This window comes from Streptomyces sp. NPDC002935, from assembly GCF_040611295.1.
Classification (GTDB): Bacteria; Actinomycetota; Actinomycetes; order Streptomycetales; family Streptomycetaceae; genus Streptomyces.
Window position 1 is genome coordinate 459,558 of the sequence record NZ_JBEXNW010000001.1, and the last position, 57,671, is coordinate 517,228.

Consider the following 57,671-nt stretch of genomic DNA (forward strand, 5'->3'; position numbering starts at 1 on the left):
GCCGAACCGGGGACTCGGCGCCCGCCCCACCCTGCACACCGGGGACCCGCTCCAGGACGCCCGGCTCTGGATCAAGACGCCGGGCGAGTCGGACGGGCTGTGTCTGCGCGGAACGGCGGGGCCCGAGGACCCGGAGCGCGGGACGGTCGACCCGAACGCGGGGGACTGGTTCCCGGAACAGGCCCTGGAACTGGTCCGGTTCGCCAATCCACCCATTATTCCGGGGGATTGACCGCGTATCCGTCCCTCACTCGTGAATCACCGCAACCAGGTCGGGTACGCCCTCCACCACCACAGCGGGGGTGGTGGAGGGCCGCGGCCCGGCGCTCTCACCCCCGCCGAGTGCCCTCACCCCGCCCGAGCAGGCCGTCCATCGCCCGCCCGAACATCCACCGGGCCGACCATCCCAGCGGTCGGTCGGCGATTCCGGGCAGCCCGCGCACGCTCAGATCCTCCCGCCAGATCACCCGTGAACCGCCGCCGCCCGCCGGGTGCACCTCGAACTCGGCCCAGCCCGTGACGAACGTGCCGCGCTTGACCAGCCTGCACGTTCCCGGGCCCCCGTCGTGCGGTGGCCGCCACGCGGCGACCTCCATCGGATCGTCGAACGCGAGGAGTCCGAGCCCCGACCGCGCCACGAAGACCGTGCCCTCCCGCGTCGGCGGCGGCGTGCGCACGCTGACCCGGGTCAGCGGGACGACGTCCGCGTGCCGGGGCCAGTCGGTCAGTCGCCGCCAGCTCTCGGCGACGGAGTGCCGGGACACGCGTTCCAGGACGAAGAGGACCACGGCAGGATCGTAGGCGCTCGAAGGCCGCCGAACGGAAGGTGAACTCTCCCGCAACCGGATGAAATCGGGCGCCCCCGCCCTACCCTTCTTCTCAGGGGGCGAGCAACGTCGCCGCCCCCACGGGGAGTTGGTCACCATGCCGCTGAAGGCGTACGGGGTACTGATCACGCGAGCTGTCGACACCCACCGGGAGGGCTCCGTCGACACACCGCACTACCAGATCCATCTGACGGACGACCGGGGCACGCACTACCGCGTGGCGGTCAACGTGAAGTCGCAGGAGCGGCCGTCCGAGCTGCTCTATCTGGTCGACGACGACTTCCGGCATCCGGTCACCGCGCACCTGGAAGGTCTGGCCCCGGGCTGGAACACCCTGCCGTCGGGACCCGGCGGACCGAACCTCGACCTCGTCCGGGGGAACCTCTTCGATCCGGCGCGGCTGCGCACGCTTCCACCGGACGTGGACGGGCCCGACAACGACCTGGCCGACCTGCTCGACCACTACGTACGCCGTGCCGTCGCCGACCAGGAGGCGGTGCTGTACGTGTTCGGCGAACGCTGGGGCCCCGAACCCGCCGTCCGGGACAAGGTCTTCGGCTTCCTGCCCGGCAACGGCGTGCACGACATCCACATGAACCAGGGCAACAGCGGACGCTTCCAGGGCGACGACGGGGTCTGGCAGGACGGCGGGCTGCTGATCCACTTCCCGGCGCAGTCGCGCTGGGTCGGCGTCTTCCTCGCCTTCCAGAGCCAGTCCTGGCACACCGACGACATCACGGGGCACACCATCGTCCCGGGCGACGGCGGTGGCGACGGCGGAGGTGGCGGTACCCGCCCCGAACCGGGAGGTGAGCCGGTCCGCATCGTCGCGGCCCTGGTCAACCCCAGGGGCCCGTCGCCCGAGTCCGAGAACGTCACCCTCATCAACGCCTCGCCCGACCCGGTCGACCTCACCGGCTGGCACATCGCCGACCGGCTCGACCACCGGTGCCCGGTACCGGAGGGACAACTCGCCGCAGGCTCAAGCCTGTCGGTCCCGCTGACCGGCGGCGTCCAGCTGGGCAACGGCGGCGGCCGGATCACCCTGCTGCGTGCCGACGGACTGAAGGTGCACGGCGTCTCCTACACCGCCCAGCAGGCCGGGCGCGAAGGCTGGACGGTCGTGTTCTGAGCCACGTCGGCCGTGATCCCGGCCGGGTCGCCGACGAGCAGGTCGCAGCTGTCGAACTGTCGAGCTGTCGCAGCCGTCTCGTCCGACGCTGCCCGGGACACGGCCGCTCCGCCCGTCCCACGTGGTCGAGGCGTCCGGCCACGACCCCCCACTCAGGGGCAACACCAGCTCAGGGCAAGGGTGTTGAGCGCCCGCTCCCTGCTCGCCCCGTTCCGGAGGCCACCAGGTTACGATGCGGCCGATCGTGATCCACCGCTTGCCCGAAACGCCGCACCTCGACTGGTGACCCACCCGTGACAGGAGCCCACGTGCCGGACCAGCCCTTCGTCATCGACCCCACAGGCGCCGACATCCACGGGGAGGCCGAGCGGTTACGCGGCCTCCACCGCACCCCGCGGGACACGGGAGACGCCCCCGCCGCCGCCCTCGTCGAACTCCCGGGCGGGATACCGGCCTGGTTCCCGACCCGGTACGAGACGCTCAAGCAGCTCCTCGCCGACGACCGGGTCTCCAAGGACCCCAACCAGCACTGGCCCGCCTGGATCGACGGCTCGTACCGCGAGAGCTGGGTCGGCCTCTGGGTCGGCGTCACCAACATGTTCACCGCGTACGGCGCCAACCACCGCAGGCTGCGCAAGCTCGTCTCCCCCGCGTTCACGAAGCGGCGCACGGACGCGCTGGGGCCGCGCATCGAGGAGATCGCCGCCGACCTCCTCGACCGCATGGCCGAGGCACCCGGCGACCGGGCCGACCTCCGGTCCGCCTACGCGCACCCGCTCCCGATGCGGGTGATCTGCGAACTGTTCGGCCTGCCGGAGGACGGGCGGGCCGACATCGCGCGTCTCATCGAGGCGAACATGGACACCACCCTCACCCCCGAGCAGGCCATGGCCACCTATCGGGAGGTACACGAACTGCTCGCACAACTCGTCGAGTCGAAGCGGGAGCGGCCGGGTGACGACATGACGACCGCGCTCATCGCGGCCCGCTACGAGGAAGGATCCCAGCTCACCGAGGCCGAGTTGATCGACACGCTCCTCCTCGTGATCGGCGCGGGCCACGAGACGACCGTGAACCTCATCGGCAACGCCGTGCACGCCCTGCTCGCCCACCCCGACCAGCTGGCCCGCGTGCTGGCCCAGGAGATCCCCTGGAGCGAGGTCATCGAGGAGACCCTGCGCTGGGCCCCCTCGATCGCCAACCTCCCGCTGCGCTATGCCGTCGAGGACATCAAGCTTCCCGACGGCACCCTGATCCCGAAGGGTGACGCGATTCTGGCGACCTATGCGGCGGCCGGCCGTGACCCGTTGCGGCACGGCGACAGCGCGGGCCGGTTCGACATCACCCGCGTCGACAAGGAGCACCTCGCCTTCGGCCATGGCGTCCACTACTGCATCGGCGCCCCGCTGGCCCGGCTGGAGGCCTCGATCGCCCTCCCGGCACTCTTCGAGCGCTTTCCCACCCTGAGCGCGGACACGTCGCAGGGCCCGGCGCTCCTGGCCGAGTCGTTCATCGGCCACGGCTATCGGACCCTGCCCGTGCGCTGGGGCTGATCACCCGTCAGGGCGGCGGGCAGGGGTGGTGACCGGGATCCGACCTCGCGGGCCGACCGGCCGAGTCCCAGGTGATGAACCGTCAGGGGCGGTACACCGTACCGGGCTCGGCCTTCCCCGGCGCCAGCAGTTGCGGCACCGTCACGAACACATACCCGCGTTCCTTCAGCGCGTCGATGATCCCGGGTACCGCGGGCACGGTGCCCGGGTAGAGGTCGTGCAGCAGGATGATCCCGTCCCGGGACGACTGCTGCAGGACGCGCTCGCGTATCAGCCCGGAATCGCTCGTCTGGTAGTCCTTGGCGGTCACGCTCCACAGGATCTCCGCCAGCCCCTGCTCGCGCGCGATCTTGTGCACGGTGTCGTTCGTCCGCCCCTGCGGCGGCCGCATCAGCGTCGGCTTGCGCCCGGTGAGCCGCTCTATCTCCTCGTCCGGACGGCGCAGTTCCTCGCGTATCTCCGTCGGCGGGATCCGCGTGAGGATCTTGTGGTCCCAGGTGTGGCTGGCCACCTCGTGGCCCTCGTCGGCCATGCGCCGCACCAGCTCCGGGTACTTCTCGATGTGCCGTTTGCCGAGCAGGAAGAAGGTCGCGGGGACCTTCTTCTCCTTGAGGATGTCCAGCAGCCGGGCCGAGTGCTCGCTCGGCCCGGCGTCGAAGGTCAGCGCGATGCACTTGGCTCTTCGGCAGTCCACTGTCCCGAACCCGGCCTGTCCGGCGGCTCCCGCATGCGCCCTCGCGGCGCTCGGTGCGGTGGTGTTGAGGGTCGTGCACCCCGTCAGCGGCAGGGCCAGCGCGACGGCGGCGGAGATCGCGGCCGCCGCACGGAACCCGGTGGCCGGTCTTTTCATCTTCCTGGTCAGAGAAGGCATGCCGCGACTATACATAGCGTGTATACGCTCGATGTATAGCGCTCTGTGCTGGGCGAATGTCCTGATCCGAGCTCCGTAGGTGCCGTGCGGACCTGATGCCGGCCGGCCGACGGAGCGGGTTCCGCACCGCTCCGTCGGCCGCCCGGCAGCTGCCTTCCCCCGGCGCTCCTATTCCGTGTAGAACGTGGCGTCCGCCTTGGCTGCCGTCGTGTCGGCGGGTTGTGCATAGAGCAGGTAGTCGTAGTGACGGACGTACCGGCCCGGGTAGTTGTACGACTCGAAGGAGACGGCCGAGGTGGTGTCGGCGAGGCCGGCCCGTCGGTAGAAGCTGGCGTCGCTCCGGAAGGCGGCGGTGCCGTCGTCCTTCTCGCCCCAGACCTCGAAGTTCTTGTGACGGAGGTAGTAGCCGGGGTAGTTCGCTGACTCGAGCGAGACGGTGCCGGTGCCCGCGAGGCCGGTCACGACACGGAACTGCGAGTCCGCGAGGTTGGCGACGTTCGCCTCGATCATGGCGCGGAACTCCCAGTGACGGATGTAGCGGTCGGGGAAGTTGTACGAGGAGAGGCGGACCGGGGAGACGCCGTCGGCGACCGGGATGCCGAAAGCGGGGGTGCCGTCGGCGTTCCAGTAGATCTTCTGCAGACGGGTGCGGCGGTTGGGGTCGTTGAGCGGGTCGCCGCTGATGTCCTTGTAGGCGCGGTCGTGGTAGACGAGGATGTCCGACTTGCCGTCCTCGGAGACGGTGAACGAGTTGTGGCCGGGCCCGTACTGCGAGGTCGCGGCACTGCTCCGGAACACCGGCTGCGAACCCTTCGACCAGGAACCGGCGTTGAGCAGGTCGGCGGAGGCGGACGCGGTCAGCATGCCCAGGCAGTAGTTGGCGTCGGTGGCGCTGGCCGAATAGGTCAGGAACACCTTGCCGCCGTGCTGGATGACCGCGGGACCCTCGTTGACCTTGTATCCGACGGTCTCCCAGGACAACGTGGGCTGTGAGATCTCCACCGGAGTGCCGCTGACGGTCCAGGGGTTGGCCAACTTGGCGATGAACAGGCTGGTGTTGTTGTCCTCGGCCAGGTTGCGCTGCGCCCACGCGAGATAGCGGACTCCGCCCACGACAAAGGTGGTCGCGTCCAGGGAGAAGGAGGAGACCGGGGTGGCGATCTGCCCCTTCTCCGTCCAGCTGCCGGTCAGCGGGTTCGCGGCGGAGCTCTCCAGGACGTACATCCGGATCGCCCACACGTCGCTGGTCGACCCGGCCGCGAAGTAGACGTACCACTTGCCGTCGATGAAGTGGATCTCCGGCGCCCAGATGTGCGCGCCCATCACGCCGCTCGCGTGCTTGGTCCAGATGGTCGTCTCCGGAGCGGTGGCGAGCCCTTGAAGCGTGGTGGCCCGGCGCAGCACGATCTTGTCGTACGTCGGGACCGTCGCGGTGAAGTAGTAGTAGCCGTCGGTGTGTTTGAAGATGTGCGGGTCGGCGCGTTGTTCGGCGACCGGGTTGGTGAAGGTCACCGCGGGGGAGGCCGGGGCGGCCGCGTGGGCGGGCGTGCCGGTGAACAGCAGGGCCAGTGTGGCGAGGACCGCGGTCAGCAGGCGGCCGATGAGACGTCGCATGGTCGTGGGTCTCCCGGTGTCAGACGGTGGGCTTGAGCTGCCACTGCTGGCAGGTGTTGTTCAGCCAGGTCCACTGGCGTACGTCGATACCGTCGCCGGTACCGCAGTCGGCCACGTCGGCGACCTTGCCGCTGCTCGCGTTCACGATCCGCACGAAGCCGCTTCCGGTGTAAATGAGCCTGAAACGCTGGCAGTTGTTGTTGAGCCAGCTCCACTGGCGCAGGTCCGCGCCGTCGGCGGTGGAGCAGCCGGCGGTGTCCAGGACCTTGCCGGTGGCGGCGTTCACCAGGCGGCTGGTGTCGTCGCCCTGGTCCTCGATGCGCCACTTCTGGTTGGCGCCGCCGGTGCAGGTCCACTGGAAGACGTTGGTGCCGTCCGCGGTGCCCGAGCCCTCCACGTCGAGGCACTTGCCGCTGTTGCGGTTCACCACGGTGTACGCCGTCGGGGTCGTCGCCGTCTCCCCGGAGGGGCCCGCGAGCGTGGTGCCGGTCGCGACCGGGGTGCCGAACGCGGGCGTCCCGTCCGCGTTCCAGGTGAACTTCTGCGCCCGGGTCGTACGCCCGTTGCCGCAGCCCCCGCTCGCGGAGCTGTTGGCGTGGTAGACGATCCAGTTCTCGGTGCCGTCGGGCGAGGTGAAGAACCCGTTGTGGCCGGGACCGTAGACCCCGGCGGCGTCGTTGCGCTCGAAGACCGGGGTCTGCTTCTTGGTCCAGGAGGCGGCGTTGAGCGGGTCGGTGCCGGTCAGTTCGAGCCGGCCCAGCTTGTAGTCGGCGGTCTGGCAGTAGCTGGCGGAGTAGGTGAGGAAGGTCCGGCCGCCGTGGTAGAGCGGCTCGGGGCCCTCGTTGACGGGGGCGCCGGAGGTCTCCCAGCTCAGCGTGGGGCTGGAGATGACGGTGAAGACCGAACTGCTCAGTGTGTACGGGTTGCTCATCGGCGCGATGACCAGGCTCTGTTTGCTGCCGCCGACCGAGCCGCTGCCCACCAGGTACAGCTTGCCGCCGTACTGGAGGACGCCGGCGTCGATCAGCCAGCCGCCGGGGTCGAGGTTGGAGCCGGTGAGGGTGTTCTTGTACGTGTACGGGCCCATCGGGTCGGAGCCCGCGCTCTCCAGGACGTGCGTGCGCTGGGTGTCGCAGCAGGCGGCCCCGCTCTGCGCTCCCGAGTAGTACAGGTACCACTTGCCGTCGATGAAGTGGATCTCCGGCGCCCAGAAGTTGGCGTTGCGGCCGGAGGTGGTGTCCGACCAGATCTGCACGCTGGGGGCGGTGGCGAGCCCGGCCAGGGTCGGCGACTTGCGCATCGTCAGCTCGTTGGTGAACGACGTCGTCACCAGGTAGTAGCTGCCGTTGTAGTACTCCAGCCAGGGATCCGCGCCCTTCTGGGACTTGACCGGATTGGTGTACGGCCGACCGTCGGCCGCGGCGGCGGGCTGGGTGAGGAACGAGGCGAGCAGCGCCAACAGCGCTGCTCCCAGGGCGAACCAGTGGCGGGTGCGGAACACGGTGAGTCCCCTTTGACGGCCGAAGATGTTCGAAATCCCGTACGCTGTGCGGAGGTTCGACCAGAAGATAAGTTTCCGGCAGGGGCACGTCAACGCTTCCGGCGCGTTTCGGTGCGGCTGTGGCGCCGCCCGCCGTGTGAAGCACTATGGGCGGGTGGAAAAAGTGCGCCTCCTGGTCGTGGACGACGACCCTCCGATAGCCGATCTCGTCGCGACCGTCGCCCGCTACGAGGGCTGGGAGGCCGTCACGGCCAACTCCGGCGAGGAGGCGCTGCGCCGGGCCGCCGCGTTCCGCCCCGACATCGTGGTGCTCGACCTGATGCTGCCCGGCCTGGACGGATTCGCCGTCCTCGACCGGCTGCGGCGGTCCGGCACGATGGTGCCCGTCGTCTTCCTCACCGCCCGCGACGGAGTGGCCGACCGGGTCGCGGGCCTCACCCGGGGCGGTGACGACTATCTGGTCAAACCGTTCGCCGTGGAGGAGCTCATGGCGCGGCTGCGCACCGTGCTGCGCCGCAGCGCGGGACCCGGCCTCCAGCGCTCCGTGCTCAAGGTCGCCGACCTGACGATGGACGAGGACACCCACGAGGTGCGGCGCGCCGACCGGCTGCTCACACTCACCCCCACCGAGTACGAGGTGCTGCGCTACCTGATGCGCAAGTCACCCACGGTCCTCACCAAGGCCCAGATCCTCGACCACGTCTGGGAGTACGGCTTCGGCGGCCGCTCGAACGTCGTCGAACTGGTCGTCAGCCGGCTGCGCCGCAAGCTCGACGCCACCGACGAGAGCGACGACAGCACGACACCGCTCATCCACACCGTGCGCGGCGTCGGATACGTGGTGCGGCAGGTCGCCGCGTGACGAGCGCGGAGACACCGGCTCCGCCCGGCCGTCGGCGGGCCGTCCGGGAGGCGTATCGCCGGACGCGACTGGGCACCCGGCTCGCCCTCGGGATGGGCGCGCTGTCCCTCGTCGTGTTCGCCGTCGTGGGCACGGCGCTGACTACGTACATGAGGGACTATCTCGACCGCCGGCTCGGTGAGCAGATGAAGCTCGTCCAGATCGCCCAGTCCAAGGACGCGGGCTCGCACGGCACCGTCCAGCAGCGGCCGTACTACGGCTGGTTCACCGCCGTGTACGACGTCAGGGGCGGCCGGGCCGTGCTCCGCGAACCCGCCGACGTGCCCGCGGACACCGTCGAACTCACCGCCGCCGCCCAGGCGCTGCCGCCCGACGGCTCCGCGCACAGCCTGCGCGACGCCCGGATCGACGGAGAAGGCGCCTACAAGCTGCGCGCCTGCGAGGTCGAACCCGGAGTGGTGCTGGTCACCGCCGCGCCCCTGGCCGACCTCCAGGGCACTGTACGGCAGCTCGTCACCGTCCAGGTCGTGGCGTTCGCCCTCGCCCTGCTGGCACTCGTCGTGGCCGGCCGCGCGGTGCTGCGGCGCGGCCTCGGACCCATCAGCGACATGGCGCACACCGCCCGGGGCATCACCTCGCACAACCTGACCGGCTCCGCCCGGCTCCCGGTGCGCGCCGGCGGCGGGAAGGGCGGCCCCGAGGTCGAGGAACTGCGCACCGCGTTCAACACCATGCTGGAACACATCGACTACTCCCTCGCCGTGCGCACCGAGGCCGAACAGCGGCTGCGCCGTTTCGTCGCCGACGCCTCGCACGAACTGCGCACCCCGCTGATGTCGGTACGGGGCTACGCGGACCTCTTCCAGTACGCCGCCGCCAACGAGCCCGCCGAACGTGAGAAGCACCTGGCCCGGCTGCGCGCCGAGGCGGCCCGGATGGGCGTTCTCCTCGACGACCTGCTGCTGCTCGCCCGCCTCGACGCCGCCGAGGTCGAGACCCCGCTCCGCCTGGAGGACGCCGACCTCGCCACGCTGACCCGCGACGCCGCGGACGCCTTCCGCGCGGGCCATCCCGGCCACGCCCTGTCGGCGACGGTCGACCCCGGACCCGTACGGCTGCGCATGGACCCGCTGCGCATCCGTCAGGTCCTGGACAACCTGCTCACCAACGCGGCGGTGCACACCCCGCCCGGCACCGCCGTGAGCGTGGAACTGTCCGTCTCCACCGACGCGGCGGTCGTCCGCGTCCGCGACTCCGGCGCCGGTATCCCGGCCGCCGAGCGGGAACGCGTCTTCGACCGCTTCTACCGTGTCGACAAGGCACGCGGCCGCGACCGCGGCGGCAGCGGTCTGGGGCTCGCGGTCGCCCGCTCCCTGGTCCTCGCCCACGGCGGCACCGTCGACCTGTCCAGCAGCCCCGGCCGCACGGTCTTCACCATCAGCCTCCCGCGCGCCGGGCACGGCGCCGTCCCTCCCCCGGGGGACGGCGTGGTCGCTCCGCGAGGGGAAGATCCCGAACGGCTCCAGCGGCCCTAGTCAGCCGTGCGCACTGTTCGGCGGCGCCATACGGCACCCCTGGTTCACGGCCTGTCGGTTCGTGGTGCCGGTTTCGCCCTGTGGCCGCGTCGTACGCCGGCCGTGCGGCCCACCAGCATCGCCAGCGCGAGCAGCCGGCGCCAGTCCAGGGTGGGATGGACCGTGGGGGTACCCGGCCGCTCCTTCGGGACGATGACGCGGAGGACGCCCGGTTCGATACGGCAGCGCACCGGGGTGGGCAGGACCATGGCCTCGCCGTCGATGCCGACCTCCAGCTCGTCGCTGTCCGCGCCGACGACCACGTCGCGCGCGGTGAGGACCGAGAGCCCCTGCGGGTCCGGGGAGAGCAGCAGGGCGGCGGCCTCGACCGCGCTGTCCACCTTGACGCCGAGGATGCCGAGCAGTCCGGCGTCGAGCCGCTCGCGGCGGCCCAGACCGGCCGGATCGTTCGTGCGGTAGGGGTTGTTGCTCACCAGCAGCGCCTGCGGGGCGTCGAGCGTCGTGCCGGCGGCCCGGGCGGTCAGCCGCGGTCCGCGCTGGCGGGTCAGCAGGTCCGGAAGGAGCTCCATGATGGTGCCGATCTTGTCGTCCCGGTAGGCGGGATCCTGGACGACGGCCGCGTACGCGCCGAACGAGGCGTTGTTGACGAAGGGGTGCTCCCCGGCGAAGCCGAGGTCCACCCGGAGTTCGACCCCGTTCGTCAGGGCGTCGAGACAGGTGGCGGGGTCGTCGCGGTCGAGGCCGAGGTCCATGGCGAAGTGGTTGCGGGTGCCGGCCGAGACGACGAGGAACGGCAGCCCGTGCTCGGCGGCGACGGCCGCGACGAGCGCCTGCGTCCCGTCGCCGCCCGCGACGCCCAGCAGATCCGCCCCGCCCGCGACCGCTTCCCGGGCCAGCTCGGTCACGTCCTGATGGTGCTCCGGGTCGAGGAGCACGACCCGCGCGCCGAGCCGCTCGGCCTTCTCCACGAGCCCGAACCGCGCCACCTTGCCCCCGCCGGACCGGGGATTCATGAGGACGAAGGGACGTCGCGGCGGTGCGGTGCGGTGCTCCTTCATCGGCCGGACACGGTCGCGGGCGCTCCGCAGCGCGTAACGGCCGCTCCACACCGCGAGGATCCACAGCACGGGGGAGAGCAGCAGGGTCCACAGCAGGGTGACCGCGAGGACCACGATGACGGCGATGGGTACGACGACCGCCAGCAGCCCGGCGATCCAGCGCAGCAGACCTCGCCGGGTCAGCATCCACCACAGCGCGGCCGCCGAGACGGCCATGCCCGCGAGCGCGGCGAGGAGCAGCAGGAATCCGCGTACGCCTCCGAAGACGAGCGGCAGCGCCACGGCGAGCACCGCCGCGGCCAGCGAGGCTCTCGCCGCCCACCGTTCGCGGGCCGGGGGCACCGTGTCCGTGCTCATCGTTCCTCCACTGGTCGGTCCCTCGCGTGCCGCGGTCGCCGTACGAGAGGCACCGCTGTGCCGGTCACGCGAACCAGGTGCCCGTGGGGTGGACGCCCATGCCCGACGCGCTGGGACGGCCCGTACGGGGCCACGCTGCCACGAGCCGGGCTCCGGCACCACGAGGCGGCCCGTCACCGGTCCCGTTTCCTGGCCCGTTTCCCGCCCCGTCCGGGCCGGACGTCAGCCGACGGCGGGGTCCGCGCGCTTCGCCGACGGGCCGGGGCGGGTGCGGGCCTGCGGCGGAATCAGCTCGCCGTGCCCGGCGCCGCAGACGACCACCGTGCGCACCTGCTCGCCGCAGTCGGCGTGCACGACCTCCAGGGGAGGACCTTCGGGATCCGCCGTGTAGCGGTCGCCCCACTGCTTGAGGGCGATCATGACGGGCCACAGCTCCCAGCCCTTGCGGGTGAGCCGGTACGCGTACCGGGTGCGGCTGCCGGGCTCGCTGTAGGGAACGGTCTCCAGGATCCCGGCCGCGACCAGCTTCCGCAGCCGGTCGGCCAGCACGCTCTCGGACAGCCCCACGTGCCGCCGGAAGTCGTCGAAGCGCCGTACGCCGTTCATGGCGTCCCGCAGGACCAGCATCGACCATTTCTCGCCGATCAGGTCGAGCGTCCGCTGGACCGTGCAGTTCTCGGTACTGGTGTCGAGCCACGTCATGCTCCCCATCGTAGGCTGACTGTGACATTGACAGCCAGGTGCCTAACTAGCTAGCTTCGAAAAATAAAGTCAGCTGTCGAGGGAACGGTGAACGTCATGGGCAGGTCTCGCACGTACGACTGGGAGGACCCGACCGTCTCCGCCGCCGCCGTCGGTCGGTACAGCGGCCTCGACTTCCTCCGCGAGGTGCAGGCCGGACGGCTCCCCGCGCCGCCGATCTCGGCGACCCTCGGCATCACCCTCGAAGAGGTCGAGCACGGACGCGTGGTCTTCGCCCTGGTCCCGGGGGAGGAGCACTACAACCCCATCGGAAGCGTCCACGGAGGCATCTTCGCCACCCTGCTCGACTCCGCGGCGGGCTGCGCGGTGCAGTCCGTGCTGCCCCAGGGCACCGGATACACATCGCTCGACCTGACAGTGAAGTTCCTGCGGCCGGTCACCGTGGACACCGGCAAGGTCCGCGCGGTCGGCACCGTCCTCAACAGCGGCCGCCGTACGGCCCTCGCCCAGGCCGAGCTCTTCGACGGCGCCGACCGGCTGCTCGCCCACACCACCAGCAGTTGCCTGCTGTTCCCCGTCTGAGAAGGCGCGGGGCGGCGGATTCCGCCGGGCCGACCGGCGACCACGGGGATACCGTGGCCGTGTATGAGAGCGAGCCTGCCCCTGAATGCCGTACCGCGCCTGACGTGCGCGGTGGTCCTCGGCGCCCTGGTCGGCGTGGCCGTCGGACTGTCGACCGATGTCGACCTGGGCCTGCTGGCCGGGATCGCCGCCACGGAACTGTCCTTCGTCCTGGCGGGCTGGGTGGTGCTGTGGCCGATGACCGCCACGGCCACCCGCCACAACGCACGGCGCGAGGACTTCCGGCCGATGACCGACGAACTCGTGGTGGTCGTGGTCGCCCTGTGCGGGATGTTCGCCATCGTGCTGCTGCTCGTGCGCGGCCAGGCCGACAACGGCCAGGCCGCGGCCGTGACCGCCCTGTGCGGGGTGTTCACGGCCTGGGCCGCACTGCATCTCATGTACGCCACCCGCTACGCCTACTTGTACTACGAGGCCGGCGGCGGCATCGACTTCAACTCGGACAACCCACCGGCGTACCGCGACTTCTTCTACTTCAGTTACAACCTCGGAATGACCTATCAGGTGTCCGACACCGACGTCTCGAGCTCGAAGATCCGCTCGATCGTGCTGCGCCACAGCCTCCTGTCGTACGTCTTCGGCACCAGCATTCTCGCCACGGCCATCAACGTCGTCGTGGGAATCGTGAGCCGCTGACGGCACCTGCGGCACGGTCGGTTCCCGTGCGGTTTCCCCCGGGAGGAAGCAGGATGGGAGGAGGAACCGACCGGTCCGCACCCGACGGACACCTACGCGTCTCTTGAAGGGGCCGACTCTTGGCCGAGCCACAGGCTGTGATCTCCCGACCGGCCAGGGCCACCGTGTTCCTCGTGGTCACCGTCACGCCGGGGCACGAGGACACGGTCCGCGGCCTGCTGGAGGATGTCTCCGGACTGCGCCGTTCCGTCGCCTTCCGGGCACCCGGCGACGAGCTCGGCTGCGTCGTCGGCATCGGATCGGCGGTCTGGGACCGCCTGTTCAGCGGACCTCGCCCCCAAGAACTGCACCCGTTCGTGGAGTTGGCGGGAGAGCGCCACCAGGCACCGTCCACGCCGGGAGATCTTTTGTTCCACCTCCGGGCCCGCCGGGCGGACCTCTGCTTCGAGCTGGCCCGGCTGATCGTGGAACGACTGGACGGCGCGGTCACCGTGGTCGACGAAGTCCATGGGTTCAAGTACTTCGACGAGCGCGACCTGCTCGGTTTCGTGGACGGCAGCGAGAACCCCGAAGGGCGGCCGGCCGCCGACGCCGTGATCGTCGGCGACGAGGACCCCGCCTTCGAGGGCGGCAGCTACGTGATCGTCCAGAAGTACCTGCACGACCTGCGGGCGTGGAACGCGCTGCCGTCCAGCGAGCAGGAGAAGGTCATCGGGCGCACGAAGCTCGCCAACGTCGAACTCCCCGACGACGTCAAGCCGGCCGACTCTCATGTCGCGCTCAACACCATCACCGACGAGGACGGCAACGAACGCAAGATCGTGCGGGAGAACATGCCGTTCGGCACCCTGGGAGAGGGCGAGTTCGGCACCTACTTCATCGGCTACGCCCGCACCCCCGCGGTGACCGAGCAGATGCTGCGGAACATGTTCCTCGGAGACGGCGGGGCTCCGCACGACCGCATCCTCGACTTCTCGACCGCGATCACCGGATGCCTCTTCCACGTGCCGACCGTCGACTTCCTCGACGACCTTCCCGCCCCTGCGGACGAGCGGGCGGCGGACGAGCGGGCGCCGGGCGGGCAGCCGACGGACCGCCCCTCCGCTTCCGGCGGGCAGGCGGCGACGGACGGCTCACTGGGGATCGGCAGCCTCAAAGGAGTCTGACCATGACCACGCTCGACGCCACCGTCACCGGCACCGGCAACCTGCACCGCGAACTGGCCCCCATCACGCCCGCGGCCTGGACCGAGATCGAGGACGAGGCGCGCCGCACCTTCCGGCGCAACCTCGCCGGCCGGCGGGTCGTGGACGTCTCGGGCCCCGACGGCGCCGGACTCGCGGCCGTCGGGACGGGCCACCTGTCCGGCATCGACGGGCCGTCACCCGGTGTCGCGGCCCGGCTGCGCCAGGTACAGCCCCTGGTCGAGCTGACGGTGCCGTTCAGGGTGAGCCGCGCCGCCGTCGACGACGTCGACCGGGGCGCCAAGGACTCCGACTGGCAGCCGGTCAAGGACGCCGCGCGCACCATGGCGTTCGCCGAGGACCAGACCGTCTTCAACGGGTACGCGGCGGCCCACATCGACGGCCTTCGCGCGCGCACCTCCAACCCGCTGCTCCGGCTGCCCGCGGAGCCGCGCGATTTCCCGGACGCCGTCAGTCATGCCCTGAGCACCCTCCGCCTGGCGGGCGTGCAGGGCCCGTACGCGCTGCTGCTGGGCGCGGAGGCGTACACGGCGGTCAGCGAGACCTCCGACCACGGCTATCCGATCGCCGCCCATCTCGGCCGGATGCTCGACGGCCGGCTGATCTGGGCGCCCGCCATGGAGGGAGCCTTCCTGCTCACCACCCGTGGCGGTGACTACGAACTGCGGCTCGGTGAGGATCTCGCCATCGGCTACACGGCCCACGACACGCTCGGCATCGACCTGTACTTCCGCCAGACCCTGACGTTCCTCGTTCACACGGACGAGGCCGTGGTGGCACTCGACCCGTGGACCGACGCGAGCACGGACACGGCATGACCGCGCCAGGCGCGGGGCCACCCCTCTCACCGTGCCGGGGCCGGTTTCCGGTGTCCGCCAACGCGCCTTTCCCCTCGGCGAGTTCCGCCTTCTCCCGGGAAACACCGCAGGTCATGGCCCTCACACCGCAGAGGTCCGCTCCGGTTGCGGAGCAATAGGCGCCGCGAAATGGTGGAAAGGACTCATCGCCGCACCGGGAGCTGCCCATGTCGATGTCGTCCTACGGTTTCGGCTCGTCCGATCCCTTCGGTGAATTGCTGAACCGCTTCTTCGGAATGTCGCCCGCGTCATCGCCCCCGGCGGTACAGCGGGTGCCCATCGGACGACTGCTGACAGAGTCCTCGCAGGAACTTCTCAACCTGGCCGTGCAGCGGACCCTGCAGGACGGGTCGTCCGATCTCGACACGGAGCACCTGCTGTGGGCCGCCACCAAAGTGGAACCCGCGCGCTCGCTGCTGGTCCGCGCGGAGGTCGATCCCGACGCCCTCGCGGCCCAGCTCGCCGAGGTGCTCCCCCGGGAGACCAGCGAACCGTCCTCGGAACCGGGCCTCACCCCGGCGGCCAAGCGCACCCTCGCCAGCGCGTACGCCCGCTCACAGGCGGCCGGAGTGTCCTACATCGGCCCCGAACACATTCTCGGCGCCCTGCTGGGCGACGCCGACGCCGGCGCCGCCCAGCTGCTGCGCGCCGACGGGCAGGACGCGCAGAAACTGGCGGGCCTCACGGAACGGACGGCCCGCCCGGACAGCCGCCCCGCCGAGCCCGACAAGCCCGCCACGACCCTGGACGAGTTCGGACGGGACCTGACGGAAGAGGCGAAGGCCGGACGGCTCGACCCGGTGGTCGGACGGGCCGAGCAGATCGAGCAGACCATCGAGATCCTCTCGCGACGGTCCAAGAACAACCCCGTGCTCATCGGTGAGCCCGGCGTCGGCAAGACCGCGATCGTCGAGGGCCTCGCGCAGCGCATCGTGTCCGGCGATGTTCCCGACACCCTGAAGGGCAAGCGCGTCGTCTCGCTCGATCTGTCGGGCATGGTGGCGGGTGCCCAGTACCGCGGGCAGTTCGAGGAACGGCTGAAGAAGGTCATCGAGGACGTCCAGGCGTCGGAGGGGCAGATCATTCTCTTCATCGACGAACTGCACACGGTCGTCGGCGCCGGTGCGACGGGCGAGGGCTCGATGGACGCGGGCAACATGCTCAAACCCGCTCTCGCCCGCGGAGAACTGCACGTGGTGGGCGCGACGACCATCGACGAGTACCGCAAGTACGTGGAGAAGGACGCCGCACTCGAACGGCGCTTCCAGCCGGTGATGGTTCCCGAGCCGACGGTCGAGGAGACCGTACAGATCCTGGAGGGTCTGCGCGACGCGTACGAGGCGCACCACCAGGTCCGTTTCGCCGACGGCGCCCTGACCGCCGCCGCGGAACTGTCCGACCGGTACATCAGCGACCGTTTCCTGCCCGACAAGGCGATCGACGTGATGGACCAGGCGGGCGCGCGGGTGCGGCTGCGCAGCGCCTCGCGCTCGACGGAGGTCGCCGAGCGCGAGGACCGCATCGCGAAACTGCGTCGGGAACGCGATCAGGCCGTCGCCGCCGAGGACTTCGAGAGAGCAGGACAGCTGAAGGGGCGGATCGCCGAGGGGGAGGGCGAGCTCGCGGGGATCGAGGAGCGGCGCGCGGGTGTCGTGTCCGTCACCGCCCGCGACATCGCGGACATCGTCTCCCGGCGCACCGGGATCCCGGTGTCCCAACTCACCGCCAGCGAGAAGGAGAAGCTCCTCAAGCTGGAGGAGGAGATGCACGACCGTATCGTCGGCCAGGACGAGGCGGTCACCGCCGTCTCGCAGGCGGTACGCCGCAACAGGGCCGGCATGGGCGATCCGAACCGCCCCGTGGGTTCCTTCCTCTTCCTCGGCCCCACCGGCGTGGGCAAGACGGAGCTGGCCAAGACCCTCGCGGAGCTGCTGTTCGGCGACGAGAACCGCATGATCCGCTTCGACATGAGCGAGTTCCAGGAGAAGCACACGGTCGCCCGTCTCGTGGGCGCGCCTCCCGGATACGTCGGTTACGAGGAGGCGGGCCAGCTCACCGAGAAGGTCCGCCGGCAGCCGTACAGCGTGGTCCTGTTCGACGAGGTCGAGAAGGCGCACCCCGACGTCTTCAACACGCTGCTCCAGATCCTCGACGACGGACGGCTCACGGACGGCCAGGGCCGTACCGTCGACTTCCGGCACTGCGTCGTGATCATGACGTCCAACATCGGCGCGCATCGCATCCTCGACCACAAGGGGGACGTGTCCGAGCTCAAGGACGCGCTGATGGACGAGTTGCGGACCCGGTTCCTGCCCGAGTTCCTCAACCGCATCGACGACATCATCATCTTCCACAGCCTGACTGAGGACGACCTGGCGCAGATCGTCGATCATCTGCTCGGGCAGAGCGAACGCCGTGTGCACGCCCAGGGCATGAAGCTGGAGGTGACGGAGGCGGCCAAGAAGCTGCTGATCGCCCACGGTCACCAACCCGAGTTCGGCGCGCGCCCGTTGCGGCGCACGATCCAGACGGAACTCGACAACAGCATCGCGGAGCTCCTGCTCGGTGGCGAGGCCGAACCCGGCGACACGATCGTCGCCGAGGGACGGGACGGCTCCGTCCGCTGCACCGTGCGCAAGGGCGCCTCGGGCGACGGCGCGGACGCGGAACGGGGGAGCGGGCAGCCCGCCGACGACACGGAGAACGCGTAGGAAAAGCACGACGAAGGACGGGACGGAGGACTCCTGACACCGAAACGGACCCGGGCGCGCCAACGCCGGGTCATCGTTCGAGGAGGCGCCGCATGACGCACCACAAGTCCAACCGGGATGTCGAAGGGGATCCGGAGCACGCCCACAACAGGGGAATGCCCCTCCGGTCCGACGACGACGAGCTCCACGAGCGGACGGAACGCGAGCGACGGGAAGCAGGTCTGGTGGCCGGTACGACGGAGGACCCCGAAGCCGCGTACAGGAGAGAGCGCGAGGAGATCGATCTCGAGGTGGGCGCCGGTCGGATCCCGACGGGCAAGTTCACCCGGCGGTCCCGGGACCCCTTCCCGCCCTCCCGCTACGAGGGCTGAACTCGTACGAGGGCTGAACTCACGGTGCCGAGGGGCGAGTCCACGGTCGCGGGCGGGCCCTCGGACCCTCGGGGTCGCGGGCGGGCCCCCGGTCCGCCGGGGTTGCGGGCGGGCCCTCGGTCCGCCGAGGATGCGGGCGGGCCCCCGGTCCGCCGAGGTTGCGGGCGCGGCCTCGGTCCTCCGGGTTCGCGGTCCGGTGGGCGCTGTGGCCGGGTCACTCGCCCAGGGAGACGACCACCGCGCTCTCCGGCCCGTCGGGTGCCTCGAAGCTCACGGTGTCTCCCGCCCGGTGGCCGAGGAGAGCGCCTCCGAGCGGGCTGTCGGCCGTGACGAGGGTCCGGTCCAACACCGCGGCGGTCTCGCCGATCTGGACGGTGTCCGTCGTTCCGTCCGAGAACCGGACGGTGACCGTGCTGCCCACGCCGACCTGGTCGGTGCGCGGCGGGCCCGCCACCTTCGCCTGGCTGAGCCGCGTGGTGATCGCGGAGATGCGGTCGTCCAGTCGCCGGAGATCGTCGGCGCGCTGCAACTCGTCCGCCTCGTCGGCGTGGTCGCCCACCTCGGCGTCGGAATCCCGCAGGGTGGCCGCGACCTTTCCACGCTCGGTGCGGAGGTCGGCGAGTTCCTGTTCGAGAGCGTGCCGGGCTGCCTCGCTGATCGGTGCCGGTTCGGTGGGCATGCCTGCTCCTCGGGGGTGCGGAACGGTGCGTCGAATGAAGGTGTTTCCAGCATATCCATGCATTTCGATGCAGAATCGGGCGAATTGATCCGAATCGCGACGCTATGTGATGTGTGGAATCGTGGATCGCCAGAGTCCAGGACGCTTCCCTATGTCCTGCGAGTGAGGAGGTCGCCATGTCCTCGAAGCGACGCCGGAAGAAGAAGAGCCGCCGCAAGCACGCCGCGAACCACGGGAAACGACCCCAGTCCTAGGCTCGGTGAGACTCTTGAGCGCATCCCAGGACGGCCACGACGGGCTGGAGCCCCGAGTGGGGCCCGATCCCCAGGGTGAACCCGAATTCCACCCGTACCACCACCCCGCCGCCGGCTGGGGTGCGGCCAAGAGCGTGAGCCGCTTCCTGGTGCGCGAACGCGCCCTCGTGGACGGCCCGCGGGCGATCATGCGCATGAACCACGAGAACACGGGCTTCGACTGCCCGGGATGCGCGTGGCCCGACGACACCAAGGGCCTGCACCTGGACATCTGCGAGAACGGCATCAAGCACGTCACCTGGGAGATGACGGGCAAGCGGGTCGGCAGAGAGTTCTTCGCCGCCCACTCGGTGACCGAACTCTTCGGCTGGAGCGACTACGACCTGGAGGACCAGGGCCGGCTGACCGAGCCGATGGTCTACGACCCGGAGTCGGACCACTACGTACCGATCAGCTGGCGCGACGCGTTCGAACTGGCCGGCCGTGCCCTGCGGGAACTGGACGATCCGAACCGGGCGTCGTTCTACACCTCCGGCCGCCTCGGCAACGAGGCCACCTTCCTCTATCAGCTGATGGCCCGGGAACTGGGCACGAACAACCTGCCCGACTGCTCGAACATGTGCCACGAGGCCAGTGGCCGCGCTCTGCAGGCGTCGCTCGGCACCGGCAAGGGGACGGCAGACCTCAAGGACTGGGAGGCCACCGACGCCCTGTTCATCATGGGCGTCAACGCCGCCTCCAACGCGCCCAGGATGCTCACCGCCCTGGCCGAGGCCTACCACCGCGGCGCCCAGATCGTGCACGTCAACCCGCTGGTCGAGGCGGCCGCCACCCGCACCATCGTTCCGCACGACTTCACGGACATGGCCCTCCTCAAGACCACCCGGACCAGCACGCTGAACCTCCAGCCCCGCATCGGCGGCGACATGGCGCTCCTGCGCGGCATGGCCAAGGCGATCCTGGAGCAGTCCGGGACCGACCCCAAGGCCGTGGACCAGGAGTTCATCGACCGCCACACGGCCTACTTCGACGAGTACCGCGCGGTGTGCGAGGCCACGTCCTGGGACGAGATCGAGCTCCAGTCCGGGATCGACCGGGACGGCATCCTCAAGGCGGCACGCGTGTACCGCGACGCCGACCGCTCCATCATCAGCTGGTGTCTCGGTGTCAGCCAGCACGAACACGGCGTCGACACCGTGCGGGAGATCGTCAACCTCCTTCTCCTGCGCGGCAATCTGGGCCGCGAAGGCGCCGGACCTTCACCGGTGCGCGGCCACAGCAACGTCCAGGGCAACCGGACGTGCGGCATCGACCACCGGCCCGCCGAGGAGTTCCTGGACCGGCTCGCCGAAGTCTGCAGGATCGACCCGCCCCGTGAGCACGGCAAGGACACCGTGGCCACCATTCACGCCATGCACCGCGGCGACGTGAAGGTGTTCGTCGGCATGGGCGGCAACTTCGCGCTCGCCGCGCCCGACACCCCGTACACCTACGCGGCACTGCGCAACTGCGACCTCACGGTCCAGGTGAGCACCAAGCTCAACCGCAGTCACCTCGTGCACGGCCGCCGGGCGCTCATCCTGCCGTGCCTGGGCCGGACCGAGAAGGACCACCAGCGAGGCGGCCTCCAGAGCACCTCGGTCGAGGACTCGATGAGCATGGTCCACCTGTCCGTCGGCATGAAGCGCCCCGCCTCGAAGCACCTGCTGTCCGAGCCCGCCATCATCGCCGGCCTGGCCCGCGCCGCTCTCCCGGACAGTGACACTCCGTGGGCGTGGTACATCGAGGACTACGACCGCATCCGCGACACGATGGCGCGGACCCTCGACGGGTTCGAGGACTGCAATCGCCGGGTGCGCCTGCCGCTCGGCTTCCGCATCAAACAGCCCGCCCGCGAACTGGTCTTCCTCACTCCCACGGGACGCGCCGAGTTCTCCACGGCCCCGCTGCCCGACGTGGTCCCCGCGCCCGGCACCCTGGCGCTCGGCACCATGCGCTCCCACGACCAGTGGAACACCACGATCTACTCCGACAACGACCGCTACCGGGGCGTCAAGAACCTGCGCACGCTCGTCTTCATGAACGAGGACGACATGCGGGAACGCGGCGTCTCCGAATTCGCTCCGGTCGACATCGTCAGCACCGCCAAGGACGGCAGCCACCGCCGTCTCGACGGCTATCTGGCCCTTCCCTACGACATCCCGCGCGGCTGCGCGGCCGGCTACATGCCGGAGATGAACGTGCTGTGCGCGATCGGCGACTACAGCGCCCAGAGCGACCAGCCCCTGATGAAACACGTCAAGGTCACCATCACGCCGGCCGGCACGAATCACGTGGACAGGGCGCGATAGCCAACTCCCCCCGGTCCCACTGGAATAGGATGCCGAAAGTGGTACATCGGCAATATTCCGCGCGGCCCCTCGGGCGCCTTCGCCCACTGCCCCCGTCCGTCCTCCTCGTGCGGCGGGGTGACGGCTCATGACCGCCCAGGACGCGGCCGCCGAACTGGTCGGACTGTGGCCGCGATTGCCAGGGCTGGTCGGCCGGCACTGGCCGGATGTGCGGGCCCGACTGCTGGAAACGACAGGACGGCTCGGCCGGGCCGGTACGGACGAGGAGCGGGTCGAACACGCCGAGTCCTTACTGGAGTTGGTGCTTCCCTACCCGCAGGCCCGTGAGGCCCTCTCGAAGGCCTACTTCCGCGGCCGCCGATCGGGAGAGCCGGACGGCGCCGCGGACATCGACTGGGCGGCTGTGTCGCGCCTGCTGGACGCGATGCCTCATGAGCAGTGGATCAACGCACGGTTCGAAGGGCGTTCGCCGGACGAACCGCTGCCCGCGCACCGCAAGCACCGACTGGTCGTCGACGTCGACCGTTTCGCCCACCCGCACGCCTTCGCCTCCGCCCAACTCGCCCTGACCGTACCCGGGGACGCCGACTCCGCGGTGCTGGAGGTCGACGTGCACGGCGACCCGGAGTCCGTCGAGGTGGTCCCGGTGTGCCGTTCCCTGGTGGTGTGGCGAGGAGTTCCCGAACCGGCCGGGACCGACGGCCCGGCCGAGGCGGCGTTCGACATCACGCTGCTCAGGGACGACCGCCCGGTGAACCTGGTGGCGGTACTCCGTACCGCGGACGGGCACATGCGCCAGACGATCGTCATGACGCTGCATCCCTCGGGACGGCTCGAACGGGAGGCACCCCTCCTGCCCCCGTGGCGGACCGGAACCCACAGCACGAGCGTCGCGCTCTCGCTGGTGATCGTCCGTATGCACGGCGTCCCGCACATCCTGGCGTGGGACCGCGGCGGCGCCGTGTCGGCGGAACTGCCGCACAGCCCGGACCGGCTGGACCGGATGGTCCGGGACGTACGCGCGGGGATCGGCGGCCTCCTCACGGGACCGCACGGCCGCGGGTACGAGGAGTCGCTGGACATCCCGCGGGACGTGTACGAGGCGGACCTGCGCGGTGTGGCGCGTACGGGCCTCGGATTCTTCAACGCGCTGTTCCGCGGTGGGCGGTCCGGCAGCCCCCAACTGGCGAGGATCGGCGAGATGATCGTCACCGCCCTCGCCGACGCCGGACGGGACGCGGAACCACCCCACATCGAGATCGTGCCCAACGGGCTGAACCTGCCCTGGCATCTGCTGTACGTCGCCGACCGGTGGCGGGAGGAGACCCTGTCCCCCTATCGACTGCTGGGCCTCGGAGCAAAGCTCACACTCGTCCCCGAATCCTGCGAGCACCGGCACCGCACGGACGAGGCGGAGCGGCCCGCGTCCGACACGACGGCCCTCATCGCGGTCAACACCGACATCGACCGCCCGGGCACCGGCGCGCCACGCTCCCTGGTGTCGGGCCAGGTCGGCTACTGGAGAGGCCGCATCGCGGACCGCGCGGAGATCATCGACGACGGGGACCGGGTGGCCGAGGCGCTGAGGGCACCGGCCCGGCCCGACTCCCTCTGGTACTTCTACTGCCACCTCGTGCCCGGCGGACCCGGGCCGGGCGCCGACCCCACCCTCCTGTTCGCGGGGCACAAGCAGGTGAGCCTGACGGACATGCGCCTCGACGCCCCCGACGACGTTCCGCTGCCCGGTGCTCCCCTCGTCGTCCTGAACACCTGCGCGTCCACCGCCCGCGGCTCCGCACTCCACGAGGGCTTTCCCTCCTACTTCCTGGACAAGGGCGCACGCGCGGTGATCGGCACGGACATCGAGGTGCCCACCGAGTTGGGCGCGGCCTGGGCGCAGCGCTTCTTCGACCGCCTCCTGGAGGGTGTGCCGCTGGGGGAGGCCCTGCACCGGACGGCCCGCGACCTCGTCGAGGGGCACCGCAACCTGCTGTGCCTGCTCTACACGGCGTTGGGCTCCGCGGACGTACGGCTGGTGCTGCCGTGATCCGGGTCGAAGCCCTGCCCGCCCGGCACGGAGACTGCCTCTGGGTCGAGTGGGACGACGGTCCGCACCTGCGCCGGATGCTCATCGACGGCGGGCCCGGCGGACCGCGCGAGCTGCCTGCCGGGCTGGCCGCGCGCTTCGACCTTCAGCCCGAGGACCAGCGCGAGTTCGAACTCGTCGTGTGCACCCACATCGACGACGACCACCTGGCGGGGCTGGTCCCTCTGCTGACCGCGCCGCCGAGGAACTTCTCGGCGCGCGACATCTGGTTCAACGCCCTCGAACACACCGGTTCCGCGGACACCCTCGGCGTAGTGGGCGCCCAACGCCTGACGGACTGTCTGCGGGACGGCCGGTTTCCCTGGAACGCGGCCACCCGCGGACGACCGGTCGTCGTACCGGCCGAGGAGGCCCCGCCGCGGTTTCCCCTGCGCGGACTGCGCCTGACCCTGCTCTCGCCGTGGCCGGACCAGCTCACCGCCCTGCGCGCGCACTGGCAGCGGGCCGCTGCCGCACGAACCGCGCACGACCGCGCGGACCGGGACGTCCTCGGAGCCGGGGACCCCTTCGCGGGGGCGGACGCGCGGACCCTGGCGCAGCTCGCGGCCCACCCGTACCACGCGGACGACAAGGCACCCAACGGCTCCAGCATCGCCTTCCTCGCCGAGCACCCCGACGGCAGCCGGGTGCTGTTCGGCGCCGACGCCCACGCGGACGTCCTGGTCCGCTCGGTCCACCGGATCTGGCACGGCAACGGGTTCCCCGTCTCCCTGGTCAAGGCACCGCACCACGGCAGCGCGCACAACACCAGCAGCGAGCTGACGGCGGCCCTCGGCTGCGGGAACTGGCTGATCTCCACCAACGGAGGACACGGACACGAGGCGCGGTCCCGGGCCGGCCTCTCGACGCACCCGGCGCCCGAGACCGTCGCGCGGATCATGGTCAGGAACGCGGCGGCCGGCCCGCCCGGCGAACCGAGCGAGCCGCACACCACCCTCTGGTTCAACCACCGCTCACCCAGTACGGAGCGGTACGCCGCCCCCGCCCTGCGCGATCTGGGGCTGCGCACCGAGTATCCGGACGACGACACGAAAGGGATCACCGTGGTCGTGTCCCGGGGGAGAGTCTTCCGCGGGGGAACGACTCCGCGGCCGTGACGACCGGACCGGCGCAGCTGCGACCGCCCGGAGGCCGGGTCCCGTCCGACGCCGGTGTGACCCGACCCGGAGGCGGGGCCCCGGACGCCGGGGTCAGCCCGTCGGGGAGGCGGGCGGGGTGTTCTGGTCCGGCAGCGCGGACGTCTCCAGCAGGCGCTCCGCGTACAGCCATGCCGCCGACTCCACCCATCGCGGTCGTACGAGCAGTGACCAGAACGCGACCAGGCCCACCTGCATGACGCACAGAGCCGCCACCACGGCCGTGGCCGGCCGCCCTGGAAAACCGTCCGATACGAACAGCCATGCCACCGTGCCCAGCAGTCCGACGACGGCGGTGGCCAGCGCGTACGGCCGCAGTCCGAGGGCGTTCCGCCGGAAGCCGTACTCGCAGTTCTGCTCCATGACCAGCCCGCAGCCGGGCAGATCGCGGGCCCGGGACCTGAGCACGAGTCCCGCCGCGTCGTAGACACGGTCGGCCGCCTGCGGATCCCGCAGCTCCTCCGCCTCCGTCGGCAGCCGCAGCGAGGGTCCGATGATCCGCTGGACCGCCTCGTGGAAGTAGACGAGCCGGGTGCGGTCCCCGGGCCCCCGCCAGCGGAGCAACTGGACCGTGGGCTTTCCTCCCCACGATCGGAAGAGCGCCTCCTCGATCCGCTTGCCCCGGCTGCGCCCCAACTGATCGGCGCAGAGGGGAAGACCGCTGCAAACGATCAGCGTCCACATCCAGGAGGAGCGCGGCATCGCTGGAAGTCCCGCCGCGAGGGGCAGGGCCACGGGGAGCAGCCCGATCAGCAAGGGGCGCAGCCGGGCCCGCCGGTTGTAGCCGTCGAGGAACATGGACAGGCCGTAGTGGTTCATCGCTCTCCCCGATCGTGGTCCGTGCGGTGCGGCGCGCCACGCGTCAGACGCCCACATAGGTGAAACCCGCCCACTGATCCGGGTGGGCGTGGGAGCGGCCCGTCGGGGCGCCACGGAGGGAGAGTGCGAGACTGAAGCGCCGCGCGGCCTGTCGCGGCAGCCAGCCGGCCGCTTCGGCCACGGCCCGCGCGTAGTGGTCCAGTTTCTCTTCGTCGGTGGTGTCCCGCATCCACATCTGTGCGTGGGCGAGTGCCACGGGGGGCGGCACCGGATGCTCCTGATGGCGCCAGAGCCGGTAGAACTCCGTCATCAGCATGGCGGTCGCCACGTCCGACACCTCCCAGAGCGAGGCGAGCACTCCGGCCGCGCCCGCCTGGAGCAGCCCCGTGGGCAGCGAGACGACCTCGTCGGGCAGATCCGTGCCCGGTACGAAGGTCTCGCAGGCCGACAGCACGGCGAGCCGCAGCCGCAGCCGGAGCGCCAGCAGGTCCGCGAGCCGGAGCCGGTCGGTCCCCGCCAGCAGCAGATGACTCTCCAGCGGGGCACCGAGGTCCACCTTCCCGTGACAGGCGAAATGGGCGACATCGGCCCCGCGCAGGGCGGCGGAGACCGAAGCGGTGCCGGCGTCCGGGCCGGACAGCGTGGGCTCGTGGTCGTCGGGGAAGGCCGCCCGGGCGACGAGCGTCTCGGTACCGGCGTACTCCAGCACCCGCCCCAGGGGCGTGCGCGGCGGGTCGGCCACGGTGACCAGCCGCCTGGCCGGGATCCGGGACAGGGCGCGGGCCGCGCTCAGGGCACGGGCGTTGGGGATGTGACTGAGGGTCAGCTGGTCGAGCGCGTAACGGCGCCCGGTCGGTCGCGAGGGGTCGGCGGTCCACGCCGCGTGGAGCGGCAGCAGCCCGAGGAGGCCGCTCGCCACCAGCGTCGCGGCGCCGTCCTGGGAGAGCCGTGGCAGCACCGGCGCCATGACGGCGGACCACAACCAGTGCGTGAGGTCGTCGAGTTCGCTCCGCCAGCCGTGCCCCGCCTCTTCGGAGGTGTCCTTGGCCTCGCCGTGTGCGGTGAGGTAGGGCGTCACCCGCTCACGCAGGGCCCGCGTGGTCAGCTCCGGCAACGGCACGTGCTCCACGTCCGTGCCCCGCGCGATCAGGGCCAGTCCGCCGGGTTCCGCCGACGCGAGGTAGACGAGCGGCGCGTCGCAGGCGGCGGCCACGATGTCGTTCAAGGTGGGCGGGGCGAGGAACGAGGCGAACTCCCGGACCCCGCCGGTCTCGACACTCCGGATCTCCTCGACCACCTCGTCCAGCTCGCGGCGCGCGGCCCGGATCTCCTCCGCGCGGTCGTCGTAGGCCATGGCTCCCTCCTCTTCCGGTGTTCCGGTGTTCTGGTCTTCCGGTACCGCGGACTACGTGCCCGCCCCGCCGTACGCCTCCGTCGCCCGCTCCAGCCGCAGCATGGCCCGCTCGTAGCGGGCGGCCAGGTCGGGGCGGGTCGCGCGCAGGGTGCCGAGGGCGAATCGCTGACGGTCCAGGGACTCGGCGAGGATGACGGCCCGCACGGTCTCCAGAACGACGGCCGCACGTTCCCGTTCGCCCGCGGCCGCGTGGAGCCGGGCCGCCCGCCGTCCGGCGTCGGCGGCCTCGACCAGCACGGTCTCCTTGTCGGTGCGGGTGGTCTGGGTGACCGCCACCCGGTGCAGCAGGGTGAGCATCCAGTCGTACGCCTCGGCGGCCTCGCGCGGTCGGTGCGCCCGCCACGCCCGGTCGGCCCAGTTGCGGGCGGTGTCCAGCGCGGTGGCGGGCATGACCGGGGCCAGGGTCCGCACGACCTGCCGGGACCGGTTCGACGCCTCGGCCCAGTCGTCGCTCAGGCCGGTCGCGGCGGCACGGATGTGCAGCATCTGAGCGAGCCCGGCGTCGGCGTGCGCCCGCTGCGGGGTGCCCTTCGGCAGCCGTTCGGCGTCCGTGCCGCGCAGCTCCAGTGCCCGCGCGAAGTCCTCGGCGCGGCCGTCCCTGACCCCGCGCAGCAGCAGGGCCTCCGCGTGACGGCGGCGCGCCGCGGGCGTGATGTCGCGCTGCTGCCCTGGGGAGCGCAGCACACCCTCCAGCAGGACGATGGCCTCGTCGAGGTCGCGGGGCTTGCGGTCGCCGGACTCGGCGTACCGGTTGACCAGGCTCTGCGCCAGCATCACCGCGGCGCCGCGGACGTGCACCCCGACGGCCACCTGGTGCGCCTCGCGCGCCAGCACCACGGCGTCCTCCACGTCCTGGTCGGCGCGTTCCGGGTGCGCGCGCCGGTAGTGGTGGGCGCGCGTGAGCCGGTGGTGGGCGGCGTCGCACAGCATCGGAGCCCGTGACGGGTCGTCCGGTGCGATGCCGTGAAGGGTCCGGTCGGCCAGCATCACGGCCCGGTCCGCCTCGGACAGCCGTCCGGTGAGTGCCGTCGAGAGGGCGGACCGGGTGGCCGCCAGCTGGGTGGGCAGACCGGACGAGGCCAGACCGGGCAGCAGCCGGCCGTCGAGGACTCCGCCGGAGGGTTCCGGCACGCTGTCCAGCGCGGTCGGGTCCGTTCCGACCCTGACCAGCTCCTGGCGCGCCGCCTCCAGGTTGGCCCGCAGCGCCTCCGCGAACCCGACGATCGTGGACGAGCCGTCCGTCCGTGCCAGCTCCTCCAGCAGCTCCACCGCCCGCCCGGCGTCCGCGGGGTCCCCGCTGACCCGGCGGCACCGCTCCAGCAGGGCGCCCGCGAGCCCCATCGTCAAGGGGCCGCGTTCGTGGTCCGGGAGCCGTGCCGCGCCGAGCGCCCGGCCGAGGTGGTCCAGGGCGCGGTCGAGGTCGTCCGGACGGTGGCGGAGTTCGTGCAGGATCACATAGCTCTGCCCGATCCGGCCGAGGACCTCCGCCTGCCGCGCGGAACCGTCACGGAGCCCGTCCAGCGCCCCCCGCCACACCGTGATCGCCTCCTCCTGGGCCCGCTCGGTGCGGCCGTACGACAGGCAGCCCGCGAGATTGCTGCTCAGCGTCCGCCGCTCGGGGCGCCCCTCGGGGACGAGACGCAACGCCTCGCGGGCCGCGCTCACCGCCTCGTCCCAGTGACCCCGCTCTCCGGTGCAGCGGTAGGCGGCCAGACGCGCCTGGCTCACGTTCGACAGGGCGACCGCGCGGCGCAGTTTCGAGGCGTCTGGGCCGGGCAGCGCCGCGAGGGCCAGGCGCAGCAGCTCCGGTACGCGGTCGCACGGAACCTCCTCGCTCAGGAGTCGGTCCAGGTCCACCTCGTATCCCCTTCCTGCCCGGCGCGGTCGTACGCCACCTCGGCCACCACCGCCGCCTCCGCTCCCGGTTGCCGCGGGAGCCGAACCAACAAGTATCGCCAGGAGCCGCCCTTGTGCGGCGGGAACGGCGAACTCTCGCGAAAAGGGGCCGAGTTGTCGCGAACAGTGGACATTCCGGCCCCTGGCATCGCTACAGTGCGGGCCCGGAAGGTGTAAGTCGCGATCAACGGGCGCAAAAGCAGCGAAAGCGCTGAGGCCCGTAGGGGGACCATGGGCGCCGCATCAGGCCCGTCGGACAGGGATTCCGGTAGGAGATCCAGGGGGTACGGAGCGACCGGCGACGGGGAGGACGTCACCGGCCGCGATCGCACGGACCACACGGGCGACCGGGGGGACCGCACGGACGCCACCCGACGGGACACGGTTCCCCCGGAAGGCGCGCGGGCCACGGACGCCACCCGCGTCGACACCCGGCCGAGGCAGTCCGCCGGGAGTGGGCCGACCGAGGACCCGACGGCGGACTGGATCCATGTGCCGACCGTCATCACGGAGCGCTACCAGGTCATCAAGGCGCTGCCCGCCGGGGGCGAGGCCCTCGGCGTACGGCATGTCAAGGACCGCTTGGACGGCTCCGAATGGGTGGTGAAGCTCTACCGGGGGTCGTTGCGCCGCAACGTACCCGTCATGACGGCACTGAAGGAGGCCGACCACCCGCATGTCGTCCGCGTCCGGGACTTCGGTTCGGAGCGGGACACCCACGGCATCGACTGGCCCTGGGAGGTGCTGGAGTACGTGCCCGGCGGCTCGCTCGACGGGAGGCTCACGGGCCACGAAGCGCTGCCCGAGGCCGACGTGCGCGCCGTCCTGGCACAGCTGACCGAGGCACTGCACTACCTGCACAACGACCTGCGCATCGGGGACGGCCGGGGCGCGGCGCACCGGGACGTGAAGCCCGCCAACATCCTGCTGCGCCGCCGGAACGGCCCCGTCGAGGCGGTGCTGGCCGACTTCGGCCTCGTCGCGGAGACGCGCGAGACCCGGCAGACCGACCTGGCGGCGGGCAGCTGGATGTACCAGGCACCGGAGACCTTCTACCGGGCGGACCGGCGCTCCGCCCAGGACTGGTGGTCGCTCGGTGTGGTGGTCGTACGCATGCTCACCGGTCGGAACCCCAACGACGGCGGCGCCGGCGGCTGGTCCGGCCCGCAGGCCCTGTTCGAGTACCTGACCACCCATGACGTGGACCTCAGCGGTGTCGCGGACGCCCGCTGGCGCCAGTTGTGCGCGGGGCTGCTGACCCGTGCGCCCGAACACCGCTGGGGCCGCGAGCAGGTGCGCGTCTGGCTCAACGGCGGCAGCCCCGAGGTGCACAGCGCACCGACGACGCAGCCCGTCGGCAAGCCCTTGGGCGTGAACGGCGAGACGTACTACGACCTGGCGAGCCTGGCCGAGGCCATGGCCGAGTCGGCCTGGCCCGTGTCCCGCAGCCCGTTCCTGTCGGCCGAATGGCTGGGCTCCCTGCGTGGCTGGCTGGAAAGGGAGTTCAACGGAGGCGGGATCCCCGGCGAACTCGTCGAGCAGCCCGCCGAGGACGCGCGGGCCGCGGCCGTCCGGGCGGCCGCGTTCCGGGCGGCGGTCCTGAAGCGGACGCCGCCGAGGTTCGCCGGCCACCCCGCCGACGCCGCGGGACTGTCCGCGCTGGCGGCGTCCTCCGCCCCGGAGGACCGACAGGTGGTGGCCGTCATCAGCGGGGACCTGCTGCATGTCCTCGCCTCTCACCCGTGCGCCACCCCGACCGCGGCCGGCCATCGGCGGTGCGGCAGCCGCTGCAGGGTCCTCGCGAACGCCGCCGAGACACTGCCGGAGGTCGAGGCGAGGCTCGGGCGGGAGATCACGGACCTGCGCTCGCGTGTCAGGAACAAGGCCTCCGCCGGCCTGGCCGACGCCCTGCGCGGGCTGCACCAGGACCGCGAGCTGCGCGTGCTGTGCCTGCGCGGAGTCCTCGACCCGGCGGGCCTGCGGCGGCTGCGGTGGAACATCCGCACGCAGCGCGGCACTTCGAAACTGCGGTCCTGCGCCTGGTGGATGGAGCTGTCGGCCACGGCCCTGCGCGACCGCGACTCCCCGGCCCGGCTCCTGCTCGCCCAGGTACTGCTGCCGGTCGCCAGGGCCGACGGACACAACGAACTCCGGAAGCCGGGCGGACGCAGGGAACGCTGGCGGACCGAGGCCATGCGCGCCCTGAGCCGGGCACGGGCGTACGCGCTGCGGCTGTCCGCCGACCTCGTCACCGCGGCCCTGCTGTTCTGCACCTCGCTCGTCGTGCTGTACGTGGCGGTGGTGGCCTGGTTCAGCTGGTCCGGGGACCGGCCCGAAACCGACCTCGGCAGGTACGCGTCGACCGCCGTGCACCTGCAGTACACCCTGAGCGTTCCGCTGGCCGCGGTGCTGCTGTCGCTGGTCCTGCTCCAGGCCGGACCCGCTCCGGCGGCCAGATTCGCCGCGTGGTGCGTCGTGGCGTCCGGCGTCGCGCTCGCCGTGACGCTGTGGAACGGCCACGGCGGCGACATCCGCTTCCCCTACCTCCCCGGAGCGAACCTCAAGGACTCCCTGCTGGAACTGGAGACGCAGCCGGGTATCGGGGACCATCCGGGGACCGCCGCCTGTGTGGCGGCCGCGATCGCGACGGCGTGCCTGATCGGCATCGCCCACTGGGCGGAGCAGCGCCCCGCCCGCGCCCCCGGCCGCTACGCCGCCTCGGCGACCTGGGCCCGCGCACTGACGGTCCTGGTGGTGCTGGCGTTGCTGATCGGCCCCGCCTTCGACTGGTGGCCCCCGGCCCTCGTCCCCACCGAGACGAAGGAGCTGTGGTGACGAACCGACCGGGGGAGGCGCCGTCATGAGCTCGATGGGAGCCGCTTCCTACCGGGTCGAGACCCCGGAGGAGATCGAGGCCAGGCGGCGCCGGGCCGCCCGTGAGCGCTACCGCCTGGCGGCCGTCCGGTACGGCGCGCTCGTGACGGAGAGCGCGGGCTACCGAGCCTCGTACGGCAAGGCGATCTCCGCCGTCCGGTCCGCCGCCGAACCGTCCGGGAACGCCTCGGCGGACGAACTGGAGGCCGCGGCCACGCGACTGGACACGCAGCGGCAACAAGCACGCGCCGTCCTCGACGCCCAGCTCACCGGCGCCTTCCGCGAAACACTGTCGGCCCTGGTGACCCGCCCCGCTCCGCGCGTCACACGCCGCACGGCAACGGTGTCCCCGAGCGCCGAGCAGGCCCGGGAGACCCGAGCCCGCCAGGAGCGGGAGTCCGCCGAAAGCGTGGCCGCGCTGGCGGAACGCGCCGCCGGCCTGCTGGCCCGACTGCCCGCCGGCGCGCCCGCGCACGTACGGGAGTCATGCCGCGCCAACGCCGCCGAGGTGGCGTCCGCCCCCGGCGAGCAGCGGGCGCGCCTCGTCCTCGCGTCGCTGGAGGAACGCGTCCGCGTCGCGGAGCGCGCACAGTACGCGGTCGACGCCGCGGCGGAGCGCGCCGCGGTCCTCGCGGCACGCCTGCAGGACGTACCGGGCGCGTACGCCGGGCAACTGGCCCGCGGACTCGCCGAGGTGGCCGAGGAACGGCGGGACGAGGTGCCCTCGGACCTGGTCGCGGAGGTGGAACGGGTGGTGGCCGAGGCCGACATCGCCCGTACCCGCCGGATCGCCGCCCAGGCCCTCGCCCGGGTGCTGGCCGACCTGGACTACCACGTCGCGGAAGGATTCGAGACGGCCCTCGTCGACCAGGGCACGGCCGTCGCGGGACTGCCCGGCGAACCGGGATACGGGCTGAAGGTCCTGTTCGACCGCGGGAGTTCGAGACTGAACCACATCGTCGTACGGGACGCGGAGACGGACGGAGGAGAACACGCCGACCGGCGTGCGCAGCAGGCCTTCTGCAACGGGCTGCCCACCCTCGTCAACGGGCTGGGCCGGCACCACGTGCGGTTGAGGGAGACCCACCGGGAGGAACCGGGGCGGCAACCGGTCCCCAGGATCGCCGCGGGGCTCGTACCCCGGCGTGAAGAGGAGCGGGGCCAGGACCACCGACGCGAACGGGAGGCATAGGCATGTCCGACACCTACGAGACGGCCGGCGGACGGAACGGGACACCGCACCCCGCGGGTCCGGACACGGGCGAGGACCAACGGCCCGCGTGGGTACGGGAGGTGGCCCTCGCCGTCAGCGCGCACCCGCAGATCCTTCTCACCGGAAACGTGCACGACCAGTACCTGCTGCCCGATCCCGAACTCGGCGGGCGGCCACGGTACATGCAGCTCGTGGAGGTGCTGGCCACCGTCCTCGCACAGCGGGGCTACGCGGGACTGCTGAGCTGTGCCGGCGGAGAGGGGCTGTCCGTCGTGTGGCCCGAGGGCGAGGCCGCACGGGCGCCCGCGGTGCAGGAGGTGCTGGCCCGCGCCCAGGTGGACCCGGGACACCATCTGTCACTGGGACAGCTGAGGGACGTCGTGGCGGCCGTCGCCGGAGAACGTCCACCGGGTACCGCGCCGGTCGCGCTCGTGATCACGGACGCCTCCCGGCTGCTCTCCGGCGAACAGACCACGGCGGAGGAGCGGCTCTTCCTCTCGGTCGCGGACCGGCTCGCCTACCGGGCCATTCCGTCCGCGGCCGGCTATCCGGTGGTCTTCTGGGTGCTCGACCGGATCAACGACCTGCCCAGCTGGTTCACCACCGGGAACCACACCCTGAGGGTCACGGCGGTGCCCGAGCCCGATCTCGGCACGCGGCAGCGCGCGGCGGCCGACTACGCCCCCCGGATGCTGAACGCGCCGACCGAACCGGGCCAACGCGCCGATCTCGCCCGGCGTTTCGCCGAGGCCACCCACGGCATGCGGCTGCGTCAGATGCGCGACGTGGTGGAACTGGCCCGCGCCGCGGACATCCCGGCCGCGCGTATCGAGGACGCCGTACGCACCTTCCGCGTCGGGGTGCCCGACAACCCCTGGCAGCATCCGACCCTGCGCACCCGGCTGGCCGGCGCCGAGGAGTCACTGGGACGCCGGGTCCTCGGCCAGCCGGACGCGGTACGGCGGGCCGTGGACATCGTGGCGCGTTCGGTGACCGGACTCTCCGGAGCGCAGAGCGGCGGCACCGGCACCAAACCGCGGGGCGTGCTGTTCTTCTCGGGCCCGACGGGTGTGGGCAAGACCGAGCTGGCCAAATCACTCGCGGGTCTCCTCTTCGGCGACGAACAGGCCTATCTGCGCTTCGACATGAGCGAGTTCTCGGCGGAGCACTCCGAGGCGCGGCTGATCGGCGCGCCCCCGGGCTATGTCGGCCACAACGCGGGCGGTGAACTCACCAACGGCATCCGCGAACAGCCTTTCCGGGTCGTCCTCTTCGACGAGATCGAGAAGGCCCACCCCCGGCTGATGGACAAGTTCCTCCAGATCCTCGACGACGGTCGCCTCACCGACGGGCGCGGCGCCACCGTGTACTTCACCGAGACACTGCTGGTGTTCACCACGAACCTCGGTGTCATCACCGCGGACGAGGAGGGCAAGCCGAAGGAGAACGTCACCCCCGACGACGATCTGGAGACCATCGAGATCCGGGTCCGCGAGCACCTGCAGCTGTACTTCCGCTACCTGCTCGGCCGTCCCGAGCTCTACAACCGCATCCAGCAGAACATCGTCGTCTTCGACTTCCTGCGTCCGCCGGTCACCGAGCAGATCGCCGACCGGGCGCTGGACCGGGTCGCCGAGACCGTGCAGCGGGTGCACGGCGTCAGCGTGCTGTACACCCCCGAGGTCCGCGACCGGCTGCGTGAACTGGCCACCTTCGATCTGCGCAACGGCGGTCGCGGAATCGTGTCGGAGGTCGAGGCCGTCCTGGTCAACCCGCTGGCCCGGGAACTCTTCCTGCACCCCAGGCCCCCGGGCAGCAGCCTACGGATCACCGGTCTGAAACCGGACGGGCAGAACTGGAGGCTGCTGACCGAATGATCCTTCACATCGCCCGGCTGCATCATCCGGTGACGGCGCTCGGCCCCGGCACCCGCCTGGGCATCTGGACGCAGGGCTGCGCCCTGGCCTGCCCCGGCTGTCTGTCCCGCGACACCTGGGAGGCCGGACCGGAGCACGCGGTGGACACCCGGGTGGTCCTGGAGTGGTGCGACCGCCCGGACCCGGCCGGTATCGACGGGGTGTCCATCAGCGGCGGGGAACCGTCCGAACAGCCCGAAGCCCTGGCCGAGTTGCTCGTGGGCCTGGCCGAGCGCGGGGAGCGGCACGGCTGGGACCTGCTGTGCTGGACGGGCTTGGAGGAGGAGGACTTCGCGGACCGCTGCCCGAAGGCGTACGCACGACTCGACGGGCTGGTCACCGGACCGTACCGGGTCGCCGAGGCCGGCGGCGGACGCTGGCGGGGATCCGCCAACCAGCGCCTGGTTCCGCTCACCGATCTCGGCCGGCAGCGCCTCGGTCGCTGGGCCGGCGACGGACCGGGGTCCGGACACCCGGCGGAGCTGCAGTTCCAGGTCGAGGACGACCGGCTCCACCTGATCGGGGTGCCGCGCCCGGGCGACCCGGCCCGGATCCAGAAGGCCCTGGCGGCCCAGGGCATCTCCCTGGACGGTGTGACATGGAGGCCCTGATCTGCCCGCGCGGCCACGCGGCCCCCGGCGACGGCACGCTCTGCGAGCACTGCGGGGAGTTCCTGCGCAAGGCGCCCGTGGGGGGAGACGCGGCCGGCGGACCGGCCGGGGGCGGGGGATCGCCGCACGGTCCCCGTCACGGGGCGTCCGCGCTGGAGACCTGCTCCGAACCGCAATGCGAACTCGAACTCCGCCGAGGCACATGCCCGTTGGGCCACCCTCAGCCGGACGGTGACCGGTCAGGCGGTGACCGGTCAGGCGGTGACTGGTCAGGCGGTGACCGGTCGGGCGGTGACCGGTCGGGTCACGACGGGTGGGGACAGGAAGCCACCGTCCCCCACGGGACGCCGCAGCCGGGATCCGGTGCGCGGCCGCACGGGAACGCCCGGGTGGGTGGACCGGGCCGCTCCTTGGCCGTGGTCTTCCCCTGGGGGACGTACGCGGTCGGCTCCGCACCGCTCGTCGTCGGCCGTTCCGCCACCGAGGCCGGCGAACTCGCGGAGCGGATGCTCGAGTACGGCCGGTGGACGGGCCACGACTACGGCAATGTGTCCCGCGCCCACGCGGTCGTCTGGGCGGACGCCGAGGGCACCTGGATCCGCCATGTCAGCAGGACCAACTCCACCCGCGTCAACGGCAACCCCCTCCCCGCGGACGAGCCCCACCGCCTCCGGCCGGGAGACGTCCTCGCCTTCGCCGCGAAGCTGCGGGCGCACGTGGAGGAAGCCGCCGGGGAGTGAGCCGTCCCGCGGTGAGGCGTGCGCCCAGAGCCGGTCCCGGCGTTTGAAGATCACGTACAGGCCGGCGCAGAGCTGGAACGGAGATTTTCGGTCAGGGTGGCCGAGGGGCCGTGGGGTGCGTCGGGGGCGGCTCCGGGGTCGGGGGTGCGGGATCTCGGACCGCGTGGGCGGAAATGGGTGGAGGTGGCATGGGAGTGCCGATGGGGGCGGAATTCCGGGCGGCAGTTTCGCGGCGGTTGTATGTGATCGCGTGGTGACTGAATTCGATCTGCGCGGGCTGGACATGCCTTACCCGTTCAACTAAATTCACGGCAGTTCCGAGCACGGCTCCCTTTCCCGTAAACACACTTCAAGAAAGAGGTGTTCCATGCGCGAAGAAATGGAAATCGAATTCGAGCAGTCTGCTTTTGAGGTCTTGGCCGAGGACGAGTACGCGGCCGCCCAGACCTGTCAGCTTCCCACCGCCGCCTGACAGTGACCACGACCGTGCGCCTGCGGATATCGCGCCTTTGCGTCTTCTTCTGGCGCAACGGTCAGCTGGTCTGTGACGATCCGGTGCGGCACCGCCAGCTGGCGCTCGGCGCCGAAGCAGGGCGGTTGCTGCACCGGTTCGCCGACTGGGCCGGGGTCGACGCCGACCTCGACCCCGCGGTCGGCGGCAACGCGCTGCTACGGCAGTTGCTCGCCGCCCACGTGCTCGTCGCCGAGGACTCGGCCGAGCACCGGTTCGAGGAGCGGCTCGGGCCCTGGTCCTCCTGGGGCACCTCGGCCACGTACTTTCATCTGGCCAGCCGTAATCTGCACGACGAGAAATTCTCCACCGCGGCCGAGGACACCGCCTGGCTGGTGGACCAGCTGCCGGACCGGCCGCAGCCGCCGGAATTCAAGGAATATCCGGAAGCCGAGCGTTTTCCGCTGACCCGCGAGGACTCCGACGACCTGGGCGGTATCGGGCTGGCGCAGGCTTTGCGTGCCCGGCGTTCCACCCGGAAATTCGACACCGGTCGGGCCATGACGGAACCTCAGCTCGCCGCGCTGCTGCGCTGGGTCGGCGGCCCCCTGCACTCCGTTCCGTCGGGAGAGGCGGCGGGGCTGCGTCCGGCGGTGCTCAAGGCGAGTCCCTCGCCGGGTGCCCTGCAGGCGCTGGAGATCTATCCCGTCGTCCTGGACGTCGAGGGCGTCGCCCCGGGCATCTACCACTACCACTCCCGCGAGCACGCCCTGGAGTCCCTGCGGCCGGGCCCCGTCGACCGGGCGGAGGTCGTCCGCTGGTGCGGCGACCAGACCTACCTCGGCGACGTCGGCGTACTCCTGCTCTATACCGCCGTACTGGAGCGGACCGCGTGGAAGTACCGGACCGGGCGCGTCTATCGGACGCTCTTCATGGAGCTCGGTCACGTCAGCCAGACCGCGTACCTGGTCGGCACCGCGCTCGGGCTCGGCATGCTCTTCAGCGCGGCCACCCGGGACGCGGCGATCGAGGACGCGCTGGGGCTGGAGTGGGACAAGGAGATCCTGCTCGGGCTGAACGGGGCGGGGACGCCGACCACGGGTGAGGTGGCGCGTCAGCGGGCCATGCTGGAGGGCGGGCCCGCGGGATTCTCGTTCGCCGGGGACGCGTGGGACGGGCTCGGATCATGAGCGGCACGAGCGGGCACGGGCTCCGTGCGTACGTCGATCTCGTCCGCCTCGATCGCAACCTCGCCGCCTTCCACCGCGCCGCCCGCCGGCACGGCGTCGCCGTACGCGCGCACGCCAAGGCCCATCGGACCGTGGAGATCGCGCACCGGCAGCGGCGGGCCGGGGCCGTCGGCATCGCCGTGAACCAGGTCGCCCAGGCCCGGCAGTACGCCGCCGCCGGAATCACCGACATCGTCATCGCGCATCCCTGGAACGACGCCTGGCGTCAGCCCCTGTTCGCCCGGCTGGCCCGGCGCTGCCGGGTGGCCGTGCACGTCGACAGCGTGGAGTCCGCACTGGGGCTGGGCGCGGCGGCGCGGGCGGCGGGCAGTGTGCTGGGTGTGCGGATACAGCTGGGCACCGGGGACGACGTGACGGCCACGCCCGACGCTCACCTCCTGGACCTCGCCCGCGTGGTCACGGCCTCGCCCGCGCTGCGGCTCGACGGGGTCACCGGCTATCAGGCCCTCACCAGTGGGCAGGACGCCGCCGCACGGGACGCGGTGGGGCGGGACGCGGCCGAATACGTCGTACGGTGCGCCGCGCTGCTGCGCCGGCACGGGTTCGGCTGCCCCACGGTCGCGGTGGGCGGGACGCCCACGGCCGCGGGGGCGATGGCCGTCACGGGCGTGACCGAGATCTGCGCGGGCGCGTACGCGCTCCAGGATGCCGGGATGGCGGCGATCGGGGTGTGTGCGGTGGACGAGGTGGCCGTGTCCGTGAACGCCGGGCCGGCCGCGGACGAGCTGCTGGACGCATACCCCTATCCGTGGCAGACGCCGGGCGAAAGGGTGCGGCGGACGGGTGCCGAGGGCCGTGTCCTTCCCCCGCACATCTGTGCGTTGATGCCGCAGATCGACCAGGTGACCGTCCAGGAGCCCGAACGGCCCGACCTCACCTGGCGGGTACGGAACGAGATGGACGAGCCGGGGGGACCGGAAGGCGTATGGCAGGACGGGGAAGGCGTGCGGGTGTCGGAGCGGCGGAGCGACGGCGGGGCGGACCGGTAGAACGGCCTTCCAGGCTCGCCGTGCTGCGGGTCCGCCGGTACCGCTGGTTCTTCCTGGCCCAGCTCAGCTCCTGCTTCGGGGACTTCATGGTCGCGCCCGCGCTGGCGTTCGCCGTGCTGGGGATGTCGGGGTCGGTGGGCGATCTGGGGCTGGTGCTGGCCGCGCGGACGGTGCCGCTGGTGGCGCTGATGCTGGTGGGCGGGGCGCTGGCCGACCGGCTGCCGCGGTATGCGGTGATGGTGGGCGCCGATGTGACGCGGGCGCTCGTCCAGGCGGCGACGGCCGTGCTGGTGCTGGCGGGGCACGCCCAGGTCGGGCAGTTGATGGCGTTGCAGGCCGTGCACGGGGCGGCGTCCGCCCTGTTCGTGCCGGCGGTCTCGGGGCTGCTCCAGCAGACGGTCCCGGAGGGGCAGCGGCAGGAGGCCAACGCTCTGCTCGGCATCCAGCGTTCCGCGGCCCAGATCGCGGCCCCCCTCCTGGCGACCCTGTTCGTGGTGACCGCCGGCGCGGGCTGGGCGATCGCCGTGGACGCGCTGAGCTTCGCCATCAGCGCACTGTGCCTGGCGCGGCTGCGGCCGGCGCGGGCCGCGGAGCCGGTGGCGGCCAGGGGCACCCGCCGCCTCCTGAGCGATCTCCACGACGGCTGGCGGGAGTTCCGGTCCCGTGCCTGGGTGTGGTCGTTGATCGGGGCGGCCTCGCTGACCAACGGGTGCTATGCCGTGTTCACGGTGCTCGGGCCCGAGGTGAGCGAACGGGCGCTGGGCGGGCCGGGGGCCTGGGGTGCGGTGCTGACTGGCTTCGGGGCGGGGGCCGTGAGCGGAGGCGCGGTCGCTCTGTACATACGGCCCCGGCGGCCGCTGCGGTTCGCCGTGCTCGCCGCGTCGCTGTTCGCCGCGCCGACGCTGGGGATGGCGTGGGCGACGTCCGTGCCGCCGGTGGTCGTGGCGGCGTTCGTCGGCGGGCTCGGGCTGATGGTGTTCAACCCCCTGTGGGAGACGGTGCTGCAGCGCGAGGTGCCGGCCGCCTCGCTGTCCAAGGTCAGCGCGTACGAATGGCTCGGCTCCTACGCCATGCTGCCGCTGGGCCAGGCGCTGGCCGGCCCCGCCGCCGGACTCTGGGGCACCCGCGACACCCTGCTGGCCGTCGGCCTGGCCCACCTGGTGCTCGCCGTCGCACCGCTCGCCGTACGAGACGTGCGGGAGATGCGGGACGGGCCCGCGGAGCGGGACACGCGCGAGGCGCGGGGCCCGGTCGCCGTGTCGGAGGAACAATCCGTGAACGTGAGGAAGGACTGACAGATGGCGAAGTCGCAGGGGAACGCGCCCGGGGCGGGGCCCGACCGGCCGTGGGCGGACTCTCTGCAGCGCGGGCGGGTGCCCGGGCCGCGGCTGGCGCAGCAGCGGGTGGTGGACGGCACCGGGCCGGGCACCCGCAGCGTGCACGCGGGCACCTACGAGGATCCGGTGACCGGGGCCGTGGGCACGCCCGTGTTCCAGAGCAGCACGTTCGCCTTCACCGAGGACACCTACGAGGCGTTCGACCAGGGCCACATCCGGGACGTCCCGATCTACGGCCGCTACGGCAGCCCCAACCAGTGGGCGGTGCAGGAGAAGATCGCCTCGCTGGAGGGCGCCGAGAGCGCCCTCGTGTGCTCCTCCGGCATGGCCGCGATCACCACGACCCTGCTCGCGCTCACCAACCGCGGCGGGCACATCATCAGTTCGCGGGACGTGTACGGCGGCACCTTCAACCTGCTGCGCGAGGACATGCACCAGCTCGGCCGCAGTGTCACCTTCACCGACCCCACCGACCTCGACGCGATCCGGGCGGCCGTGCGCGACGACACGCAGGTGCTGTTCTTCGAGACGCTGACCAATCCCCTGCTCAAGGCGCTGCCGCTGCGGGAGCTGGGCGAACTGGCCCGGGAACACGGTCTGTTGCTGGTCGTCGACAACACCTTTCTCTCCCCCGTCTGTCTGCGGCCCCTCGAACACGGGGCGCATCTCGTCATCCACAGCGCCACCAAGTACCTGAACGGGCACAGCGACGTCACCGCGGGTGTCGTCTCCGGACCACGCAAGTACGTAGACCGGGTCTGGTCCCAACTCCTCAAGTTCGGGGGGTCGTTGGACGCGATGATCTGCTTCCTGCTGGAGCGGGGGCTGAAGACGCTCGCCCTGAGGATGCGGCAGCACAGCGTCAACGCCGACGCGCTGGCCGGCTTCCTCGCCGGACACTCGGCGGTGCGCGCCGTGCACCATCCCGGTCGTCCGGGCTATCCGTACCGGTGGCTGCACGAGCTGTGCACCGAGGGCTGGGGAGGCATGGTCTCCTTCGAGCTGGAGGGCGGTGACGAGGCCGCGCTGAAGCTGCTGGACCGGCTGCGGCTGCCCGTCGTCGCCACCAGTCTGGGCGGGGTCGAGTCGCTGGTGAGCCTGCCGTTCAACACCTCGCACAGCTTCCTGACGGCCCGGCAGCGTCTCGGCGTCGGCATCGAGCCCGGCCTGGTCCGCTTCTCGGCCGGCATCGAGGACACCGCGGATCTGCTGGCCGACCTCGACCAGGCCCTGGGAGGACTGTGACATGCGCAACGGACTGAACATCACCGGTGTCTCGGAGACCGTGCACGAGCTGCGGGACCACCCCGAGGAAGCGATCGCGGACTTCGCCGTCGCCGCACCGGTCGAGGCCGCGCCCGCCGACGGCACCATCCGCACCAAGGCCCTCACGCTCCGCTCGGGCACGATCCGGGTGGCCCGCGACTTCCGGCTCACGCAGGGCGAGTTGGGTGCCGCGCCGCCGTACTTGGCGGACCGCGCCCCGACGCCGTACGAGTCCGCGCTGGCGGCGCTCGGCTCCTGTGTGCTGATCACGAAGGTCAACGGCTACACCGCCCGGGGCGTGACCCTCGGCTCGCTACGGGTGACCGTGACGGCGGGGCTCGCGCTGGACGCGGCGGGGCGGCCCGCGGCCGGTGCCGCGCTCGGCGATCTGGCCTGGCACTGCGAGCTCGACTGCGACGCCCCGATGGACACCGTCGAGTCGCTCAACCGGCTCGTCACCGCGTTCAGCCCCAACCACCGGGTGTTCCTCGACGAGTCGGCGATCGAACTCGTCGCCACGGTCCGCCGTCCCGACGGCGGGAGCACCGAGGTGACCGTCCCCTGGGAGCCGCAGGACGCTCCGGCCGCCTCGGTGGCCGCGGTGCGCGCCGAGGTCGTATGGGAGAACGGCTCCGAGGCGACGTACCGCACGGAGCTCACGGTGGACGGTGTACGGCACGCGTCGGGTCCCCTCGTCGTCGACCAGGCCAAGCAGATGCTCGGCATCGACAAGGGGCCCAACTCGCAGGAGATTCTGCTGTCCGCGCTGTGCGGGGAACTCACGACGCTGGTGCGGGAGGAGACGCACGGCCTGGGGCTGTCCGATGTGCGACTGTGGGCGGGGGGCCGGCTGGACACGCGGGGGATGCTGAACGTCGACCGGGACATCTCCAGCAGCTTCCACAACCTGCGCGTGCGCCTGAGCGCGCGGGGCGACGCACCCGCCGACGAGCTGCGGGCGGCGCTCGGCCGGGCGATGTCCCGCGCGACGGTCCCGGCCACGCTGCGCCGCTCCGGTCCGGTCGACGTCCGTCTCACCCGTCCGGACGGGGCCGGGTTCTCCTGCCGCAGCACGACCGCGCAGGCGGAGGAGGTCCGGGACGACGTCACCCGCCGGCAGCGGGCAGCCGCGTGAGCGCTCCGCCGCGGCACCGCCGAGCTGCCGCCTCTACCGCCGGTTGCGGCCCCCTCGTGTCTCTACCGTCAAGTCCCGTAGGCAAGAAGCGACTTGGAAGGGGACACGCATGAACAACGGTCTTCGTACGGCGGCCGCGGCCGCAGCGCTGGTCACCGGGCTCGTCACGGCGGGCAGCGCGCCCGCGGCGGCGGCCGCCCGGCCCGAGCGGATCACCTCGCAGGAGCAGCTGGCGGCGGGCATCGCCAAGGCTGTCGCGGCCGAGGAGGAGAACGGCGCCGTCACCGACGGCGTCATCGGCGGCATCGTCGTCAGCGGCAGCAAGTCGGCCGCCTACACGGCCTCCTGCTAGGGATGCGGAGGTGAGCACCGTGGAGCGCCCCGTCAACTGGTGTCCCAGTGGCGACGCGAGTCGCCCCGAGTCCGTGGTCCTCGGCGTCCGGTCCGGGGAGCGCGGTGAGGTCGTCTATCTCGCCGATCCGGTACCGGCCGCCGAGGTGCTCGGCGGCATCCCGGAGGGCATCGCGCCCAACCGGGTGCTGCGGTTCGCCTCGCACTGCGTGTCGGACTGTGCGAACCGGGTGGGCGAGGCGTGCGGTCTGATCGAGCGCATACGGGCCGTACCGGCGCAGGCCGCGACCGGTGCCGTACCGCGGTGCCACCTCCGCCCGCACTGCAAGTGGTGGAACCAGGTCGGTGCGGAGGGCTGCCACCGCTGCCCCGCCGTCGTCACCCTCAACCCGCACGACGACGAGCTGAACGTGCTCGTCGCGAACCCCGACACCACCCTGGACGAGTTGGAGAGCTGGATCGCCGCGGCCCAGTGAGCCGCTCGGCGCACAGGGAGAACGATCAGGGCCCCGGGCCGGGAGACCGGTACCGGGGTCCGGCCCGTTTCATGAACCGAGGACAGAGAGGGACTTCCATGGCCGACTGGATACGGCGTTTTCACCCTGCCCCCGACGCCCCCGCCCGCCTGCTGTGCTTCCCGCACGCGGGCGGCGCGGCCGCCGCCTACCACGCCCTGTCGGCCGCGGTCACGGGTCCGGTGGAGCCCCTGGTGGTGCAGTACCCGGGTCGGCACGACCGTTTCGCGGAGCCGTTCGCCGAGCGGATCGGCGAGGTCGTGGACGCCGTACTGGACGCGCTGCCCGCGGATCCGGCACACCGCCCGCTGGCGCTGTTCGGGCACAGTATGGGCGCGGTCGTGGCGTTCGAGACGGCCAGGGCGCTCCAGGCGCGAGGCCTGACGCCCGCCGCGCTCTTCGTGTCGGGGCGCGGCGGGCCCTCGCTGCCGGTCGCGGCCCGGTGGCCGAAGCCACCCTCGGACTCCGATCTGCTCGCGGAGATGCGGCTGCTGGCCGGGACCGACGACACGCTGCTGGCCGACCCGGTGCTGCTGGAACTCGTACTGCCCGCCCTGCGCGCGGACTACGCGATGCTGTTCGCCCACACGTACCGCCACGGTCCCCGGTTGCGCTGCCCGGTGGTGGCGCTGACCGGGGACGCGGACCCGAGGGTGCCGGTCGAGGAGGTGGCGGCCTGGGAGCGGGAGACCGATGGGGCGTTCACGACGTGTGTGCTGCCGGGCGGGCACTTCTACCTGGACGAGCATCTGCCGTATGTGGCCCGGGTGTTGACGCAGGCCGACGTACGCGTATGAGGTCATGGAGAGGTGGACGAAGGGGCCGGCGGAAACCGCCGGCCCCTTCCTTCACGCGCCCTCGAACTCGCTGAGCAGCGCGTCCAGCGAGTCGTCCGGCTCCTGGGCCTCGACGACCCGCCGGGCCAGTTCGTCGAGCGTCAGCTCCTCCAGGAACAGGGTGAGCGGGACGTCGATGCCGAAGTCGTCGCGCAGGCAGCCCACCAGGTGTACGGCGGCCAGGGAGTCCCCGCCGGCGGCGAAGTACGTCATCTCCAAGTCGGCGGCGGACTCCAGGCCGAGCGTCTCGACGAGCAGGGCGCGCACGGCCGTGTCGAGACCGGCGTCCGGCGCGGTCCCCGGCTCCGGCTCCGCGCGGACCGTCTCCAGGCCGAACGCCCCGTAGCTCTCACCCGCGAACGGGTACGTCGGCAGCGAGACCCGGCGGCCCCGGCCCGGCCACGGCAGCCGCTCGTCGCGCAGCCACGCCTCGCCGATCGCCCGCAGGTCGTCGGCGCCCGCCGGGGCGGACGCCGCGTGGCCCTCGGCGAGTTCGGCCAGCCGGTCCGCGGCCTCCTCACGGTCGGCGGCCAGGACGTAGGCGCGCTCGGCGAGGGGGGTACGGCCGAAGCGGAGGGTGTGGGCGGTGTCCGCGAGGCTGGGGGCGCCGGGGGCGCGCAGGGCGGCGGCGAGGCGGCCCGCGAGGGCCTTGAGGGCGTCCCCGGTACGGGCGGAGAGCAGCAGGACCTCGGGCCCCGGGGTGCGGGACGGCCCGGGGTGCGGCGGGGCCTGTTCCAGGGCCACGTGGACGTTGGTGCCGCCGATGCCGACGGAGCTGATGCCGGCCCGGCGGGGCCCGTACTCCGGCTCGGGCCAGGGTCCGGCCCGGTCGACGACGTGGAACGGCGAGTCGTCGAGGGCGAGTTCGGGGTGCGGGCGGCCGGCTCCGGCGGTGGGGGCGAGGGTGGCGTGCTCCAGCATCAGGACGGTCTTGATGAACCCGGCCACGCCCGCGGCCGCGTCCAGGTGGCCGATGTTCGCCTTCACCGAGCCGAGGCCGACGGAGCGCGTGCCGAGGGCGCTCTTGAAAGCGGCGCTCGCGGCGCTCGCCTCGATCCGGTCGCCGAGTTCGGTGGCCGTGCCGTGCGCCTCCAGGTACTGGGCGTCGGCCGGGTCGAGGCCCGCCGCCGTCCAGGCCTCGACGATGGCGGCGGTCTGCTGGTCGACGCCGGGGGCGGTGAAGCCGACGCGGGCGGCACCGTCGTTGGTGACGGCGCTGCCGCGGATGACCGCCCGCACCGGGTCGCCGTCGGCGAGCGCGTCCGCGAGGCGGCGCAGTACGACGACGCCGACGCCGTTGCCGGGCACGGTGCCGCCGGACCGCTCGTCGAAGGGGCGGCAGCGGCCGTCGGGAGAGAAGATCCCTCCCTGGTAGTGGACGTAACCACGCCTGCGCACGGTGTCGACGGCGACGCCTCCGGCGAGCGCGGTGTCGCAGTCCCCGAGCAGCAGCGCCTGGACGGCGAGGTGGATCGCGGTCAGGGAGGTGGAGCAGGCCGTCTGGACGGTGAGGCTCGGGCCGTCGAGGCCGAGGCGGTAGGAGATCCAGGGGGCGAGGAACTCGCGGTCGGTGAGGATGCGCACCTGGAGCGCGCCGAGCTGCGCGGCGAGCTTCGGGTCGGTCTGGGCGGCCAGCATGTGCTCGGTGACGCCGCCGCCGACGTAGACGCCGGTGCGCCGCGGCGCGTCGAGCGGGTCGTGGCCGGCGTCCTCCAGGGCGGACCAGGCGGTCTCCAGGAGCAGCCGGTGCTGCGGGTCCAGGGCCGCGGCCTCGGTGCGGTGGAAGCCGAACAGGGCGGCTTCGAAGCGGTCGGCGTCGGCGAGCACGCCCTTGGCGGGTACGTAGTCGCGACCGCGGATCTCGTCCGGGTCGGCGCCGTCGGCGAGGAGTTCCTCCTCGGTGAGGTCGGTGATCGAGCAGAGCCCGCCGACGAGATTGCGCCAGTACGTGTCGAGGTCGGGGGCGCCGGGGAAGCGGCCGCTCATGCCGATGACGGCGATCGCGGAATCGAGGTTCTCGGGCGTTGCTGCGGTGGTGAAGGTCATCGGAGTGTTTCCTTCCGGGAGCGGAGTCGTCGGACGGCGGCGGTGCGCCGGTGGTGCCGTTCGCCGCCGCGGGCGGCGGAGTCGGGAAGGTCCGCCTCGTGGGCCCGGTCGAGGCGGGCGGCGAGGGACGCGACGGTGGGGTGCCGGAACAGGTCGACCAGGGTGAGGTCGCCGTCCACGCCGGCGTCGCGCAGGGCGGCCAGCACCCGGAGCAGGCGGACCGAATTGCCGCCCATTTCGAAGAAGTTGTCGTGGACGCCGACCCGGTCCATGGTCAGGACGCGTGCCCACACGTCCGCGACCAGGCGTTCCATGGCGGTGTCGGCGGCCGTCCAGGACGCGTCCGGGGCACGCAGGGTGAGGGCGGGCTCGGGCAGCCGGGAGCGGTCGATCTTGCCGTTGCTGCTGAGCGGCAGCTCGTCGAGGCGGACGAACAGCTCGGGCACCATGAAGGCGGGCAGCCGTTCGGCGAGATGGGCGCGCAGCGCGTCGTCCGCGGGCGGCGGGGTGCCGTCGCGGCCCACCACGTAGGCGACGAGCCGCTGTTCGCCCCCGGTGCCGCGCACGGTGGCCGCGGCGATCCGGACGTCCGGGTGGGCGGCCAGCAGCGACTCGATCTCGCCGAGTTCGAGACGTACGCCCCGCAGCTTGACCTGGAGGTCGCCGCGCCCGAGGTAGGTCAGCACGCCGTGGGCGTCGATGCGGCCGAGGTCGCCGCTGCGGTACATCCGGGTGCCGGAGTCGCCGAACGGGTCGGCGACGAACCGTTCGGCGGTCAGGCCGGGTTGCCCGATGTAGCCGCGGGCGAGTCCGGCACCGGCGATGTAGATCTCGCCTGTGACGCCGACGGGGACGGGGCGCAGCCGGTCGTCCAGGACGTAAAAGCGGGCGCCGGCGACGGACCGGCCGAGCACGACGGGGTCGCCCGGGGTGAGGTCGCCGGTGTGGGAGTAGACGGTGACCTCGCTGGGGCCGTAGGCGTTCACGATCCGCCGCCCGGGTGCGTGCAGCCGCTCGACGAGTTCGCCGGGGCAGGACTCGCCGCCGACGGCGAGGGTGCGCAGGTCGGGCAGTTCTCCGGTGACGTCGGGCAGCAGCATGGCCGCGGACGGCGGCAGGAACACATAGGTGATCCGGGAGTCGCGCAGCCGGTCCAGCAGGGCCTCGCCGAGCCGCTCGTCCTCGTGCGGGACGTGCAGCTCGGCGCCCGCGACCCAGGGGAAGAACAGGTCGGAGACGGCGACGTCGAAGCCGAAGGCCACGAACTGCAGCACCCGGTCCTCGGCCGTCACCGGGAAGGAGTGACGCGCGGCCATGGCCAGGTTGACCAGGGCCCGGTGTTCGACGGCCACGCCCTTGGGGCGACCGGTGGAGCCGGAGGTGAACAGGACGTAGGCGAGGTCGCGGGCGCCGGGCGCCGGCCCCGAGGTCACGGGCGGCGGCTCTGTGGGGTCGGGGCGGTCCACGCGCAGGCAGGGCACGCCGAGTCCCGCGGCCCGGGCGGCGGTGGCCTCGGCGGTCAGCAGCAGGCCGGTGCCGGAGCAGTCGACCATGTAGCGCAGGCGGTCGTCGGGGTGGGCTCGGTCCAGGGGGACGTAGGCGCCGCCCGCGCGCAGCACCGCGAGGGCGGCGAGGCCCTGGTCCGCCGAGCGGGGCAGCAGCAGGCCGACTCGGAATCCGGGGCGTACGCCCACGGCGCGGAGCCGGGCGGCCAACGCGTCCGCGCGCTCCAGGAGTTGGCGGTAGCTGAGGCGCTCCTCGCCGTACACCAGGGCGGTGGCGTCCGGGCAGGCAGCGGCGACGTCCGCGATCAGGTCGGGGACCAGGCGGTCGGCGGGGGCGGCGTCGGCGAGGCGGTCGGCCTGCGCGAGGATCAGGCGCCGCTCGTCCTCGGCGACCGGGTCGAGGGACGACAGGGGTGCGTTCGGGGCGGCGAGGAGGCCGTCCAGGAGGACGGTGAAGTTACGGGTCCAGCGGTGGACGGTCGCCGCCTCGAACAGGCCGGCGCGGTAGATGAACTGGGCGGCCAGGTCCTCGCCCCAGCGCTCCACATGCAGATGGAAGTCGAACTTCGCTGTGTCCAGGGCGAGTTCGAGACGCCGGGTGTCGGCGCCGGCCAGGTCCAGGGTGAGAGCGGTGTCGTCGTCGTAGGCGAAGACGACCTGAACCACCGGGTCGTGGGCGCTCTCGCGGACGGGCGCGAGGGCGTCGACCACCGCGTCGAACGGGGCGTCCTGGTGCGGGGCGGCGGCGCGCAGGGCGGTGCGGATGCGGGCGGTGAGTTCGTGGAGGGAGGGGTCGCCGCTCAGATCGACGCGCAGGGCGAGGGTGTTGGCGAGCATGCCGACGGTCTGCTGGAGGTCGGGGTGCTCGCGGCCGGACACCGGGTAGCCGATGACGAGGTCCTCGCGGCCGGTGAGGCGGCCGAGGAAGGCGGCGTAGGCGGCGAACAGCGCCATGAAGGGGGTCGCCCCCGCGGCTGTGGCCGCCTCGGCGAGGCGGCCGCGGGTGGCGGCGGGCAGCAGGAAGGGCGCGGTGCCGCCGGACGCCGAGCGCACGGCAGGCCGCGGCCGGTCGGCCGGCAGCTCCAGAGTGGCGGGCGCTCCGCGCAGCGCCTCCACCCAGTGCCGTACGGCCGGTTCGCAGTCCCCCGCCGCCTGCCGTTCGCGCTGCCAGACCGCGAAGTCCGGGAACTGCAGGGCTGGTTCGGGCGGGCTGTGGGGCCGGCCGGCCGTCTCGTCACGGTAGGCGGCGCCCAGACCGTCGAGCATGACGCCCAGCGACCAGCCGTCGCAGACCAGATGGTGGGCGACGAGCAGGACGCGGTGGGTGCCGTCGTCGACCGCGTACACGGTGCAGCGCAGCAGCGGCCCGGTGGCCGGGTCGAAGGGGCGGGCGGCCGCCGCCCGCATCAGCGCGTCCACGCGGTCCGCGGGCACGCCCTCCTCGGCGGTGAGGGCGGCCCGGCCGGCGGCCCGCACGAGCTGGGTCTGGGTGCCGTCGGGGGCGGTGCGGAAGACGGTCCGCAGGGACTCGTGCGTGGCGACCAGCGCGTCCAGGGCGCGGCCGAACGCGGCGAGGTCGAAGGGCCCGCGCACGGCGAAGGCGGCGGGCACGTTGTACTGCGCGGTGCCCGGGTTCAGCTGGTCGAGGACCAGCAGCCGGCTCTGGGCGTCGGAGACGGGGAACTCGTACTCCTCGAAGGGGTTTTGGTCTGCGGCCGGCTGACCGTCGGCGAGGGTGCCGAACGTGCCGAAGGAATCGAGGGTGCCGAGTGTGTCGGTCGTCATGGGTCAGTCCCCCTGGAGGATGGTTTCGAGGACCGCGGCGACGCGGGCCGCGGGGTCGGGTCCGAGGACGCCGCTGTGGGCGCAGGCCAGTTCGTGCACGTCGAGGCCGGCGGTGAAGGGCCGCCAGGCCGCGGCCTTCTCGGCCGTCGTGGCGTGGGCGTGCCGGGTGGCGGAGAAGAGGGTCGTGCGGCCGTCGTACGGGGACGGGCGCCAGGCGCGGGAGAGGTGGATGTGGTGGGCTCCGGCGTCGGTCAGGGTGTGCAGGACCCGGTCGCCGAAGGCGGCCAGGGGGCTCTCGCCGGTGCGGACGACCGCGAAGGCCTGGGCCCGGTCGAGGGCGCCGGGCGGTGCGGGCCGGTCCGGGGCGTGGCTGTCGAGCAGGATCCGCAGCGTCTCCCGCTCGACCACGTCCGCGGGCAGCCGGGGCGTGCCGGGCGGCTGGGGCATCGCGTCCAGCACGGCCAGCAGCCGCACTTCCTGTCCGGCCCCGCGCAGGCGTACCGCGATCTCGTGGGCGACGGGGCCGCCGAAGGACCGGCCGACCAGCGCGTACGGGCCGCCGGGCACCAGTGCGCGGATCCGCTCGACGTACGCGTCGGCCAACGCCCCCACAGTGTCCGGGAGTTGGTCCACCCCCTCGGTGAACGCCGGGCTCTGCAGGGCGTGCACCGGCCGGTCGGGGTGGAGGTGCGGGAGCAGGGCGGCGAAGGACCAGCCGAGGCCCAGGCCGGGATGGACGCAGAAGAGGGGGACGCGGCCGCCGCTGGAGCGGAGGGTGAGGAGCGGGGCCAGGTCGGCGTCGGGGGCGAGGCCGGGGTCGGGGGCGAGGCCGGTGGCCGGTCCGAGGTCCGCGACCGGGGTAAGGCCTGCGGCGAGGCGGGCCGCCAGTGTGGCCGGGGACGGCGCCGCGAACAGGGTCGCGAGCGGCACCGGCGTGCCGAGCGCGGCCTGCGCCTTCGACACCAGGCGCAGGGCGGTCAGCGAGTGGCCGCCCGCCGCGAAGAAGTCGGTGTCCGGGTGGATGCCGGACACACCGAGGACCTCCGCGAACAGCGCGCACAGCTGCCGCTCCCGCTCGTCGCGCGGGGCCCTGGCCCCCGCGGCCGCGGGGGGCGTGCCCGACGGCTCGGGCAGTGCGGCCCGGTCCGTCTTGCCGTGCCGGGTGAGCGGTACGTGGTCGATGCGGGCCCAGACGGAGGGGATCAGGTGGGAGGGCAGCCGACAGGCGGCGAACTCCTTTGCCCGGGCCAGGGTTTCGGCCCAGCCCTCGTCGAGCGGACGGTCGAGCGGCTCGTCGAGCGGATTGTCGAGCGGCGCGTCCGGTACGAGCCAGGCGGCCAGCCGCTTGCCGCCCGCCGCGTCGGGGTGGGCGGCGATCACGGCCCGCCGGATGCCGGGGCAGGCCGCGAGTACGGACTCCACCTCGGCCGGTTCGACACGGAAGCCGCGGACCTTGATCTGGTCGTCGCCACGGCCGGCGAAGTCCAGCACGCCGTCGCCCGTCCAGCGGGCCAGGTCGCCGGTGCGGTACATCCGGCTGCCCGGCGGACCGTACGGATCGGCGACGAACCGCTCGGCGCTCTGCCCGGGCCGCCCGAGGTAGCCGTGCGCGAGTCCGGTCCCGGCCAGGTACAACTCGCCGGTGCCACCCACGGGTACGGGACGCAGCGAACCGTCCAGGACGTAGGCGCGGGTGTTGTCCAGCGGGCGTCCGACGGGGACGGGTCCCGGGCCGCCGCCGGCGGTGTGGGCGGTGGCGAAGACGGTCGCCTCGGTGGGCCCGTACCCGTTGACGACGGCCGTTCCGGGGCAGTGCGCCCGGATCAGGGCCACCGTGCCGGGCGCGAGCACGTCGCCGCCCGCCCAGATCTCGGTGAGCCCGGCGGTCGCCTCCGGCGCGATCTCGGCAACAATACGCAGCAGTTCGGGCGTGAGGAGCAGCGCGGTGATCCGACGCCCGGGGATCACGCGCCGGAGCAGGTCGGGGGTGACGGGGCCGGGCTCGGCGACGACGACGGTCCCGCCGTTCAGGAGCGGGATCCACACCTCGTACGTCGCCGAGTCGAAGGTGTACGGGGCGTGCAGAAGTACACGCCGGTGTCCGCCGCCCTGGAAGCGGGCGTCGGCGGCGAGCTCGGCGATACCCCGGTGCGGGACGACGACACCCTTGGGTTCGCCGGTCGAGCCCGAGGTGTAGAGGATGCAGGCGGCCGCGTCGGGGTGTGCGGGAGCCTGGGGACCGGTCTCCTGCCCGGGGTGTGCGGGGGCCTGCGGCCCGGTCTCCTGCTCGGGGTCCGTCACGTCCAACGTCCGTACGTTCCCGGGCAGTTGTACGGTGGTGGCGCCCGAGGTCAGCACCAGCCGGACCCCGGCCCGCCCGGTCAGCCGGGCCAGGCGTTCGGGTGGCTGGGCCGGGTCCAGCGGGAGCCAGCAGGCGCCCGCCTTGAGCACGGCCAGCTGGGCCACGACGACGGCCGGCGAGCGGGGCAGGAGGAGGGCGACCGCGTCGCCGGGTGCCGTGCCCGCCCGGACCAGCCGGGCGGCGAGCGCGTCCGAGGCCGTGTCCAGGCCGGCGTAGTCGAGGACCTCGCCGTCGGCCGACTCGACGGCCGGGGCCCGCGGGGTGCGCGCGGCCTGCGCGGCGAACCGGCCGGTGACGGTGGCCGGATCGGCCACGGGGCGCCGCGGCCCGGTGGCGAGCGCGAGGAGCCGTCGGTGTTCCTCGGGCGGGAGTACGTCGATCAGGTCGGCCGACCGGCCGGGATCGCCCGCCAGTTGCTCCAGGGCCCGGGTCATGCGGTCCGCCACGGCAGCCGCGGACAGTCCGCGCCGGCAGCCGACCGACAGCCACAGCCGCTCGCCCGCGACGACGGCCAGCGTCACGGGATAGTGGGTCGCGTCCGTGACCCGGAGCAGGCTCAGCTCGTCCGGGCCGGCCTCCTCCTCGGTGCGCTGCGGGAAGTTCTCGAAGGCGAGGACCGAGTCGAACAACTCCCCTATGCCCACCGCGCGTTGCACCTCGGCGAGGCGCGCATGGTGGTGGTCGACCAGGAGGGACTGCTCGTCCTGGAGGCGGGTCAGCAGGTCCGCCGTACTCTCGCCGCCGCGCAGCCGTACCCGCACCGGCAGTGTGTTGACGAACAGGCCGACCATGCTCTCGACGCCGGGCAGGTCGTGCGGGCGGCCGGAGACGACCGCGCCGAAGACGACGTCCCGGGCGCCGGTGGTGCGGGCCAGGACCAGTGCCCATGCTGCCTGGACGAGGGTGTTGAGGGTGACGCCGGCGGTGGCCGCCTGACGCACGAGGGCGGCGGTGGCCGCGGCGGAGAGCCGGACCCGAGCCCGGTCGCACGCGGTGTCGTCGGCGGTCGGGGGCGCGAGCGGCGTCGGATGCGCAAGCCCCTCCAGAGCCTGCGCCCAAGCCGTTTCCGCCTTGTCCCCCTCGTCCGAGGCTCGCCGGGCCAGCCACGCCAGGTAGTCGCGGTACGGCGCTGCGGGCGGCAGGGGACGGCCCGCGACGAGGGCGGCCAGGTCGGCTTCCAGGACCGGCATCGACCAGCCGTCGAGCAGGATGTGATGGAAGGACAGCAGCAGTTCGGCGCCGGTGTCGTGGCGGGCGAGCGTGGCGCGCACCAGCGGCGGCCGGGCCGGGTCGAAGCGCCGGGCCGCGTCCGCGCGCACGAGCTGCCGCATCCGGGCGGCCGCCCGGTCCGGGGCGAGCCCGGTCAGGTCGGCCTCCCGCCATGGCACCCTGACCGCGCTCGGGATGATCTGCACGGGCCGGTCGAGGTGTTCGTGGCGGAAGCAGGCGCGCAGGTTGGGGTGGCGCCGCAGGAGGTCCGTCACCGCGGCCCGCACCCGGCCCGGCTCGGTGCCGGGGCCGATGCGGAACCGGGCCTGGACCAGATAGGGATCGGGTCCCGTCGTGTCCCGCAGGGTCTGGAAGAGGAGTCCTTCCTGGGCCGGGGACAGCGGAAGGACGTCGTCGACTCGCCCGCTCACCGGTCGTTCACCTCACTCTCGAAATCCTCGAAGTCTCCGAAGTCTCCGAAGTCTCCGAAGCCGTCCGAGTCCTCGAAGCCGTCCGAGCTGTCCGACTCATCCGACTCGTCCGAGTCCTCGAACCCCAAGTCGTCCTCGAACTCGGCGAGCTGATCGATGGTCAGCTCGACCAGCGGGAAGTCGGACGGGGTGTACGCGGCGGCCGAGCCGTCCGCCGTGTCCGCGACGAGCGCGGTGAGCTCCTCGGTCCACAGCCGGGCCAGCTCCCGCACCTCGTCCTCGGTGAACACGCCCTCCGCGTACGAGAACGTGGCCTCCAGACGCGGTTCGCCCTCCGTGCCCCGGGCCAGGGTGTCGATCTCCAGGGCGTGGGCGACGGGTACCGCGTCGGGTCCGGGGTCGAGCAGCCGGCCGCCGGCCGCGTCGTCCCCGGCGATCCGGCCCAGGTGGGCGAAGCGGACGTCGGGCCCGGGCAGCGCGGCCAGTTCGGGGCCGGCCTCGGGGTGGAGGTGGCGCAGCAGGCCCCAGCCGAGTCCGGCGGAGGGCACCGCCCGCAGTTGTTCCTTCACCTGCTTGAGCGCCGCGGCTCCGGTGTCCGTGCCGAGGTCGAGCCGGACCGGGTACTGGGTGATGAACCAGCCGACGGTACGGGAGACGTCCACGGGCGCCGACAGCGCCTCGCGGCCGTGCCCCTCCAGGTGGAGGAGGAGGGCCGTCCCGGTGCCGCGGTGCCGGACGGCCGCCCGGACCAGGGCGGTGAGCAGCACGGCGTCCGCTCCGCAGTGGAAGACTCCGGGCAGGGTGACGAGCACGTCCCGGGTCAGCCCGGCATCCAGCTCGACGGTGACGGTGCCGCGACGTGCGCCGACCCCGCGGCCGGCGGCCAGCCGGGCGCCTTCGCCACCGGCCAATTGGCCCTTCCACCAGTCCAGTTCGCCACGCGCCCGGTCCGCCTCGGCGGGCAGCAGTCGCGCCCACCGTACGAACGAGGCACCGGACCGGGCTCCCGCCTCAGTAGTGCCCTCCAGTGCCCGCGCCAGCTCGGGCCCCAGCACGCGCCAGGACACCCCGTCGACAGCCAGGTGATGCACGATCAGGAGCAGCAGGCCGGGCCGCCCGGGTCCGGCGTCGAACCAGACGGCCCGCAGCATCTCGCCCCGCTCCGGATCCAGTACGGCGGTCCGGGCGAGCTCCGCGGCGAGCGCGTCCGGTGCGGTGTCCGCGGGGACGGCGACCCGCTCCGTGCGGACGGCGGCGGCGGAGCCCACCTCCAGTTCCCAGTCGGCACGCTCGTCGTGCCGTATCAGACGCATGCGCAGGGCGGCATGCCGCTCGGCCAGGCCCGCCACGGCCGCGCGGACGCGGTCGAGGTCCGTGCCCTCCCGCACGGGGAACACCATGGACTGGGTGAACGTGCCGAGCGGGGCGCCCTGTTCGCGCCACCAGTGCATGATCGGGGTGAGCGGGAACCGGCCCTCGGCGATGTCGGGCCCGGCGTCCGGCCCGACGGCGGCCGGGCGGGCCAGGGCGGCCAGCCGCGCGGGCGTACGGGCGGTGAACACGTCTCTCGGGGCGAGGAGCAGACCGGCCGCCGCGGCCCGCGCGGCGAGCTGGATGGCCATGATGCTGTCGCCGCCCAGCCGGAAGAAGTCGGCGTCGGCATCGACGGCGTCCTGGCCGGCGCCGAGGACCTCGTTGTACAGCGCGCACAAGGTCTGTTCGGCGGCGGAGGCGGCGCCTCGGTGGACGGTGGGGCTCGCGGCCCGCGGGACGGGCGCGGGCAGCGCGGCCCGGTCGATCTTGCCGCCCGACGTCAGGGGGAACGCGCCGAGTACGACCACGTCGGCCGGGACCAGGGCGGCGGGCAGCCGTTCGGCCGCGTGGGCGAGCAGGTCGTCCGGTTCCGGGGCGTGACCGGAGACCGGGACGACGTATCCGACGAGTTGCGGTCGGCCCGCCCGTCCCTCGCGGACCAGGACCACCGACCGGCCGACGGAGGGGTGTTCGGCGAGGGCGGCCGCGATCTCGGCGGGCTCCACCCGCAGGCCGCGCAGCTTGATCTGGTCGTCGGTGCGGCCCAGGTAGTGGGTGGTGCCGTCGTCGTCGCGCCAGGCCAGGTCGCCGGTGCGGTACATGCGGGTGCCGGGGGGACCGTAGGGGTCCGCCACGAAACGGTCGGCTGTCAGGGCGGGGCGGTGCAGGTAGCCGTGGGCCAGGGGGCCCGCGAGGTAGAGCTCGCCGCGGGTGCCCGGGGGCACCGGGCGCAGGCGCTCGTCGAGCAGGCGTACGTACGCGCCTGCGACCGGGGTGCCGAGGGGCGGGGCGGCCGCGTCGGGCGTCAGCGGGTCGCAGAGCGTGACCGCCACCGTGGCCTCGGTCGGTCCGTACACGTTGTGGAAGCCGCGTCCGTCCACCGCCCAGCGTGCCACCAGCTCCGGCGGGCACGCCTCCGCCCCCACCGCGAGCACCCGCAGGTCCGGGTAGAGCCCGGTGGGCACGGTGGCCAGCACGGAGGGTGTCGTCATGACCGCCGACACCCGCCGTGCGGTCAGCACCCGTCCGAGGTCATCGCCGACGAGCATCCCCTCCGGCGGCAGCACCAGCGTGCCGCCGGAGCCGAACGCCATGCACAGGTCGGCCACCGAGATGTCGAAGGTCGGTGTGCCGAGTTGGAGCACCCGGTCCCCGGCGTCCAGCGCCAAGCGGTCGGACAGGGTCGCGGCGAGCGCGGCCAGGCCCGAGTGCGGGACGACGACGCCCTTGGGAACGCCGGTGGAGCCGGAGGTGTGGATGACGTAGGCAGGGGCGGACGGGTCCGGGTGAGGGGCGCTGAACGGCTCGCCTTCGTACGCCTCCGGGCCCAGGACCAGCGTCGGCGCCTCGGCGCACGCGAACGCCGGGTCGTCCGTGACGACCAGGGCCGGCCTTGCGTCGGCCAGCGTGCGGCGCAGGCGTTCGGCGGGGTGCTCGGGGTCGAGTGGCAGATACGCGGCTCCGGTGCGCTGGACGGCCAGCGCGGTCACCGGCCAGTCGGTGCCCCGGCCGCGCAGGAGGGCCACGATCCGCCCGGGTCCGGCGCCGTGCCGGGCGAGCAGTCCGGCCAACCGGTCGACCCGGTCGCTGAGTTGGGAGTACGAAAGGGTCTCTGCACCCGTGTCGAGGGCGGGGGCGTCGGGAGTGCGGGCGGCCTGGCGGGCCACCAGCCCGGGCAGCGAGAGAGGCTTCCCCGCGGCGGGGCCGGTCGAGGCGTCGAGCAGCCGACGGCGCAGACGCGTCGGCACGATGTCGAGGTCGGCCACGCGCAGCGCCGGGTCGGCCGTGACCTGCTTCACGAGCTCGACGTAGCACTCCGCCCAGCGTCGCACCGCCTCGGGCGAGAACGTGTCGGTGCGGACCTCGAAGCTGCCGATCATCGCGTCGCCGTCGTCCTTCACCACGCCGACGAGGTCGTGCTCGCCGCCGGTGTGGATGCGCTCCGGCTCGGCGAACTCCCGTACCGCGGACACGCTCGGCTGCTGCGTCAGGTGCATGAACACCCACTGGAAGAGCGGGGAACGGCCGAGGCTGCGCTCGGGGGCGGTGGCCGCGACGATCCGTCCGACCGGCAGGTCCGCGTTGGCGACGAGGTCGGGGAAGTCGGCGGCGAACACGGCGAGCAACTCCGCGAAGGCGTCCTCCGGGCGCACCCGCCAGCGGGTGGGCACGGCGTTCATGACGTACCCGATGACCTGTTCCAGGCCCTTGGCGGAGCGGTTGGCG

At 72.5% G+C, this 57,671-nt stretch carries 41 protein-coding genes (2 of these 41 cut by a window edge); 27 read left to right on the forward strand and 14 right to left on the reverse strand.

Features of this window, described 5'->3' with window-relative positions:
• Positions 1-232, forward strand: the 3' end of a protein-coding gene (locus ABZX90_RS01950) for a glycoside hydrolase family 6 protein (protein WP_355200807.1). Its footprint begins 962 nt before the window's first position; 232 of the gene's 1,194 nt are visible here — the last part of the coding sequence; its start codon lies off the left edge, out of view; it ends in the stop codon at positions 230-232.
• A gap of 97 nt (positions 233-329) precedes the next feature.
• Here the strand turns inward: ABZX90_RS01950 and ABZX90_RS01955 are convergent, their stop codons facing one another.
• A complete protein-coding gene (locus ABZX90_RS01955) occupies positions 330-788 on the reverse strand; it encodes an SRPBCC family protein (RefSeq protein ID WP_351126796.1) in 459 nt (152 codons plus the stop codon).
• A gap of 136 nt (positions 789-924) precedes the next feature.
• Between ABZX90_RS01955 and ABZX90_RS01960 the strand changes: the two genes are divergently transcribed.
• Together ABZX90_RS01960 and ABZX90_RS01965 are read left to right on the forward strand one after the other, a co-directional pair.
• On the forward strand, positions 925-1,959 hold the full coding sequence (locus ABZX90_RS01960) for a DUF2278 family protein (RefSeq protein WP_355200809.1): 1,035 nt from the start codon (positions 925-927) through the stop codon (positions 1,957-1,959).
• Positions 1,960-2,267: 308 nt separating this feature from the next.
• Complete coding sequence (locus ABZX90_RS01965; protein ID WP_355200811.1) at positions 2,268-3,512, forward strand: cytochrome P450; 1,245 nt, start codon at positions 2,268-2,270, stop codon at positions 3,510-3,512.
• Positions 3,513-3,594: 82 nt separating this feature from the next.
• On the opposite strand, the gene ABZX90_RS01970 is transcribed toward ABZX90_RS01965, so the two are convergent.
• The 3 genes from ABZX90_RS01970 to ABZX90_RS01980 all read right to left on the reverse strand — a co-directional run bounded on the left by ABZX90_RS01970 (position 3,595) and on the right by ABZX90_RS01980 (position 7,498).
• The gene (locus ABZX90_RS01970) at positions 3,595-4,362 is read right to left on the reverse strand and encodes a polysaccharide deacetylase family protein (RefSeq protein ID WP_355200884.1); all 768 of its coding nucleotides are present in this window, start codon (positions 4,360-4,362) and stop codon (positions 3,595-3,597) included.
• A 189-nt stretch (positions 4,363-4,551) separates the two neighbouring features.
• The gene (locus tag ABZX90_RS01975; protein ID WP_355200812.1) at positions 4,552-5,997 is read right to left on the reverse strand and encodes a family 43 glycosylhydrolase; all 1,446 of its coding nucleotides are present in this window, start codon (positions 5,995-5,997) and stop codon (positions 4,552-4,554) included.
• A gap of 19 nt (positions 5,998-6,016) precedes the next feature.
• Positions 6,017-7,498, reverse strand: a complete 1,482-nt coding sequence (locus tag ABZX90_RS01980; RefSeq protein ID WP_351126802.1) for a family 43 glycosylhydrolase — start codon at positions 7,496-7,498, stop codon at positions 6,017-6,019.
• Between the two features lie 154 nt (positions 7,499-7,652).
• Between ABZX90_RS01980 and ABZX90_RS01985 the strand changes: the two genes are divergently transcribed.
• Positions 7,653-8,360 (forward strand): response regulator transcription factor, encoded by a 708-nt coding sequence (locus ABZX90_RS01985; protein WP_351126804.1) that lies wholly within the window; start codon positions 7,653-7,655, stop codon positions 8,358-8,360.
• Positions 8,357-9,895: a HAMP domain-containing sensor histidine kinase gene (locus tag ABZX90_RS01990; protein ID WP_351126806.1), complete on the forward strand. Its 1,539-nt coding sequence runs from the start codon at positions 8,357-8,359 to the stop codon at positions 9,893-9,895. Before ABZX90_RS01985 ends, ABZX90_RS01990 begins: the two co-directional genes overlap by 4 nt.
• Before the next feature lie 44 nt (positions 9,896-9,939).
• Here the strand turns inward: ABZX90_RS01990 and ABZX90_RS01995 are convergent, their stop codons facing one another.
• Together ABZX90_RS01995 and ABZX90_RS02000 are read right to left on the reverse strand one after the other, a co-directional pair.
• Entirely contained in the window at positions 9,940-11,310 is a 1,371-nt protein-coding gene (locus ABZX90_RS01995; protein WP_351126807.1) for a diacylglycerol kinase family protein, read from the reverse strand.
• Between the two features lie 222 nt (positions 11,311-11,532).
• Positions 11,533-12,012, reverse strand: coding sequence for a helix-turn-helix domain-containing protein (locus ABZX90_RS02000; protein ID WP_355200815.1), 480 nt, complete (start codon positions 12,010-12,012; stop codon positions 11,533-11,535).
• Positions 12,013-12,108: 96 nt separating this feature from the next.
• On the opposite strand from ABZX90_RS02000, the gene ABZX90_RS02005 reads away from it, so the two are divergent.
• From ABZX90_RS02005 to ABZX90_RS02030, 6 genes are all read left to right on the forward strand, one after another.
• A complete protein-coding gene (locus ABZX90_RS02005; protein WP_351126811.1) occupies positions 12,109-12,594 on the forward strand; it encodes a PaaI family thioesterase in 486 nt (161 codons plus the stop codon).
• A gap of 63 nt (positions 12,595-12,657) precedes the next feature.
• On the forward strand, positions 12,658-13,290 hold the full coding sequence (locus ABZX90_RS02010) for a DUF1345 domain-containing protein (protein WP_351126813.1): 633 nt from the start codon (positions 12,658-12,660) through the stop codon (positions 13,288-13,290).
• 119 nt (positions 13,291-13,409) lie between these two features.
• Complete coding sequence (locus ABZX90_RS02015; RefSeq protein WP_351126815.1) at positions 13,410-14,456, forward strand: Dyp-type peroxidase; 1,047 nt, start codon at positions 13,410-13,412, stop codon at positions 14,454-14,456.
• Positions 14,457-14,458: 2 nt separating this feature from the next.
• Entirely contained in the window at positions 14,459-15,313 is an 855-nt protein-coding gene (locus tag ABZX90_RS02020; protein ID WP_351126817.1) for a family 1 encapsulin nanocompartment shell protein, read from the forward strand.
• 206 nt (positions 15,314-15,519) lie between these two features.
• Positions 15,520-18,063 (forward strand): ATP-dependent Clp protease ATP-binding subunit, encoded by a 2,544-nt coding sequence (locus tag ABZX90_RS02025; RefSeq protein ID WP_355200818.1) that lies wholly within the window; start codon positions 15,520-15,522, stop codon positions 18,061-18,063.
• Positions 18,064-18,155: 92 nt separating this feature from the next.
• Positions 18,156-18,434 (forward strand): hypothetical protein, encoded by a 279-nt coding sequence (locus ABZX90_RS02030; protein ID WP_351126821.1) that lies wholly within the window; start codon positions 18,156-18,158, stop codon positions 18,432-18,434.
• Positions 18,435-18,648: 214 nt separating this feature from the next.
• Here ABZX90_RS02030 and ABZX90_RS02035 read toward each other — a convergent pair whose 3' ends face one another.
• The gene (locus ABZX90_RS02035) at positions 18,649-19,113 is read right to left on the reverse strand and encodes a GreA/GreB family elongation factor (protein WP_351126823.1); all 465 of its coding nucleotides are present in this window, start codon (positions 19,111-19,113) and stop codon (positions 18,649-18,651) included.
• 268 nt (positions 19,114-19,381) lie between these two features.
• Between ABZX90_RS02035 and ABZX90_RS02040 the strand changes: the two genes are divergently transcribed.
• The 3 genes from ABZX90_RS02040 to ABZX90_RS02050 all read left to right on the forward strand — a co-directional run bounded on the left by ABZX90_RS02040 (position 19,382) and on the right by ABZX90_RS02050 (position 24,922).
• Positions 19,382-21,718 (forward strand): FdhF/YdeP family oxidoreductase, encoded by a 2,337-nt coding sequence (locus ABZX90_RS02040; protein WP_355200820.1) that lies wholly within the window; start codon positions 19,382-19,384, stop codon positions 21,716-21,718.
• Positions 21,719-21,845: 127 nt separating this feature from the next.
• On the forward strand, positions 21,846-23,765 hold the full coding sequence (locus tag ABZX90_RS02045; RefSeq protein WP_351126827.1) for a CHAT domain-containing protein: 1,920 nt from the start codon (positions 21,846-21,848) through the stop codon (positions 23,763-23,765).
• A complete protein-coding gene (locus tag ABZX90_RS02050; protein ID WP_351126829.1) occupies positions 23,762-24,922 on the forward strand; it encodes a hypothetical protein in 1,161 nt (386 codons plus the stop codon). The genes ABZX90_RS02045 and ABZX90_RS02050 overlap by 4 nt, the downstream gene beginning before the upstream one ends.
• A gap of 93 nt (positions 24,923-25,015) precedes the next feature.
• Here ABZX90_RS02050 and ABZX90_RS02055 read toward each other — a convergent pair whose 3' ends face one another.
• Genes ABZX90_RS02055 through ABZX90_RS02065 form a run of 3 tightly spaced genes read right to left on the reverse strand, consistent with a single transcriptional unit; the run spans position 25,016 to position 29,051 of the window.
• Complete coding sequence (locus ABZX90_RS02055; RefSeq protein WP_351126831.1) at positions 25,016-25,780, reverse strand: hypothetical protein; 765 nt, start codon at positions 25,778-25,780, stop codon at positions 25,016-25,018.
• 43 nt (positions 25,781-25,823) lie between these two features.
• A complete protein-coding gene (locus ABZX90_RS02060) occupies positions 25,824-27,134 on the reverse strand; it encodes a CHAT domain-containing protein (protein WP_351126833.1) in 1,311 nt (436 codons plus the stop codon).
• 51 nt (positions 27,135-27,185) lie between these two features.
• A complete protein-coding gene (locus tag ABZX90_RS02065; protein WP_351126835.1) occupies positions 27,186-29,051 on the reverse strand; it encodes a hypothetical protein in 1,866 nt (621 codons plus the stop codon).
• Between the two features lie 270 nt (positions 29,052-29,321).
• Between ABZX90_RS02065 and ABZX90_RS02070 the strand changes: the two genes are divergently transcribed.
• The 13 genes from ABZX90_RS02070 to ABZX90_RS02130 all read left to right on the forward strand — a co-directional run bounded on the left by ABZX90_RS02070 (position 29,322) and on the right by ABZX90_RS02130 (position 44,535).
• Positions 29,322-31,925 (forward strand): serine/threonine-protein kinase, encoded by a 2,604-nt coding sequence (locus tag ABZX90_RS02070; RefSeq protein ID WP_351126837.1) that lies wholly within the window; start codon positions 29,322-29,324, stop codon positions 31,923-31,925.
• A 25-nt stretch (positions 31,926-31,950) separates the two neighbouring features.
• The gene (locus tag ABZX90_RS02075; protein ID WP_355200824.1) at positions 31,951-33,156 is read left to right on the forward strand and encodes a hypothetical protein; all 1,206 of its coding nucleotides are present in this window, start codon (positions 31,951-31,953) and stop codon (positions 33,154-33,156) included.
• Between the two features lie 2 nt (positions 33,157-33,158).
• Positions 33,159-35,054 (forward strand): AAA family ATPase, encoded by a 1,896-nt coding sequence (locus ABZX90_RS02080; RefSeq protein ID WP_351126841.1) that lies wholly within the window; start codon positions 33,159-33,161, stop codon positions 35,052-35,054.
• Positions 35,051-35,704, forward strand: a complete 654-nt coding sequence (locus ABZX90_RS02085) for a 4Fe-4S single cluster domain-containing protein (RefSeq protein ID WP_355200826.1) — start codon at positions 35,051-35,053, stop codon at positions 35,702-35,704. The genes ABZX90_RS02080 and ABZX90_RS02085 overlap by 4 nt, the downstream gene beginning before the upstream one ends.
• A 389-nt stretch (positions 35,705-36,093) precedes the next feature.
• Positions 36,094-36,444 carry an FHA domain-containing protein gene (locus ABZX90_RS02090; RefSeq protein WP_351126846.1) on the forward strand — a complete coding sequence of 117 codons (351 nt, stop codon included), beginning with the start codon at positions 36,094-36,096 and terminating at the stop codon, positions 36,442-36,444.
• Between the two features lie 474 nt (positions 36,445-36,918).
• Positions 36,919-38,085, forward strand: coding sequence for a SagB/ThcOx family dehydrogenase (locus tag ABZX90_RS02095; RefSeq protein ID WP_355200828.1), 1,167 nt, complete (start codon positions 36,919-36,921; stop codon positions 38,083-38,085).
• On the forward strand, positions 38,082-39,134 hold the full coding sequence (locus tag ABZX90_RS02100; RefSeq protein ID WP_355200830.1) for an alanine racemase: 1,053 nt from the start codon (positions 38,082-38,084) through the stop codon (positions 39,132-39,134). The genes ABZX90_RS02095 and ABZX90_RS02100 overlap by 4 nt, the downstream gene beginning before the upstream one ends.
• 20 nt (positions 39,135-39,154) lie before the next feature.
• The gene (locus ABZX90_RS02105; protein WP_355200832.1) at positions 39,155-40,429 is read left to right on the forward strand and encodes an MFS transporter; all 1,275 of its coding nucleotides are present in this window, start codon (positions 39,155-39,157) and stop codon (positions 40,427-40,429) included.
• A gap of 3 nt (positions 40,430-40,432) precedes the next feature.
• Positions 40,433-41,716 carry a PLP-dependent aspartate aminotransferase family protein gene (locus ABZX90_RS02110; protein WP_355200834.1) on the forward strand — a complete coding sequence of 428 codons (1,284 nt, stop codon included), beginning with the start codon at positions 40,433-40,435 and terminating at the stop codon, positions 41,714-41,716.
• A 1-nt stretch (position 41,717) separates the two neighbouring features.
• Entirely contained in the window at positions 41,718-42,872 is a 1,155-nt protein-coding gene (locus ABZX90_RS02115; RefSeq protein ID WP_355200836.1) for an OsmC family protein, read from the forward strand.
• Between the two features lie 109 nt (positions 42,873-42,981).
• Positions 42,982-43,224 (forward strand): hypothetical protein, encoded by a 243-nt coding sequence (locus tag ABZX90_RS02120; protein WP_351126858.1) that lies wholly within the window; start codon positions 42,982-42,984, stop codon positions 43,222-43,224.
• A gap of 10 nt (positions 43,225-43,234) precedes the next feature.
• Positions 43,235-43,699 carry a hypothetical protein gene (locus tag ABZX90_RS02125; protein ID WP_351126860.1) on the forward strand — a complete coding sequence of 155 codons (465 nt, stop codon included), beginning with the start codon at positions 43,235-43,237 and terminating at the stop codon, positions 43,697-43,699.
• Between the two features lie 98 nt (positions 43,700-43,797).
• Positions 43,798-44,535, forward strand: a complete 738-nt coding sequence (locus ABZX90_RS02130) for an alpha/beta fold hydrolase (RefSeq protein WP_351126862.1) — start codon at positions 43,798-43,800, stop codon at positions 44,533-44,535.
• Between the two features lie 51 nt (positions 44,536-44,586).
• Here ABZX90_RS02130 and ABZX90_RS02135 read toward each other — a convergent pair whose 3' ends face one another.
• The 4 genes in view from ABZX90_RS02135 to ABZX90_RS02150 are tightly spaced (at most 3 nt apart) and all read right to left on the reverse strand, a layout consistent with a single transcriptional unit that may run on beyond the window.
• Positions 44,587-46,620, reverse strand: coding sequence for a beta-ketoacyl synthase N-terminal-like domain-containing protein (locus ABZX90_RS02135; RefSeq protein WP_355200838.1), 2,034 nt, complete (start codon positions 46,618-46,620; stop codon positions 44,587-44,589).
• On the reverse strand, positions 46,617-49,910 hold the full coding sequence (locus tag ABZX90_RS02140; protein WP_355200841.1) for an amino acid adenylation domain-containing protein: 3,294 nt from the start codon (positions 49,908-49,910) through the stop codon (positions 46,617-46,619). The genes ABZX90_RS02135 and ABZX90_RS02140 overlap by 4 nt, the downstream gene beginning before the upstream one ends.
• Positions 49,911-49,913: 3 nt before the next feature.
• Positions 49,914-53,912: an amino acid adenylation domain-containing protein gene (locus tag ABZX90_RS02145; protein ID WP_355200843.1), complete on the reverse strand. Its 3,999-nt coding sequence runs from the start codon at positions 53,910-53,912 to the stop codon at positions 49,914-49,916.
• On the reverse strand, positions 53,909-57,671 hold the 3' portion of the coding sequence (locus ABZX90_RS02150; RefSeq protein ID WP_355200845.1) for an amino acid adenylation domain-containing protein. The gene runs 1,001 nt beyond the window's last position; the window shows 3,763 of its 4,764 coding nt (coding positions 1,002-4,764); the start codon falls outside the window, past its right edge — the gene reads right to left on this strand; it ends in the stop codon at positions 53,909-53,911. Before ABZX90_RS02150 ends, ABZX90_RS02145 begins: the two co-directional genes overlap by 4 nt.

Excerpts from the sequence above, each read along its gene's own strand:
- ABZX90_RS01960 (WP_355200809.1), top strand. The coding sequence starts at position 925 with ATGCCGCTGAAGGCGTACGGGGTACTGATCACGCGAGCTGTCGACACC.
- ABZX90_RS01970 (WP_355200884.1), bottom strand. The coding sequence starts at position 4,362 with ATGAAAAGACCGGCCACCGGGTTCCGTGCGGCGGCCGCGATCTCCGCC.
- ABZX90_RS01975 (WP_355200812.1), bottom strand. The coding sequence starts at position 5,997 with ATGCGACGTCTCATCGGCCGCCTGCTGACCGCGGTCCTCGCCACACTG.
- ABZX90_RS01995 (WP_351126807.1), bottom strand. The coding sequence starts at position 11,310 with ATGAGCACGGACACGGTGCCCCCGGCCCGCGAACGGTGGGCGGCGAGA.
- ABZX90_RS02000 (WP_355200815.1), bottom strand. The coding sequence starts at position 12,012 with ATGACGTGGCTCGACACCAGTACCGAGAACTGCACGGTCCAGCGGACG.
- ABZX90_RS02005 (WP_351126811.1), top strand. The coding sequence starts at position 12,109 with ATGGGCAGGTCTCGCACGTACGACTGGGAGGACCCGACCGTCTCCGCC.
- ABZX90_RS02010 (WP_351126813.1), top strand. The coding sequence starts at position 12,658 with ATGAGAGCGAGCCTGCCCCTGAATGCCGTACCGCGCCTGACGTGCGCG.
- ABZX90_RS02020 (WP_351126817.1), top strand. The coding sequence starts at position 14,459 with ATGACCACGCTCGACGCCACCGTCACCGGCACCGGCAACCTGCACCGC.
- ABZX90_RS02025 (WP_355200818.1), top strand. The coding sequence starts at position 15,520 with ATGTCGATGTCGTCCTACGGTTTCGGCTCGTCCGATCCCTTCGGTGAA.
- ABZX90_RS02030 (WP_351126821.1), top strand. The coding sequence starts at position 18,156 with ATGACGCACCACAAGTCCAACCGGGATGTCGAAGGGGATCCGGAGCAC.
- ABZX90_RS02035 (WP_351126823.1), bottom strand. The coding sequence starts at position 19,113 with ATGCCCACCGAACCGGCACCGATCAGCGAGGCAGCCCGGCACGCTCTC.
- ABZX90_RS02045 (WP_351126827.1), top strand. The coding sequence starts at position 21,846 with ATGACCGCCCAGGACGCGGCCGCCGAACTGGTCGGACTGTGGCCGCGA.
- ABZX90_RS02055 (WP_351126831.1), bottom strand. The coding sequence starts at position 25,780 with ATGAACCACTACGGCCTGTCCATGTTCCTCGACGGCTACAACCGGCGG.
- ABZX90_RS02060 (WP_351126833.1), bottom strand. The coding sequence starts at position 27,134 with ATGGCCTACGACGACCGCGCGGAGGAGATCCGGGCCGCGCGCCGCGAG.
- ABZX90_RS02070 (WP_351126837.1), top strand. The coding sequence starts at position 29,322 with ATGGGCGCCGCATCAGGCCCGTCGGACAGGGATTCCGGTAGGAGATCC.
- ABZX90_RS02075 (WP_355200824.1), top strand. The coding sequence starts at position 31,951 with ATGAGCTCGATGGGAGCCGCTTCCTACCGGGTCGAGACCCCGGAGGAG.
- ABZX90_RS02080 (WP_351126841.1), top strand. The coding sequence starts at position 33,159 with ATGTCCGACACCTACGAGACGGCCGGCGGACGGAACGGGACACCGCAC.
- ABZX90_RS02085 (WP_355200826.1), top strand. The coding sequence starts at position 35,051 with ATGATCCTTCACATCGCCCGGCTGCATCATCCGGTGACGGCGCTCGGC.
- ABZX90_RS02100 (WP_355200830.1), top strand. The coding sequence starts at position 38,082 with ATGAGCGGCACGAGCGGGCACGGGCTCCGTGCGTACGTCGATCTCGTC.
- ABZX90_RS02110 (WP_355200834.1), top strand. The coding sequence starts at position 40,433 with ATGGCGAAGTCGCAGGGGAACGCGCCCGGGGCGGGGCCCGACCGGCCG.
- ABZX90_RS02115 (WP_355200836.1), top strand. The coding sequence starts at position 41,718 with ATGCGCAACGGACTGAACATCACCGGTGTCTCGGAGACCGTGCACGAG.
- ABZX90_RS02120 (WP_351126858.1), top strand. The coding sequence starts at position 42,982 with ATGAACAACGGTCTTCGTACGGCGGCCGCGGCCGCAGCGCTGGTCACC.
- ABZX90_RS02130 (WP_351126862.1), top strand. The coding sequence starts at position 43,798 with ATGGCCGACTGGATACGGCGTTTTCACCCTGCCCCCGACGCCCCCGCC.
- ABZX90_RS02135 (WP_355200838.1), bottom strand. The coding sequence starts at position 46,620 with ATGACCTTCACCACCGCAGCAACGCCCGAGAACCTCGATTCCGCGATC.
- ABZX90_RS02140 (WP_355200841.1), bottom strand. The coding sequence starts at position 49,910 with ATGACGACCGACACACTCGGCACCCTCGATTCCTTCGGCACGTTCGGC.